The 56,436-nt window shown below is 73.2% G+C and carries 55 protein-coding genes (2 of these 55 running past the window's edge); 16 read left to right on the top strand and 39 right to left on the bottom strand.

From position 1 onward, the window contains the following. A protein-coding gene (locus IT780_RS01660) for a response regulator transcription factor (RefSeq protein ID WP_199510037.1) crosses the window boundary here: on the bottom strand, positions 1-556 show its 5' portion. It extends 137 nt beyond the left edge of the window; only the first 556 of its 693 coding nucleotides appear in the window; the start codon lies at positions 554-556; the stop codon falls past the left edge of the window. Between the two features lie 163 nt (positions 557-719). Between IT780_RS01660 and asnB the strand changes: the two genes are divergently transcribed. Further along, on the top strand, positions 720-2,648 hold the full coding sequence (gene asnB / locus IT780_RS01665) for an asparagine synthase (glutamine-hydrolyzing) (protein WP_199509546.1): 1,929 nt from the start codon (positions 720-722) through the stop codon (positions 2,646-2,648). A 46-nt stretch (positions 2,649-2,694) separates the two neighbouring features. Continuing rightward, entirely contained in the window at positions 2,695-3,432 is a 738-nt protein-coding gene (locus IT780_RS01670) for a DUF3152 domain-containing protein (RefSeq protein WP_233412160.1), read from the top strand. Positions 3,433-3,992: 560 nt separating this feature from the next. On the opposite strand, the gene IT780_RS01675 is transcribed toward IT780_RS01670, so the two are convergent. Both IT780_RS01675 and IT780_RS01680 read right to left on the bottom strand, forming a co-directional pair. Beyond that, positions 3,993-4,988 (bottom strand): S-adenosylmethionine:tRNA ribosyltransferase-isomerase, encoded by a 996-nt coding sequence (locus tag IT780_RS01675; RefSeq protein ID WP_199509548.1) that lies wholly within the window; start codon positions 4,986-4,988, stop codon positions 3,993-3,995. Next, positions 4,985-5,680: an SDR family NAD(P)-dependent oxidoreductase gene (locus IT780_RS01680; RefSeq protein ID WP_199509549.1), complete on the bottom strand. Its 696-nt coding sequence runs from the start codon at positions 5,678-5,680 to the stop codon at positions 4,985-4,987. Before IT780_RS01680 ends, IT780_RS01675 begins: the two co-directional genes overlap by 4 nt. A 140-nt stretch (positions 5,681-5,820) precedes the next feature. On the opposite strand from IT780_RS01680, the gene IT780_RS01685 reads away from it, so the two are divergent. Both IT780_RS01685 and IT780_RS01690 read left to right on the top strand, forming a co-directional pair. Beyond that, positions 5,821-6,945, top strand: coding sequence for a GAF domain-containing sensor histidine kinase (locus IT780_RS01685; protein WP_199509550.1), 1,125 nt, complete (start codon positions 5,821-5,823; stop codon positions 6,943-6,945). Continuing rightward, entirely contained in the window at positions 6,938-7,570 is a 633-nt protein-coding gene (locus IT780_RS01690) for a response regulator (RefSeq protein WP_199509551.1), read from the top strand. Before IT780_RS01685 ends, IT780_RS01690 begins: the two co-directional genes overlap by 8 nt. Before the next feature lie 4 nt (positions 7,571-7,574). Here the strand turns inward: IT780_RS01690 and IT780_RS01695 are convergent, their stop codons facing one another. From IT780_RS01695 to clsA, 13 genes are all read right to left on the bottom strand, one after another. After that, positions 7,575-8,315, bottom strand: a complete 741-nt coding sequence (locus tag IT780_RS01695; protein ID WP_307830994.1) for a DUF3152 domain-containing protein — start codon at positions 8,313-8,315, stop codon at positions 7,575-7,577. A 104-nt stretch (positions 8,316-8,419) separates the two neighbouring features. Next, positions 8,420-9,268, bottom strand: a complete 849-nt coding sequence (locus IT780_RS01700) for an EamA family transporter (RefSeq protein WP_307830995.1) — start codon at positions 9,266-9,268, stop codon at positions 8,420-8,422. Positions 9,269-9,308: 40 nt separating this feature from the next. Next, positions 9,309-9,488, bottom strand: coding sequence for a hypothetical protein (locus IT780_RS01705; protein ID WP_199509552.1), 180 nt, complete (start codon positions 9,486-9,488; stop codon positions 9,309-9,311). A gap of 9 nt (positions 9,489-9,497) precedes the next feature. Next, entirely contained in the window at positions 9,498-10,085 is a 588-nt protein-coding gene (locus tag IT780_RS01710) for an SAM-dependent methyltransferase (protein ID WP_199509553.1), read from the bottom strand. Positions 10,086-10,150: 65 nt separating this feature from the next. Next, positions 10,151-10,702: a MerR family transcriptional regulator gene (locus IT780_RS01715; RefSeq protein ID WP_199509554.1), complete on the bottom strand. Its 552-nt coding sequence runs from the start codon at positions 10,700-10,702 to the stop codon at positions 10,151-10,153. A gap of 200 nt (positions 10,703-10,902) precedes the next feature. Further along, the gene (locus tag IT780_RS01720; RefSeq protein WP_125804926.1) at positions 10,903-11,367 is read right to left on the bottom strand and encodes a bifunctional nuclease family protein; all 465 of its coding nucleotides are present in this window, start codon (positions 11,365-11,367) and stop codon (positions 10,903-10,905) included. Positions 11,368-11,620: 253 nt separating this feature from the next. Continuing rightward, entirely contained in the window at positions 11,621-12,301 is a 681-nt protein-coding gene (ftsR, locus tag IT780_RS01725) for a transcriptional regulator FtsR (RefSeq protein WP_199509555.1), read from the bottom strand. Positions 12,302-12,360: 59 nt separating this feature from the next. After that, positions 12,361-12,813 carry an oxoglutarate dehydrogenase inhibitor Odhl gene (gene odhI / locus IT780_RS01730; RefSeq protein WP_067499957.1) on the bottom strand — a complete coding sequence of 151 codons (453 nt, stop codon included), beginning with the start codon at positions 12,811-12,813 and terminating at the stop codon, positions 12,361-12,363. 210 nt (positions 12,814-13,023) lie between these two features. Further along, entirely contained in the window at positions 13,024-13,404 is a 381-nt protein-coding gene (gene gcvH / locus IT780_RS01735) for a glycine cleavage system protein GcvH (RefSeq protein WP_199509556.1), read from the bottom strand. Positions 13,405-13,432: 28 nt separating this feature from the next. Further along, entirely contained in the window at positions 13,433-14,350 is a 918-nt protein-coding gene (locus IT780_RS41485; protein WP_443678581.1) for a DUF881 domain-containing protein, read from the bottom strand. 150 nt (positions 14,351-14,500) lie between these two features. Beyond that, a complete protein-coding gene (locus IT780_RS01745) occupies positions 14,501-14,833 on the bottom strand; it encodes a small basic family protein (RefSeq protein ID WP_071803906.1) in 333 nt (110 codons plus the stop codon). Next, positions 14,830-15,717: a DUF881 domain-containing protein gene (locus tag IT780_RS01750; protein ID WP_199509557.1), complete on the bottom strand. Its 888-nt coding sequence runs from the start codon at positions 15,715-15,717 to the stop codon at positions 14,830-14,832. The genes IT780_RS01745 and IT780_RS01750 overlap by 4 nt, the downstream gene beginning before the upstream one ends. After that, positions 15,714-16,331: a cardiolipin synthase ClsA gene (gene clsA / locus IT780_RS01755; protein WP_199509558.1), complete on the bottom strand. Its 618-nt coding sequence runs from the start codon at positions 16,329-16,331 to the stop codon at positions 15,714-15,716. Before clsA ends, IT780_RS01750 begins: the two co-directional genes overlap by 4 nt. Before the next feature lie 268 nt (positions 16,332-16,599). Here clsA and IT780_RS01760 point away from each other — a divergent pair, with 268 nt between their 5' ends. Beyond that, a complete protein-coding gene (locus IT780_RS01760) occupies positions 16,600-17,403 on the top strand; it encodes an inositol monophosphatase family protein (RefSeq protein WP_199509559.1) in 804 nt (267 codons plus the stop codon). Between the two features lie 32 nt (positions 17,404-17,435). Here IT780_RS01760 and IT780_RS01765 read toward each other — a convergent pair whose 3' ends face one another. Both IT780_RS01765 and IT780_RS01770 read right to left on the bottom strand, forming a co-directional pair. Next, positions 17,436-19,397 (bottom strand): vWA domain-containing protein, encoded by a 1,962-nt coding sequence (locus tag IT780_RS01765; RefSeq protein ID WP_199509560.1) that lies wholly within the window; start codon positions 19,395-19,397, stop codon positions 17,436-17,438. A gap of 3 nt (positions 19,398-19,400) precedes the next feature. After that, positions 19,401-20,825, bottom strand: coding sequence for a sigma 54-interacting transcriptional regulator (locus IT780_RS01770; RefSeq protein WP_199509561.1), 1,425 nt, complete (start codon positions 20,823-20,825; stop codon positions 19,401-19,403). A 97-nt stretch (positions 20,826-20,922) separates the two neighbouring features. On the opposite strand from IT780_RS01770, the gene IT780_RS01775 reads away from it, so the two are divergent. Beyond that, positions 20,923-21,762: a PhzF family phenazine biosynthesis protein gene (locus IT780_RS01775; RefSeq protein ID WP_199509562.1), complete on the top strand. Its 840-nt coding sequence runs from the start codon at positions 20,923-20,925 to the stop codon at positions 21,760-21,762. A 24-nt stretch (positions 21,763-21,786) separates the two neighbouring features. Next, on the top strand, positions 21,787-23,421 hold the full coding sequence (locus IT780_RS01780) for an ABC-F family ATP-binding cassette domain-containing protein (RefSeq protein WP_199509563.1): 1,635 nt from the start codon (positions 21,787-21,789) through the stop codon (positions 23,419-23,421). Here the strand turns inward: IT780_RS01780 and IT780_RS01785 are convergent. Further along, on the bottom strand, positions 23,411-25,033 hold the full coding sequence (locus tag IT780_RS01785; RefSeq protein WP_199509564.1) for a glycoside hydrolase family 10-like protein: 1,623 nt from the start codon (positions 25,031-25,033) through the stop codon (positions 23,411-23,413). The genes IT780_RS01780 and IT780_RS01785 overlap by 11 nt on opposite strands. Before the next feature lie 31 nt (positions 25,034-25,064). On the opposite strand from IT780_RS01785, the gene IT780_RS01790 reads away from it, so the two are divergent. Next, positions 25,065-25,964 (top strand): NAD(P)/FAD-dependent oxidoreductase, encoded by a 900-nt coding sequence (locus IT780_RS01790; protein ID WP_199509565.1) that lies wholly within the window; start codon positions 25,065-25,067, stop codon positions 25,962-25,964. Here IT780_RS01790 and glgA read toward each other — a convergent pair. Continuing rightward, entirely contained in the window at positions 25,946-27,169 is a 1,224-nt protein-coding gene (glgA, locus tag IT780_RS01795) for a glycogen synthase (protein WP_199509566.1), read from the bottom strand. The two genes, IT780_RS01790 and glgA, sit on opposite strands and share 19 nt — an antisense overlap. 60 nt (positions 27,170-27,229) lie before the next feature. Here glgA and glgC point away from each other — a divergent pair, with 60 nt between their 5' ends. Further along, positions 27,230-28,462, top strand: a complete 1,233-nt coding sequence (gene glgC / locus IT780_RS01800; protein WP_199509567.1) for a glucose-1-phosphate adenylyltransferase — start codon at positions 27,230-27,232, stop codon at positions 28,460-28,462. 22 nt (positions 28,463-28,484) lie between these two features. Here the strand turns inward: glgC and IT780_RS01805 are convergent, their stop codons facing one another. The 4 genes from IT780_RS01805 to IT780_RS01820 are packed head-to-tail and all read right to left on the bottom strand — an operon-like array spanning position 28,485 to position 31,587. Beyond that, positions 28,485-29,507: an AraC family transcriptional regulator gene (locus tag IT780_RS01805; protein ID WP_199509568.1), complete on the bottom strand. Its 1,023-nt coding sequence runs from the start codon at positions 29,505-29,507 to the stop codon at positions 28,485-28,487. Positions 29,508-29,543: 36 nt separating this feature from the next. After that, positions 29,544-29,885, bottom strand: a complete 342-nt coding sequence (locus IT780_RS01810; protein WP_199509569.1) for a phospholipase — start codon at positions 29,883-29,885, stop codon at positions 29,544-29,546. A 4-nt stretch (positions 29,886-29,889) separates the two neighbouring features. Next, entirely contained in the window at positions 29,890-31,293 is a 1,404-nt protein-coding gene (locus tag IT780_RS01815) for a DUF4331 domain-containing protein (RefSeq protein ID WP_199509570.1), read from the bottom strand. Positions 31,294-31,308: 15 nt separating this feature from the next. Further along, positions 31,309-31,587, bottom strand: coding sequence for a hypothetical protein (locus IT780_RS01820; protein ID WP_199509571.1), 279 nt, complete (start codon positions 31,585-31,587; stop codon positions 31,309-31,311). 173 nt (positions 31,588-31,760) lie between these two features. Here IT780_RS01820 and IT780_RS01825 point away from each other — a divergent pair, with 173 nt between their 5' ends. Further along, on the top strand, positions 31,761-32,216 hold the full coding sequence (locus IT780_RS01825; RefSeq protein WP_199509572.1) for an SRPBCC family protein: 456 nt from the start codon (positions 31,761-31,763) through the stop codon (positions 32,214-32,216). Here the strand turns inward: IT780_RS01825 and IT780_RS01830 are convergent. Then, the gene (locus IT780_RS01830; RefSeq protein ID WP_199509573.1) at positions 32,176-32,823 is read right to left on the bottom strand and encodes an MFS transporter; all 648 of its coding nucleotides are present in this window, start codon (positions 32,821-32,823) and stop codon (positions 32,176-32,178) included. The two genes, IT780_RS01825 and IT780_RS01830, sit on opposite strands and share 41 nt — an antisense overlap. Positions 32,824-32,861: 38 nt before the next feature. On the opposite strand from IT780_RS01830, the gene IT780_RS01835 reads away from it, so the two are divergent. After that, the gene (locus IT780_RS01835; RefSeq protein WP_199509574.1) at positions 32,862-33,506 is read left to right on the top strand and encodes a cysteine hydrolase family protein; all 645 of its coding nucleotides are present in this window, start codon (positions 32,862-32,864) and stop codon (positions 33,504-33,506) included. On the opposite strand, the gene IT780_RS01840 is transcribed toward IT780_RS01835, so the two are convergent. Continuing rightward, positions 33,478-34,560, bottom strand: a complete 1,083-nt coding sequence (locus IT780_RS01840) for a M20 family metallopeptidase (protein WP_199509575.1) — start codon at positions 34,558-34,560, stop codon at positions 33,478-33,480. The two genes, IT780_RS01835 and IT780_RS01840, sit on opposite strands and share 29 nt — an antisense overlap. A gap of 137 nt (positions 34,561-34,697) precedes the next feature. Here IT780_RS01840 and IT780_RS01845 point away from each other — a divergent pair, with 137 nt between their 5' ends. Next, positions 34,698-35,621 (top strand): GNAT family N-acetyltransferase, encoded by a 924-nt coding sequence (locus tag IT780_RS01845; RefSeq protein ID WP_199509576.1) that lies wholly within the window; start codon positions 34,698-34,700, stop codon positions 35,619-35,621. On the opposite strand, the gene IT780_RS01850 is transcribed toward IT780_RS01845, so the two are convergent. Then, positions 35,614-36,783: an LLM class flavin-dependent oxidoreductase gene (locus IT780_RS01850; RefSeq protein WP_199509577.1), complete on the bottom strand. Its 1,170-nt coding sequence runs from the start codon at positions 36,781-36,783 to the stop codon at positions 35,614-35,616. The two genes, IT780_RS01845 and IT780_RS01850, sit on opposite strands and share 8 nt — an antisense overlap. 46 nt (positions 36,784-36,829) lie before the next feature. Here IT780_RS01850 and IT780_RS01855 point away from each other — a divergent pair, with 46 nt between their 5' ends. Further along, positions 36,830-37,783: an aliphatic sulfonate ABC transporter substrate-binding protein gene (locus IT780_RS01855; RefSeq protein WP_199509578.1), complete on the top strand. Its 954-nt coding sequence runs from the start codon at positions 36,830-36,832 to the stop codon at positions 37,781-37,783. Beyond that, positions 37,780-38,604 (top strand): ABC transporter permease, encoded by an 825-nt coding sequence (locus IT780_RS01860; protein ID WP_199509579.1) that lies wholly within the window; start codon positions 37,780-37,782, stop codon positions 38,602-38,604. Before IT780_RS01855 ends, IT780_RS01860 begins: the two co-directional genes overlap by 4 nt. 6 nt (positions 38,605-38,610) lie before the next feature. On the opposite strand, the gene IT780_RS01865 is transcribed toward IT780_RS01860, so the two are convergent. After that, positions 38,611-39,066 carry an SMI1/KNR4 family protein gene (locus IT780_RS01865; protein ID WP_199509580.1) on the bottom strand — a complete coding sequence of 152 codons (456 nt, stop codon included), beginning with the start codon at positions 39,064-39,066 and terminating at the stop codon, positions 38,611-38,613. A gap of 75 nt (positions 39,067-39,141) precedes the next feature. Between IT780_RS01865 and IT780_RS01870 the strand changes: the two genes are divergently transcribed. After that, positions 39,142-40,986, top strand: a complete 1,845-nt coding sequence (locus tag IT780_RS01870) for a sensor histidine kinase (protein ID WP_199509581.1) — start codon at positions 39,142-39,144, stop codon at positions 40,984-40,986. 54 nt (positions 40,987-41,040) lie between these two features. Continuing rightward, positions 41,041-42,189 carry an N-methyl-L-tryptophan oxidase gene (solA, locus tag IT780_RS01875; protein ID WP_199509582.1) on the top strand — a complete coding sequence of 383 codons (1,149 nt, stop codon included), beginning with the start codon at positions 41,041-41,043 and terminating at the stop codon, positions 42,187-42,189. A gap of 347 nt (positions 42,190-42,536) precedes the next feature. Here the strand turns inward: solA and IT780_RS01880 are convergent, their stop codons facing one another. From IT780_RS01880 to IT780_RS01930, 11 genes are all read right to left on the bottom strand, one after another. Further along, positions 42,537-43,844 carry a GDSL-type esterase/lipase family protein gene (locus IT780_RS01880; RefSeq protein WP_199509583.1) on the bottom strand — a complete coding sequence of 436 codons (1,308 nt, stop codon included), beginning with the start codon at positions 43,842-43,844 and terminating at the stop codon, positions 42,537-42,539. Between the two features lie 140 nt (positions 43,845-43,984). Beyond that, a complete protein-coding gene (locus tag IT780_RS01885) occupies positions 43,985-44,371 on the bottom strand; it encodes a hypothetical protein (RefSeq protein WP_199509584.1) in 387 nt (128 codons plus the stop codon). Positions 44,372-44,387: 16 nt separating this feature from the next. Then, positions 44,388-45,161 carry a S1 family peptidase gene (locus IT780_RS01890; protein WP_307830996.1) on the bottom strand — a complete coding sequence of 258 codons (774 nt, stop codon included), beginning with the start codon at positions 45,159-45,161 and terminating at the stop codon, positions 44,388-44,390. Between the two features lie 62 nt (positions 45,162-45,223). Further along, on the bottom strand, positions 45,224-45,988 hold the full coding sequence (locus tag IT780_RS01895; RefSeq protein WP_199509585.1) for a dihydrodipicolinate synthase family protein: 765 nt from the start codon (positions 45,986-45,988) through the stop codon (positions 45,224-45,226). After that, entirely contained in the window at positions 45,985-48,231 is a 2,247-nt protein-coding gene (gene yicI / locus IT780_RS01900; protein WP_199509586.1) for an alpha-xylosidase, read from the bottom strand. The genes IT780_RS01895 and yicI overlap by 4 nt, the downstream gene beginning before the upstream one ends. A 9-nt stretch (positions 48,232-48,240) precedes the next feature. After that, a complete protein-coding gene (locus IT780_RS01905) occupies positions 48,241-49,131 on the bottom strand; it encodes a carbohydrate ABC transporter permease (RefSeq protein ID WP_199509587.1) in 891 nt (296 codons plus the stop codon). Then, positions 49,128-50,036, bottom strand: a complete 909-nt coding sequence (locus IT780_RS01910; RefSeq protein ID WP_199509588.1) for a carbohydrate ABC transporter permease — start codon at positions 50,034-50,036, stop codon at positions 49,128-49,130. Before IT780_RS01910 ends, IT780_RS01905 begins: the two co-directional genes overlap by 4 nt. Further along, a complete protein-coding gene (locus IT780_RS01915; RefSeq protein ID WP_199509589.1) occupies positions 50,033-51,340 on the bottom strand; it encodes an extracellular solute-binding protein in 1,308 nt (435 codons plus the stop codon). The genes IT780_RS01910 and IT780_RS01915 overlap by 4 nt, the downstream gene beginning before the upstream one ends. A 210-nt stretch (positions 51,341-51,550) precedes the next feature. Further along, positions 51,551-52,558 (bottom strand): LacI family DNA-binding transcriptional regulator, encoded by a 1,008-nt coding sequence (locus IT780_RS01920; RefSeq protein ID WP_199509590.1) that lies wholly within the window; start codon positions 52,556-52,558, stop codon positions 51,551-51,553. A gap of 31 nt (positions 52,559-52,589) precedes the next feature. Next, positions 52,590-55,448, bottom strand: coding sequence for a beta-galactosidase (locus IT780_RS01925; protein WP_199509591.1), 2,859 nt, complete (start codon positions 55,446-55,448; stop codon positions 52,590-52,592). Between the two features lies 1 nt (position 55,449). After that, positions 55,450-56,436 carry the 3' portion of a glycoside hydrolase family 3 protein gene (locus tag IT780_RS01930; protein WP_199509592.1) on the bottom strand. 1,950 nt of this gene lie beyond the right edge of the window, so the window shows 987 of its 2,937 coding nt (coding positions 1,951-2,937); its start codon lies off the right edge, out of view; its stop codon occupies positions 55,450-55,452.

Consider the following 56,436-nt stretch of genomic DNA (forward strand, 5'->3'; position numbering starts at 1 on the left):
CGAACGTCTTGTCGATGATCTGCCCGCGGGTGAAGACCCGGCCCGGCTCGCGGGCGAGCAGCTCGACGATGCCGAACTCCTTGGCGGTCAGGTTCACCGGCGCGCCGGCGACGCGCACCTCGAAGCGGCCGGGGTCGACCTCCAGGTCGCCGACGCGCAGGATCGACGCCGGGCCGTCGGAGGCGCCCGTACGCCGCAGCAGCGCACGCACCCGGGCGGTCAGCTCCCGCGGGCTCACCGGCTTGGCGAGGTAGTCGTCCGCGCCGATGTCCAGCCCCAGCAGCATGTCGTTCTCCGAGGACCGCGCGGTGACCAGCAGGATCGCGATGTTCGACTCGGCGCGCAGGATCCGGCACACGTCCAGCCCGTCGACCAGCGGCATCATCACGTCCAGCACGACCAGGTCGGGCCGGCGGGACCGGGCCATCTCCAGCGCCGCCCGGCCGTCACCCACGGTCAGCACCTGGTGGCCCTCGCGCTCGAGGTACAGGCGGATGAGCTGGGCGTGCTTCGGGTCGTCGTCGGCCACCAGGATCCGTGCTGTCACTCGTCGGATTCTGGCCCAGCAGGGCAAACGCGGCCAAGGAATGTGCGGTTCCTGTGAAGATCCAGGCCGGTTCCGGCGGCCGTACGGATCCGCGAAGGTTCCTCACAAGTTCTGCACAGGAGCGCTCCTACGGTTCGGCACGCGAACCGCCGTCAACGACAGGAGCGCCCCGATGTGTGGTCTCAGCGTCTTCGTGAGCAGCCGCCCGAACGCCGGCGTGCCCGACCCCGAGTCGGCCGCCGCGTTCGCCGACGCGCTGGAGACGATGCATCACCGCGGCCCGGACGACACCCGCGTCGAGTTCGGCGACGGGCTGGCGTTCGGCTTCAAACGCCTGGCGATCATCGACCGGGCGGAGAGCGCCCAGCCCGCGCACTACCCCGTCGACGGGCCGCAGGCCGGGCGCTGGACCGTGGTCTTCAACGGTGAGATCTACAACTACCGTGAGCTGCGCGCCGACCTCGTCCGCGAGCACGGGGCCACGTTCGCCACCCACGGCGACACCGAGGTGCTGGCCGCCGCGTTCCACTACTGGGGCGCCGCCGCCCTGCCCCGGCTGCGCGGAATGTTCGCGTTCGCGGCGTACGACCACTGGACCGGCACGCTGCACGCCGCCCGCGACCCGTTCGGCGTCAAACCCCTGTACCTGCTGGAGACCGCCGACGGGGTGTTCCTGGCGAGCGAGCGCAAGGCGCTGCTGCCGTTCAGCGGCGACTCGGGGGCGGCGCTGGACACCGACGCCCTCGCGCACTACATGACCCTGCAGTACGTGCCCGACCCGCTCACCCTGCACCGGCACGTCCGGCGGCTGCCGCCCGGGCACCGGCTGACCTGGACGCCCGGCGGCGGGCTGCGCCAGGAGCGCTACTTCCGGCCGTCGCTGCGGCCGCTGCACGTCCAGCCGGAGGCGGCGTACCACGCGATCCGCGACGCGCTGCGCGACAGCGTCCGCCGGCACCTGCACGCCGAGGTCCCGGTCGGCGCGTTCCTGTCCAGCGGCGTCGACTCGTCGGCGATCGTGGCGCTGGCCCGCGAGGAACGGCCGGACCTGCACGCGTTCACCGCCGGCTTCGCGCACGAGGGCTACTCCGAGATCGAGGTCGCCCAGGACACGGCGGCGCAGCTCGGCGTCCGGCTCACCCCGACCGTGGTCACCGAGGACGACGTGATCCGGGAGCTGCCGCGCATCGTCCAGCTGCTCGACGACCCGGTCGCCGACCCGTCGCTGATCCCGCTGTACTTCCTGGCGCAGACCGCCTCGCGGTACGTGACCGTGGTGCTGTCCGGCGAGGGCTCCGACGAGCTGTTCGGCGGCTACACGATCTACCGGGAGCCGTCGTCGCTGGCCGGCATCGGGCGGCTGCCCGCCGGGATGAGGCGCGGCCTGCGCGGGCTGTCGCACGTCATCCCCGAGGGCGTGCGCGGGCGCAGCTTCCTCGAGCGCGGCACCACGCCGATCGAGGAGCGCTACTACGGCAACGCGCGGATCTTCTCCCCCGCCGAGAAGGCCGAGCTGCTGCGGTTCACGGCCGAACCCCACACGGCGGTCACCTCCCACCTGTACGCGGAGACCGCCGACGTCGACGACGTGGCCTCCATGCAGTACGTCGACCTGCACACGTGGCTGCCCGGCGACATCCTCACCAAGGCGGACCGGATGTCGATGGCGCACTCGCTGGAGCTGCGCGTGCCCTTCCTCGACCAGGCGGTGTACGCGGCCGCCGCCGGCCTGCCGACCGAGCTGAAGCTGCCGCACGGCTCGCGCACCACCAAGCACGCCCTGCGCGAGGCCATGCGCGGCATCGTCCCCGAGTCGGTCCGCGAACGCCGCAAGCTGGGCTTCCCCACCCCCACCCGGCTGTGGCTCAAGGGCGAGATCGGCGACTGGGTCTCCGCGATCCTCGCCGCCTCGCAGGCCGGGCACCTGGTGGACCTCGGGTACGCCCAACGCCTGCTCGCCGAGCACCGCGCGGGCGTGGCCGACCATTCCCGCAAGGTCTGGACGGTGGCGATGTTCTGCCTGTGGCACGCGATCACCGTGGAGAAGGCGATCGACCCGGCGCCCGCGCGGGTGGCGTACCCGGTGGTCAGCGCCGGATGACCGCGCTCAGCGGCCGCACCGCCCGGCCGAAGGGTCAGGGGTGAGGCTGATCCGGATCGCCGTGGCCGTGCTGACGCTGGCCGGCGTCGCCGCGTGCGGCGATCCGCCCCGGGCGGCCGAGAGCCCGGCCGAGCGGCGCCCGGTGGCCGCTCCGGTCCGCGCGAAGCCGGCACCGGTGATCGCCTACCCGGCACGCGGGCACGGGCGCTGGCGCACCGCCCCGGCCGCGGCGCGCACGGCGGGCCGCGGGGGGTCGCTGCTGCGCTACCGGGTGCTCGTCGAACGCGACATCACGGGCCTCTCCCCCGCCTCGTTCGCCGGGGCGGTGGCCGCCACGCTGGCCGATCCGCGCGGGTGGACCGCCGGGGGCACGCTGCGGCTGCGACGGGTGGGACCCGGGCAGGCGTACGACTTCACGGTGTACCTGGCGACGCCACGGACCCGCGACCGGCTGTGCCGCAGCGCGGTGGACGCGTACACGTCGTGCCGCAACGGCGACAAGGTGGTGCTGAACGTCGCCCGGTGGGTCAAGGGCGTGCCCGGGTACGGCGCCCCGCTGTCGGTGTACCGGCAGTACATGGTCAACCACGAGGTGGGGCACCGGCTCGGCAACGGCCACGAGCGCTGCCCCGGCCGCGGGGAGCCGGCCCCGGTGATGCAGCAGCAGACGCTGGGCCTGCACGGCTGCACGCCGAACCCGTGGCCGTACGTCGACGGCGGGCGCTACCAGGGCCGGGCGGGTGCCTACGCCGACCCGATGCCCGCCCCGGACCGCGGCCGCTGAACCAGGTAGCGCACGCAGAAACCGTCCGCCATCATGACCGCCATGATCACTGAGATGCGAAAGGGCGTGCGCGTCCCCGGTCGATGACCGCCCCGGCGCGGCCGCTCGTCGCCCTCCTGGATCACTGGCACCGGGCCGACAGGGTCCGCCGCGAATGGCTCGCCACGGGGCTGTCCACCGCCCCCGCCGACCGAGACGCCGCCGAACACCTCCTGACCCGCCTCTACCGCCGGCACGGCCGCGGCAGGCCGCACTTCGCCTGGGTCGACTCCCCCACGCCGGCCTGGCCCTCGCCGGGGGCGTCCCGAGCCACGAGGAGCTGCAGCACCTGCTGCGGCATCCCGCCGGGCGGCCGCCGCCGGCGATGGACCTCGCCGCCGGATGGTCCCGGCTCATGGCCCGGCTCGACGAGGCCCGGTCGAGCTGCCGGCTGCGGGTGTGGCAGAGGTCGTGTACCCCGACGGGTGGAGCGGACCTCAGTCGCGCTGATCTCCGGCGGCAGGTGCGACAGCTGCGCACCATGGTCGCGCGATACGAGGCCGTCCGGGACGCACGCCCGGTCAGGGCAGCAGGAGGTTGAGGTCCCCGAACTCGTGCCACCGGTAGCCGCCCTCCAGTGCCGCGTCGTAACACCGCTGCAGCAGCGGCGTCCCGGCGATCGCGGCGAGCATGTCGAGGTGTGACGCGCGCGGCTCGTGGAAGCCCGTGAGCAGCCCGTCCACGGCCCGGACGCCGCGCTCCGGCGTGATGACCAGGTCGGTCCAGCCGCTGTGCGGGCCGTTCCAGGCCGTCTCCAGGGCGCGGACCGCGGTGGTGCCGACGGCGATCACGCGGCCGCCGTCGGCCCGGGCCCGGGCGATCGTGCGCAGGGTGGTCGCCGGGACCGCGAACTTCTCCGGGTACGGGCGTTCGTGCGCCTCCGGCGAGGCCACCCCGGTGTGCAGGAGCACGGGTACGAGCAGCACACCCGCGGTCACCAGCCGGGTCACGAGCTCGTGCGTGAACGGCCGCCCGGCGCTGGGCATCTCGGCGCTGCCCGGGTGCACCCCGAACACCGTCTGGTACGCGCTCAGCGGCCACGGCCGGGTCACGTACGAGTAGCGGATCGGGCTGCCGTGGGCGTACAGCAGATCGGTGACCGTGGCGGCCGTACCGGTATCGATGTCGGCGACCCACAGCCGGCCCCTCGAGTAGGCCTCCCGCAGCGTGACCGTCCCGCCGCCGGCAAGCGCGTACGTGTCGCCGGAGGCGCCTGCGGCGTACGGGCCGTCCGCTTCGCGCAGCTCGACCAGCCACGAGCCGTCCGCGGTGGCCGTGGAGAAATGCACGGTCAGCGGGCTCCCGGCGACCGGCACGGCGGCCGGCAGCGTCCCGGAGGTGTTCACCACCAGGACGTCGCCGGAGCGCAGCAGCGCGGGCAGGTCGGTGAACCGGTGGTGGCTCACCTCGCCGGTGCCGCGCCGCCCGGTCAGCAGGCGGACGCCGTCGCGGGGCTCGGGTGGCCGGTGCGCCTCCAGGCGGGCGGGCAGCTGGAAGGCCGGCAGAGTGGCGGTCATCGGGCGGCGGCCAGGTCGGTCAGCCGGATGCGGCCCGAGGGCGGGGCGTCGGCGAGCAGCCGCAGGAAGGCCGGCACCACCGACTCCGGCGGCGGCCGGTCGCCGATGTCCTCGCCCGGGAACGCCTCCTGGTGCATCCGGGTCCGCAGGTCGCCCGGGTCCACCGCCCACACCCGGACGTCCGGCTCCTCCGCGGCCAGCACGCGGCTCGCCTGCTCGGCGGCGGCCTTCGCGGAGCCGTACCCGCCCCAGCCCGGGTACGGCTCCACGGCCGCGTCGGAGGTGACCGTGACGATCGCCCCGCGGCGCTCACGCAGGGCCGGCAACGCCAGCTGGATCAACGCGAGCGGGGCGACGGTGTTCACCTCGTACACCTCGCGCAGCACGTCCAGCGGGTAGGCGGCGAGCGCCGGCTGCGGGCTGGGCCCGAGGATGCCCGCGTTGTTGACCAGCAGGTCCGGCCCGCCGAGCCGCCCAGCCGCCGCGACCAGCTCACGGCGGTGGACGGGGTCGGTGACGTCCCCCGGCACGGCGACCACCCGCGCGCCGCCGGATCTCAGCCGCTGCGTGGCGGCGTCGAGCTCGGCGGCGGTGCGGGCGTCGGTGACCAGGTCCCAGCCCGCACCGGCGAGGCCGGCGGACAACGCGTACCCGAGTCCCCGGGACGCGCCGGTGATGATGGCGACGACCATCGTGGATCTCCCTTCGACGCCACCGACGCTAGGGCGGCCCGGGCGGCCCGCCATCGGGCCGCGGCCGCAGCCGGCACCGGACCTTGGACCTACGCCTCGGGCCCGATCCGCCGGCCGCCGCCCGCCGGTACGGTGCAGGGGTGTCCGGCTGCGACCGCGAGGAACTGCGTCAGGTCAGCCAGGCGGTGCTCGCCGTCACCGCCCGGCTGTCGGTGCGCGACGTGCTGCAGACGATCGTCGCGGCGGCGCGCCGGCTGCTCGACGCCCGGTACGCCGCGCTGGGTGTGCCCGGCCCCGGCGACACGTTCGCGGAGTTCCTCACCGACGGCATCAGCGACGAGCAGTGGAAGGCGATCGGTCCGATGCCGCACCGGCACGGCCTGCTCGGCGCGATGCTTCTCGACCCGGCACCGGTCCGCCTCGCCGACGTCCGGTCGCACCCGGAGTTCGGCTGGTGGCCCGCGGCGCACCCCGAGCTCGCCGACTTCCTGGGCATGCCGATCGTGCACGACGGCGAGATCCTCGGCACCCTGTTCCTGGCCAACAAGGAGGTACCGGGCGGGTTCACCGCCGCCGACGAGGAGCTCCTGCGGCTGCTGGCCGGGCACGCCGCGATCGCCCTGACCAACGCCCGGTTGTACGAGCGCAACCGCGAGCTGTCGGTGGTGGCCGAACGCCACCGGATCGCCCGGGAGCTGCACGACGCGGTGGCGCAGAAGCTGTTCAGCCTGCGGCTGACCGCCGACGCCGCCGCGGCGCTGGTCGGCCGGGACGCCGGGCGGGCGCGGGCGGAGCTGGACACCGTACGCCGGCTCGCCGCCGAGGCCGCCGAGGAGCTGCGCGCCATCGTGGAGGGACTGCGCCCGGCCGACCTCGCCGGCGACGGGGTGGGCGCGGCGCTGCGCAAACACGTGGAGGTGCTGGACCGGGCGCACCGGGAGGCGGTGCGGTTCGCCGGGGAGCCGGTGCCGCGGCTGACGCCCGAGCGGGAGGAAGCGGTCTACCGCATCGGCCAGGAGGCGCTGCACAACGCGCTGCGCCACGCCGAGGCGAGCACCGTGACGGTCGCCGTACGCCCCGGCGGGACGTCGGTGGTCCTCGAGGTGACCGACGACGGGCGCGGGTTCGACCCGGGCACCCCGTCGCGCCAGTACGGCCTCGCGTCCATGCGCGAACGGGCCCGGGCGGCGGGCGGCCGGCTGCGGGTACGGTCCGCGCCCGGCGCCGGCACCACCGTACGGCTGGAGGTGCCCGCCGATGCCTGAGCCGATCCGCGTGCTGGTGGTGGACGACCATCCGGTCGTGCGGCAGGGGTTGCGCACGTTCCTGGACCTGCAGGACGACCTGACCGTGGTCGGCGAGGCCGCCGACGGCGCCGAGGCGGTGACCGCGGCCGGCGAGCTGCGCCCCGACGTGGTGCTGCTGGACCTGCGGATGCCCGGCGCCGACGGCATCGCCGCGCTGCGCGGCCTGCGCGAGGCGGGCAACGCCGCGCGGGTCCTGGTGGTCACGAGCTTCACCGAGCCGGCCGCGGTCCTGCCGGCCGTGCACGCCGGCGCCGCCGGGTACGTCTACAAGGACATCGACCCGCCGGCGCTGGCTTCGGCGATCCGCTCGGTGCACGCCGGTCACGTGCTGCTGCACCCGGACGTGGCACGGCTGCTCACCGAGGGCCGCGCCGGAGCGGGCGACCCGCAGCTGACGCCCCGCGAGCGGGAAGTCCTCGCGGCGATCGCGCGGGGCCGCGCCAACCGGGAGATCGCACGGCAGCTGGGCCTGGCGGAGAAGACCGTCAAGACCCACGTCAGCGCGATCCTCACCAAGCTCGGCCTGCAGGACCGCACGCAGGCCGCCCTCTACGCGGTCCGCGCGGGGCTCGCCGACGGCTGACCGGTCAGCGCCGCTTCCCGCGGTCGCGCGGCGGCATCGGATCGTCGTAGACGCCCGGGACCCCCGCGTACCGCTCGCCGTCGCGGTACGGCCACGGGTTCGGCGTACAGCCGTGCAGGCCCAGCGTCTGCTGCTGCATCACCGGCGCCGGCTCCCCCTCGCCCGGGCAACGCTCGTGGCCGTTGCCGAGCCGGTGCCCCACCTCGTGGTTGACCATGTACTGCCGGTACACCGACAGCGGGGCGCCGTACCCGGGCACGCCCTTGACCCACCGGGCCACGTTCAGCACCACCTTGTCGCCGTTGCGGCACGACGTGTACCCGTCCGGGACGTCCTGGCACAGCTCGTCGCGGGTGCCCGGGGTGACCAGGTAGATCGTGAAGTCGCGCGGCTCGCGGGCGCCCACCCGGCGGAACGAGCGCTCCCCGCCCGCCGACCACCCCCGCGGGTCACCCAGCGTGGCCCGTACGGTCCGGGCGAAACCGCTCGCGCTGATCCCGGCGATGTCCCGCTCCACCAGCACGCGGTACCGCAGCACACGTCCCCGCGAGCGGAATCCGGACTCGGCCGGCGCCGCGGTGAAGGAGCCGCTGCCCGCCCCGGGATACGTGATCGGCATGGACGACACCTTCGCGCTCGGGACCGGTGACGATTCTGCCGGTACGAACGCCGGTGCGTGCGGAGCAGGCGCGCAACCGGCGAGCAGGGCCATGACCGTCAGGGACGCGAGGCGGCGGACACGCACGGGCTTCTCCTTCGCCGATCAAGATCAGTGCGAAGGAGGAGACCCGTGAGCGCCCCGGAAAGTTGACGCCGCCGGCCGTCAACCTTTCCCGGGGTACGCCCGTCCTAGGCGGTGAGCTGGTGGCGCGCCCCGGTGCGCTCGGCGCCGATCCCGGCCGCCACCACGAAGCCGATGCCCGCCACCGGCACCCAGCCCGGCCGCTGCCCCAGCACCAGGAACCCGATGATCAGGGCGAACGCCGGCTCCAGGCTCATCAGCGTGCCGAAGGCGGCGGTGGTGAGCCGGCGCAGCGCGAGGAACTCCAGCGCGAACGGCACCACCGGGAGCAGCACCGCCAGCCCGAGCCCGGCCAGCAGCAGCTCCCACGTCAGCCGTGGGAACACCGACGGCCCGGCGACCAGCGTCGCGGTCAGCGCGGCGACCGGCATGGACACCCCGAGACCGCGCAGCCCGGTGACCTCGTCGCCCACCCGCTGCGTGAGCAGGATGTACGCCGCCCAGCACAGCGCCGCCGCCAGCGCGAACAGCACGCCCACCGGGTCCGCGCCGCCGTGCCAGGGCTGGGTCAGCAGCAGCACCCCCACCGCGGCCAGCGCCGGCCACAGCGTGGTGCCACGCCGGCCCCGGACCACCGCCACGCCCAGCGGGCCGAGGAACTCCAGGGCGCTGGCCGTACCCAGCGGCAGCCTGGCGATCGCCGCCATGAACAGCAGCGTGACACCGCCGGTGGCGACGCCGAGCGCGACGCAGGCCAGCAGCGCGCGCCGGTCGAAGCGCCACACCCGGGGCCGGACCAGCACGGCCAGGATCAGCCCGGCCCAGGCCAGCCGCAGCCACGCGGTGCCCTCCGCGCCGAGCCGGTCGATGAAGCCCACGGAGACGGCCAGGCCCAGCTGCACGAGCAGCATCGAGGCCACGGCCATCGCCGCGCCGGTACGGGCCCCGCCGCCCACGGCCGGGGTCCTCACCGCTGCGGGCGCGCGTGCAGCACGGTCAGCACCACGTCGTCCTCCGTCGCGCCGGGCGGTCCTGCTGCTGCCGGACGGCACGGTGCGCCTGCTCGACACCCGCAGCGAGGCGCTGCTGGGCACCCGGTCCCAGCGGCGTCGTGGCCCGGTCGACGCGCTCGTGCGCCTCCTGCAGCGTCCCGGCGGCGGCGAAGAGATCGGTCACCTGCCGAATCTAGCGGGCCACCCGCCGCAGCTTCACGGTGCTGTCCGTACGGTCCTCACCCGCCCTCGGGTGTTCGGCGCACCGCAGCACCTCCCACTCCCCCGGCGCCGGCTCCAGCGCGGCCAGCAGCTCCGCCGGCGACGGGAAGTGGATCGGTGGGTGCTCCTCGCCCGGCCCGTGGCCCTGGTGGCTCTCGATGAGCAGGATCCCGCCCGGGGCGACCGCCTCCGCGGCCCGCCGCAGGATCCGCTCCCGCGGGAAGTCGCCGTACGAGTACAGGAACTGCGAGGACACCAGGTCGAAAGTGCCCTCGGGGAAGGTGCGCTGGAGGTCGTGCTGCTGCACCTCGACGGTCACCCCGGCCTCGGCTGCGGACGCCGCTACCCGGCGCAACGCCACCTCGGAGACGTCCACGGCGGTGACGGTCCAGCCCTGCCGCGCCAGCCAGACGGCGTCGCCGCCCTCGCCGCACCCCAGGTCCAGGGCGGTGCCGGGGGTCAGGCCGGCCACCTCGTGCACCAGGGCGGCATTGGGGTTGCCGCTGAAGATCCGGTCGGCGGCCGCGTACCGCTCGTCCCACGTCGTCGCATCGCTCATGACCCGAGCCTGGACCGCGACGGTTGCAGCGGCAAATGCCGTTGCCGGACCGGCAAAGAGGAGGGTCAGCCCGCGCGGCGCCGGGCGCGGCGCGCCGCCAGCTCGTCGCCCGCGGCCGGCTCGGCCGGCACACCCACCGGCTGCGCCTGGGTGGCCGGTTCGGCGGGCAGGTGCGACAGCGAGCCCTGGATCTCCTTGAACGCCCCGCCGATCGCGATGCCGAAGACGCCCTGGCCGCCCTGCAGCAGATCGACGACCTCCTCCGGCGAGCGGCACTCGTACACGGTGGTGCCGTCGGAGATCAGCGTGATGCCGGCGAGGTCCTCGACCCCGCGCGAGCGCAGCGTCTCGATCGCCTTGCGGATGTTCTGCAGCGAGACCCCGGCGTCGAGCAACCGCTTGACGACCTTGAGCACGACCAGGTCCCGGAACGAGTACAGCCGCTGCGTGCCGGAGCCCGACGCGTCGCGGATGCTCGGCACGACCAGCGTGGTACGGGCCCAGTAGTCGAGCTGGCGGTAGCTGATGCCGACCGCCTGGCACGCGGTCACCCCGCGATACCCGACTTCGCCGTCCGCGCCGACGAGTGGGCCCTCCTGAGGATCTGAGCCGTGCACGCGACTACCTCCCCGCTGCGCGGTGCCGCTTCACCTGGACTTCACGAGCCTATAACTCAGCGTGCCCGGAAACAGGGAGGTAATGCCGCGACACGCCGCGTACGGAGGAGCCGGACATATGGTCACCATCGATGCGGCGGGACGCAGAAACGGCTCCCACCAGCGGCGGGAGCCGTTCGCGTCGTCCGGGACCGGCTTCGTCAGCCGGCGAAGTCCTCCGGGCGGACCTGGTCGAGGAACTCGCGGAACTTCTCGACCTCGTCCTCCTGCTCGTCCGGGATGACGATGCCGGCCTCGGTGAGGACCTGGTCGGCGCACCGGATCGGCGCGCCCACCCGCAGCGCCAGCGCGATCGAGTCGCTCGGCCGGGCCGAGACCCGCAGGTCGTCGCCGATCAGCAGGTCGGCGTAGAAGACGTTCTCCTTGAGCTCCGTGATCTCGACCGCCTTCAGCGGCGCCTCGAGCGCCGCGAGGATGTCCCGGAGCAGGTCATGGGTCAGGGGCCGGGCCGGCTTCACGCCCTGCTGCTCGTACGCGATGGCGGTCGCCTCCACCGCGCCGATCCAGATCGGCAGGTACCGATCGCCGTCGACCTCCCTGAGCAGGACGATCGGCTGGTTGCTGGGCAGCTCCACCCGAACTCCGACCACGCTCAGCTCGCGCACCGCCCGCCTCCGTGTCGCACGTCGTCGCCGCCCCGTCGATCACCGTGAAAACGGCGACCTCAGGCTTCTTCCCGCCCTATCCTGCACCGTACACGGACGCCCTGGGACCAGCGCCACACGAGGTCCGTGTCCGATCCCACTCGCATACCCGCCGCTACGCGTGGCGAACCTCGCCGGGCCGCTGGTCACCGAAGGGGTGTCCACGGCAGCGCGTGTCGCGGCGCCGTGACGATGTTCAGCGCTGGGCGTAACCTCAGCGCCCGAGGGTGTCGCGCAGGCCGGCCCGGACCAGCGCCGCGTGCAGCCGCTGCGACAGCGCCTGCAGCTCCCGCGCCGTCTCGGCCGCCCGGGCCCGCGCCGCCGGGTCCTGCTGGCGCACCAGCGGCGCCAGCAGCTGCGTGAACAGCCCCACCTCGCGGTCGGCGCCGGCGCGGAACGCCCGCAGGTGCCGCGCCTCGAGGCCGTGGCGGGTCAGCCCGACCACCGCCTCGACGATCACCACCGCGTCGCCGTCGTACCAGCCCGGGGGGCGCGAGACGACCAGGCCGATCCGCTCCAGCTCGGTGAGCAGCTGCTCGCCGATGCCGGTGCGCTCGACCAGGTCCGCCCGCGACACCCGGGTGTCCGCCGCCTCGGCCGCGGCCTCCGCCTCGGAGCCGACGGCCACCAGGGTGGGCCGCTGCCGGCTCAGCGGGTCGTCCCCGCGCTCCAGCGCCTCCAGCTGTTCCCGGATCACCCGGAGCGGAAGGTACTGGTCGCGCTGCGCGGTCAGCACGAAGCGCAGCCGCGCCACGTCGTTCCACGAGTACTTGCGGTAGCCGGAGGCGGTGCGCTGGGGGTCGACCAGCCCTTCCGCCTCCAGGAACCGGAGCTTCGAGATCGTCGTATCGGGGAACTCCGTCCGCAGCTGGGCCAGCACCTCCCCGATGCTCATCAGCGCAGCGTCACGACCCGGGCGTGCGCCCGGGTCGTGCGCGGCCGCCCCCGACGGGTTCACGCCCCGCCGCCCTCGCCCTCCGGCCGCGGACCGGCGATGAAGACCAGCCGGAACTTGCCGATCTGGACCTCGTCACCGTTGCTCAGCGTCGCGGACTCCACGCGCTCCCGGTTCACGTACGTGCCGTTGAGCGAGCCGACGTCGCGGACCGTGAAGGTGCCCCCGTCGCGGTGGAACTCGGCGTGCCGGCGCGAGACCGTCACGTCGTCCAGGAAGATGTCGCTGTCGGGGTGCCGGCCGCTGGTCGTCACGTCGTGGTCCAGCAGGAACCGCGCACCCGCGTTCGGGCCGCGGCGCACCACGAGCAGCGCCATCCCGGGTGGCAGCGAACCGGACATCCGGCTCGGCACCACGTCGGTCTCAGGCCCCTCGAGCACCTCGTCGAGCGCACCGAGGTTCAGCGTGGACGTGACGTCGAGTGGGGGGAACTCGTCGTCTGGGCGCGTCATGGACCACCTCACGGATCTGTTTCGGTCGCCGCCCGACGACCAAGGGTGAGCAGGCCGGACGTGGGGTCCGGAGCGCAGCGCCCCCCGCCGCCGCTGCCCGGAGGCCCGGACGCACGACTATCGGTTTCGAAGTAATAACGGTTCTACAGGTGCTCCGCGAGCCTAGTCAGCGTGGATATACCGGGCAACCAGACGCGCGGACGTTCACGATCAGCTGTCGGTCAGCGCCCGGTACGCCTCGGCGTCCAGCAGGCCGCCGAGCGCGGCCGGGTCGTCCGGCGCGATCTCGACCAGCCAGCCGGCCGCGTACGGCTCGGCGTTGATCAGTTCGGGCTCGTCGGCCAGCGTGGCGTTGCGGGCGACCACCGTGCCCGCCACCGGCGCGTACAGCTCGGAGACGCTCTTGGTCGACTCGATCTCGCCCAGCTGGTCGCCCGCCTGCACCACCGTGCCCTCGTCGGGCAGCTGGACATAGACGATGTCGCCGAGCGCGTCCTGCGCGAAGTGGGTGATGCCCACGCGCACGGGACCGGTGCCGTCGCCGGACACCCACTCGTGCTCGGCCGTGTACCGCAGATCCTCGGGAATCACACATTCCTCCGTTGAGAAGCGCACCCGCTCAGGACACCGGGCGCGCGTACTGCAGGCTGGCTGGCTGTCGCACCGCGGTCACGTCGACCGCGGCGCGTTGCTCCATGGTCACGTTACCGCCGCCCTGGTGCACCGATTCGACCACCCCACCGGGGATCTGCAGCGCCGTCTGCATGGTCGACGGCACGCCGATCACCCAGAGCGTGTACGGACCGCTGAGCTGCTTGCCGTCGACGATGATCTCCCCGCCGGCCGCGTCGACGAAATACGACGACGCCACGATCCGTACGGTGACGCCGTTGCCGCCGACCAGCTCCATCACCTCGCCCTGGGCGCCGCGCAGCTCCTGCACGGCGTTCAGGATCGCGGACGCCTTGATCGGCTGGCCCTTCGGATCGATGACGATCTTCAGACCCGGGCCGCGGGCCGGCAGCGTGCCGGACAACAGGCCGAGCTCGCCGGCCCGCTTCTCCGCCTCGGCCAGCGCCGCCTGCCGCCCGGCCACGCCGGACGTGAGCTGCCGCTGGCTCTCCTCCAGGCCGCTGATCTCCTGCTGCAGCCGCTGGTCGCGCGCCTCCAGGTCGGACAGGATCCGGACCAGGTCCTCCTGACGCGCCGACGCGAGCCCGGAATCGGCGTCGTTGCTGCGCAGCTGCACGACCAGGGTGAAACCGAACAGCGCCAGCAGCACCCAGATCAGCGCACCGGCCGACGACAACCGCCGCCACGGCGCGACCGCCGGCGCCTCGCCCACCGATTCCGATGACGCCGCCGGCACCGTCGGCAAGGCCGGCCCGTCGGGGTCCGGCACGTGCGGACCGGACGCTTCTTCCGGTACGGCCACAGCAGGCGCGGAGGTCGACGGCTCCAGGACCGGCTCGGCCGCGGCGGGTGACGGTGGGGGTGGTGGGGCAGTCAGGCGCACCGTCGGCCCGTCCGCGGCAATCGGCACGTCGTGCTCCTCGTGCGCGACCTCAGGCGGCTCGGCGGCGACCGGCGCAGCGGGCACGTCATGAGCGGTGTCACCGGGCTGCGCCGAGGGCTCGCCGGGCGGCTGGATGGAGGCGGTCTTGTCGTCGTCCGTCATCGCGCCGCCCTACGCCCGGAACAGGTGCCGGCGGATCGCCGCCACGTTGCCGAAGATACGCACCCCCAGCACCACCACGACACCCGTGGACAGCTGCCCGCCCACGCCGAGCTGGTCACCCAGGTACACGATCAGCGCCGCGACCACGACGTTCGCGATGAACGACACCACGAACTGCTTGTCGTCGAAGATGCCGTCCAGCTTCGCCCGGACGCCGCCGAACACCGCGTCGAGCGCGGCCACCACCGCGATCGGCAGGTACGGCTGCAACGCCGGCGGCACGGTGGGATGGAACACGATGCCGAGCACGACACCGGCGATCAGGGCGAGTACGGCGATCATCGGCCGCCTTTCGACGGGGAGCCGGCCGCGGAGGGCGCGGACGCGGACGGGGTGGCCTGGCGCAGATTCGGCTGGGTCGCCGCGTCGAGCGTGACGCCGTGCACGTCAGTGACGTCGTACGACATGCCGTACTTGCTGTTGAGGGCGCGGAAGAACTTGCCCGCCGCGCCGTCGCGGAAGTCGTCGGCGAGCGAGCCCGGCCCGACCGCGACCACCTGGTACGGGGTGGTGACCGGCCGCAGGTCGACGAGGATCGCCTCGCCGGCCTGCCGGATCGCCGACGTCGCGGTGAGCCGCTGCCCGTTGATCGCGACGGCCTCCGCGCCGGCCGCCCACAACGCGTTCACGGCCAGCTGCAGGTCGGTGTCGCGGACCCGGGCCTCGTTCTTGCGCTCGCCGGTCACCGGGTCGATCGGGGTGGGGCCGTCGCCGACGGTGATCCGCGCGCCGGAGCCTTTGACCGGCGCGAACCCGGTCTGCGCCTCGAGCCCGCGCAACTTCGCCACGGCCGCGCCGCCGAGCTGCTGCTCGCGCAGGCCGGCGACCTCGGCACGCAGCCGTTCGGCCCGCGCCTGCAGCTGCGCGGTCTCCTCGCGGCGGCTCTGCACCTGGTCGACGAGCGTGTCCCGGGCCTGGGTGCGGGCCGGTTCGTCGGCCATCGTCTGCTGGTACGCCACCACGAGCAGGAACCCGAGCGCGACGAGCGTGAGACTGCTCACGCCCTTGGTCACCTGGCGGCGTACGCCGGTCGGTCCTTCCCCGCGCTGCCGCCGGGCGGCCGCGTCGGCGTACCCGGGGTCCAGGGGGTTGCGGAACAACTCGGTCAGGAAGTCAGGGGTGAACCGCGGCTGCCGGGCGTCGGCGCCGCCGTCGGGCGTGGTCATCCGGCGACAGCTTCGCGTGCGGACGCGGCACGGTCGGCGCGCAGCAGCGCCCGGGTCTGCGCCAGGTACAGCACCGCGGCGGCCCAGTACAGGCCGAGCGCCCACCAGGCCAGGCCCCAGCCGATCGGACCGGCGACGCTCTCCGCGGCGGGCACCGCCTCGGCCAGCAGCAGCACCGGGAACGCCCCGAGCAGCACGAACGTGCCGGTCTTGCCGACGTAGTGCACGGGCGGCGGGCCGTACCCGTGCCGGCGCAGCACCATCAGCGCCACCCCGAGCACGGCCTCCCGCAGCAGCAGCGCCGCGGTCAGCCACCAGGGGATCACCTCGCGAACGGTGAAGCCGACGAGCGTGGCCAGGATGTACAGCCGGTCGGCGAACGGGTCGAGCAGCTCCCCCAGCCGGCTCACCGAGTTCATCCGGCGGGCGACGTACCCGTCGACCCAGTCGGTGGTGCCGCCGAGCGCGAGCACCACGACGGCAGCGACATCGTGGTGCGGCCCGAGCAGCAGATAGAGGAACAGCGGCACGCCGAGGAGCCGTACGAAGCTGATCACGTTGGGGAGCGTCCAGATGCGGTTGGAGGCCGTCACGGGCGCAGCCTGCTGCGACATCGCGCCCCCTCTCCCCTGCGAATCCGGCCCCGGGCCCCCACCCGCGGACGTCACCAGCGGCGGAACAGGCCTCGCGGCCGTCCCCCCGGAAGGCCGCTGGGCACGCCGGTCCGCGCGCTCGCCGAGCCACTATAACCAGCCCCGCCCGAGCGCCCGATCACCCGTGCCGCACGGTTCGGCACCCGTCACCCCCGGCACAGCCTGCCGCGCGTCCTAGGAAGATAGGCTGAAGCTGATACGACGGGCGCCGACTGTCTAGGGTCGCGGCATGTCGATCTCCGACCGGGACCTGGCCATCGAAGCGGCGCGAGCCGGAGCCGCCGTCGTCCGCGCCCATTTCGGTTCGTCCCTGACCCGCTTCGAGAAGTCCGGGGGCGACTTCGCCACGACCGCCGACCTCGACGCCGAGCGGGCCGTCATCACCGCCCTGCGGACGGCGCGGCCGGACGATCCCGTGCTGGGCGAGGAGAGCGGGCGTACGGGCACCGGCCCGGGCGACCGGCTGTGGCTGGTCGACCCGCTGTGCGGCACCCTCAACTTCGCCGTACGGACCACGCTCGCCTCGGTGAACGTGGCGCTGCGGGCCGCCGGCCACGTCACGGTGGCCGCCTGCGCGGACCCGTTCACGGACGAGGTGTTCTGGACCGGCGGTGCCGCCGCCCACGTCCGCCGCGGCGGCGAGGATCAACGGCTCGTGCCCTCGGCCGGGTCGGGGCTGGTCGACGTCAATCTCGACCCGCCGTTCCCGAACAGCGACGTCTTCTCGGCCGCCCGGATGCTCGCCGACGAGGACTTCATCGCGCGGTTCCGCCCCCGCGTCGTCTCCACCACCCTCGCCGTGGCCTGGGTCGCCGCCGGCCGCCGCGCCGCCTACGTCACCGACGGCGACCTGCGCGACAGCGTGCACTTCGCGGCCGGGATCGCCCTGTGCCGGGCGGCCGGGTGTGTCGTGACCGGGATCGACGGAGGGCCGATCCACACGGGGGCCGGCGGCCTCGTGGTGGCCGCCGACGAGCCGACGCACGCCGCCCTGCTGGCGATCGTCGGGAACCAGCGCCCGGCGAAGGGCTGACGCTTCCCCGGCCGGGGAAGCGTCAGCCCCGTTCAGCGTTTGCCGCGCCGGCTGCGCACGTAGTCGTCCACCACGTACCGCCCCAGCTCCGCCACGTCCGGGCTGAACACCCGGCCCCCGCTGCGCTGCGCCACGGCGTCGACGAAGCGGCGCAGGCCCGGGTCCTCGCCGAGCATGAAGAGGTTCAGCGTGGCGCCGTACCGGGTGAGCTGGTCGACCTCCTGGACCGTCAGCCGGACCGTCTCCGGGGTCGTCGGCCAGGTGAAGAACGCCTCGCCGTCGTCCTCCAGGTGGGCGGTCGGCTCGCCGTCGGTGACGACGAGCACCACCGGCTCGGAACCGGGGTGGCGGCGCAGGTGGCGGCCCGCCAGCTTCAGCGCGTGCTGCAGGTTGGTGCCCTGGACCATGTCGGGTTCGATGGCCGCGAGCTCGCCCTGCGACAGCGACATCGCGTACCGGCCGAAGCCGACGATCTGCAGCGAGTCCTGCGGGAACTGGGTCGCGACGAGGTGGGACAGCGCGAGCGCGGTCTGCTTCATCGGGCCCCAGCGGCCGTCGGCGAACATCGAGTACGACAGGTCGACGCAGAGCGCCACCACGGCCGAGGCCCGGCGTTCGGTTTCGGCGACCTCGAAGTCCTCCGGCTCGAGGCGTACGGGGACAGTTCCCACTCCCCCGCCGGCGCGGCGGCGGACCGCGTTGCCGATCGTGCGCACCACGTCGAGCGGCTGCTCGTCGCCGAACTGCCAGCGCCGGGACGAGCCGATGAGGTCGCCGGCCGCGCCCGCGTCGCGCAGGTCGTGCTCGCCGCGCTTCTTGCCGGACAGGTCTTTGAAGACCTGGGCCAGGGCCGTACGCCCGAGCCGCCGCAGCGCCTTGGGTGACAGCGTGAGCCCGTCGTCGTCGCGGGTGACCCAGCCCTGCCGGCGCAGTTCGCGTTCCAGCTCGCGCAGGCGCCGGACGTCGTCGGCGGCGCCCCGGCCGAGCTGGCGTTCCACCGCCTCCACGTCGATGTCGTCGAGGGTGGCGCCGGGGTGTTCCTGGCCGAGCTGGTCGAGCAGGTCGTCGAGGTCGCCGATCTCGCCCAGGGCCGCGGCCGCGTCGCCGTAGCCCAGGTCCTGCTCGCCCCGCATCCGCTCGCCGCGTCCCCAGTTGAGGTTGGGCCGCAGCGCCTGGAGATTATCGGTGAGCTCGGCGAGCTGGTCGCGCAGCGGCCCGTCGCCGAGCGCCTGGTCCATCAGCCGTTGCAGCTCCTCGCGCTGCTGCGGGCTGAGCGAGCGCATCAGCCGCTCGGCCGCCGCCGCGCGCCGGGCCAGCGAGTCGATGAGCTCCTCGACGTTCTCCGGCTTCTCCGGGAAGAAGTCGCCGTGCTTGGCCATGAACTGCTGGAACGCGTCGTCGGTGTCCTCGCCACGGGCGTGCCTGCCGAGCAGGTCGTTGAGGTCGGACACCATCTCGGCGACCCGGGCGTCGGTGGCCGGGTCGCGGCCCTGCAGCGCGTCGCGCATGCCGGCGAAGCGCTGCTCGACGACCTCACGCCGCAGCCCGTCGAGGATCTGCTGGTACAGGTCGCGGGCCTCGGCGCTGGCCCACTGGTATTCGGACAGCTCCTCGACCGCGCGCGACGTCGAGCGCGGCAGGTTGTCCAGGACGGCCTCGTTGAAGCGGGAGTCCAGGTCGTCGCGGCCGCGCAGCTCGTCGCGTTCGGCGGCGACGGCCTGGTCGAGCAGCTGCTGCGCCCGGGTGACCGCGCCGTCGAGGTTGCCGCGGCGCAGCGCCTCGCGCCGCAGCCGCCGGGCCCGGGCCTGCAGGTCGTCCAGGCCCCGCCCGTCACGAGGACCGCGGCGCAGCAGGTCGCGCAGCGCGTCGCGGAGGCTGTCGCCGCCGAGGACGCGCTCGCCGACCTCGTCCACCGCGGCCCGGACGTCGTACGGCGGCGCGAGCGGGTCCGGCCCGTCGCGCCACGCCCCGTACCGGAAGCGGTTGCCGCTCATCGGTCAGCTCCCGTACAGGGTGCGGCCGTCGTCGGTCAGCTCCTTGGCCAGCCGGCGGGTGAGGTGCAGCCCCTCCAGGACGAACTCGACGCCCGCGGCGGCCTGCCCGGGGCTGGGCGCGTCGCCGAGGCCGAGCCGGTCGAGGACCTTGGCCAGGCCCGGGACCGTGCCGATCTGCGCGAGCAGCTCCTCGGCCGGCACCAGGTCACCGGTCTCGATGATCGAGCCCTCGGCGACCAGGTCGGTGAAGCCCGACAGGTCAAGCCCGGCCAGCCGCGCCCGGAACGTCTCGGCGGTGGCGACCCGCAGCAGGTGGGCGAGGATCTCCGTCTCGCGCCCCTCCTCGCCGCTGTCGAACTCGACCTTGCCGCGCAGCGTGCTGGTCACCGACGCGGCGTCGCAGATGCGGGCCACGGCTTCGCGCTCGTTGCGCAGCCCGGCGCGGCGCAGCGCGGACGCGGCGACGGTCTCGGCGGCGGCGATGGCGAAGCGGGCGGACACGCCGGAGCGGGCGTCGACCGCCGGGGACTCGCGGACCGCGCGGGTGTAGCGGGCCAGCACCTCGATCAGGTGGTCGGGCACCGCCGCGGCCAGCGCCGCCTCCTGGCGGATGAGGTCCGTCTCCAGCTCCACCTCGAGCGGGTAGTGCGTGCGGATCTCCGCGCCGAAGCGGTCCTTGAGCGGGGTGATGATGCGGCCGCGGTTGGTGTAGTCCTCGGGGTTCGCCGAGGCCACCAGCAGCAGGTCGAGCGGGAGCCGCAGCTGGTAGCCGCGGACCTGGATGTCGCGCTCCTCGAGGACGTTGAGCAGCGACACCTGGATGCGCTCGGCCAGGTCGGGCAGCTCGTTCACGGCGAAGATGCCCCGGTTGGTCCGCGGCACGAGCCCGAAGTGGATCGTGTCGGGGTCGCCGAGCGCGCGCCCCTCGGCCACCTTGATCGGGTCGACGTCCCCGATGAGGTCGCCCACGCTGGTGTCCGGGGTGGCGAGCTTCTCGCCGTACCGCTCGGAGCGGTGCAGCCAGGAGATCGGCAGCAGGTCCCCGGCCTCGGCGGCGAGCCGGCGGGTGGCCGGGGTGAGCGGCTGGTACGGGTGCTCCCGCAGCTCCGAGCCGGCGATGTACGGCGTCCACTCGTCGAGCAGGTCGACCAGGCCCCGGATGAGCCGGGTCTTGCCCTGGCCGCGCTCGCCCAGCAGCACCATGTCGTGGCCGGCGAGCAGGGCCCGCTCGACCTCGGGCAGCACGGTGTCGTCGTAGCCGACGATGCCGGGGAAGCGCGGCGCGCCGCGGCGCAGCCGGTCGAGCAGGTTGTCGCGCAGCTCCTCCTTGACGGTGCGGAACTCGTGCCCGGCGGCGCGCAGCTCGCCGAGGGTGCGCGGAAGATCGGTAGGTGGGGTGGGGACAAGCGGTGTGGAAGCCTCTGTCACTTCGAGAACGCTACCCCCGCCGCCCGGTTGTCGACCAAGACCAGACCCCGGCGATTGGCCCTGGTCCTTCCCGCGCGCCGGCGGCACGCTCGGGGGCATGACAGACGTCGAGATCCTGCGGTACGCGGCCTTCAGCGAGCACGAGTCGGGTGGCAACCCGGCCGGGGTGGTCCTGGCGGCGGCCGGGTTGTCCGACGACGAGATGCTCGGCATCGCCGCGGACGTCGGCTACTCGGAGACGGCGTTCCGCACCGAGGACCGGGGCGACGGCGTGCACCGGGTGCGCTACTTCAGTCCCCTGGCCGAGGTGCCGTTCTGCGGGCACGCCACCATCGGCGCCGCCGTCGCGCTGGCCGACCGGCACGGGCCGGGCACGTACGTCTTCGTCACGAACGCCGGCGAGGTACCCGTGGGCGTGGACGAGCACCGCCGCGCCACCCTGACCAGCGTCGGCGCCCGCGTGGCGGACCTGCCCGGCGACGACCTGGCGGCGTTGCTGGGCGCGCTGCGCTGGGCGCCGGAGGACCTGGACGCCGCGCTGCCGCCGCGGGTCGCGTACGCGGGGGCGTACCACCCGATCGTGGCCGCGGCGACGCGTGAGCGGCTCGCGGCGCTGGACTACGACGTGCCCGCCCTGAAGGCCCTGATGACCGACCGGGGCTGGACCACCGTGCAGCTGGTGTGGCGCGAGTCCGAGACGCGCTTCGACGTGCGCAACCCGTTCCCGGTCGGCGGCGTGTACGAGGACCCGGCCACCGGTGCGGCGGCCGCCGCCCTGGGTGGTTACCTGCGCGATCTGTGGCTCGTGCCCGGCGACGCGGTGGTGGAGGTGTCGCAGGGCGCCGACATGGGCCGCCCGGGGCATCTGACGGTCGCGCTGACGCCCGGTGAGGCCGGCGTCCGCGTCTCCGGCACGGCGGTGCCGATAACCGGTTGAGCACGCCGATAGAGTCAGGCCCCGATGAGCGCCACGATGATCGCCCGGGACCTCGCCGCGGGGCACGGCGACCGCACCCTGTTCAGCGGACTCGACCTGGTGGTCGCGCCGGGAGACGTGATCGGCCTGGTCGGCGTCAACGGGGCGGGCAAGACGACGCTGCTGCGCACCCTCGCCGGGCTGCTCCCGGTCGAGGCCGGCAGCGTCACCGTCAGCCCGCCCACCGCGACCGTCGGCTACCTGCCGCAGGAGCGGGAGCGCCGCGCCGACGAGACCGTCCGTGACTTCCTGGCCCGGCGCACAGGCGTAGGGCCGGCGCAGGCCGCGATGGACGCGGCCGCGGAGTCGCTCGCCGCGGGGACGGCCGGCGCCGACGACACGTACGCGGCCGCGCTGGAGCGCTGGCTGGACCTGGGCGGGGCCGACCTGGACGAGCGGGCCGCCCAGGTCACCGCCGACCTGGGCCTGGGCGTGGCCCTGGACCGGCCGATGACCGCACTCTCCGGCGGGCAGGCCGCCCGCGCGCAGATGGCGTCGCTGCTGCTCAGCCGCTACGACGTGTTCCTGCTCGACGAGCCGACCAACGACCTGGACCTGGACGGGCTGGCCCGGCTGGAGGAGTTCGTCACCGGGCTGCGCGCCGGGACGGTCGTGGTCAGCCACGACCGGGAGTTCCTGACCCGTACGGTCACCGCGGTGCTGGAGCTCGACCTCGCCCAGCAGCAGGTGAACCTCTACGGCGGCGGCTACGGCGCTTATCTCGAGGAGCGCGACCGGGCCCGGCGGCACGCGCGCGAGGACTTCGAGGAGTACGCCGACAAGAAGGCGGGCCTCGAGGAGCGCGCGCGGACCCAGCGCGGCTGGATGGAGCACGGCGTGCGCAACGCGCGCCGCAAGTCCAAGGACAACGACAAGATCGGCCGGAACGTGCGCGCCGAGTCGACCGAGAAGCAGGCCGCCAAGGCCCGCCAGACGCAGCGGCTGATCGAGCGGCTGGAGGTCGTCGAGGAGCCCCGCAAAGAGTGGGAGCTGCGGATGGAGATCGCCGCCGCGCCCCGGGCGGGTGCGGTGGTGGCCACGCTGCGCGACGCGGTGGTGCGCCGCGGCGCGTTCACGCTGGGCCCGGTGACCCTGCAGATCGACTGGGCGGACCGGGTCGCGATCACCGGCGCGAACGGCGCCGGCAAGTCGACCCTGCTCGCGGCCCTGCTCGGGCGGCTGCCGCTGGACGAGGGGCACGCCCACCTGGGCCCGGGCGTGGTCGTGGGCGAGGTGGACCAGGCCCGGGGGCTGTTCCTCGGCGGCGAGCCGCTGCTGCGGGCGTTCGGCACGGCGGTGCCCGAGTTCGCCGAGGCCGACGTGCGCACGCTGCTGGCGAAGTTCGGGCTCAAGGCCCAGCACGTGCTGCGGCCCGCGGCGACGCTGTCCCCTGGCGAGCGCACCCGGGCGGCGCTGGCTCTGCTGCAGGCGCGCGGGGTGAACCTGCTGGTCCTCGACGAGCCGACGAACCACCTCGACCTGGCCGCCATCGAGCAGCTGGAGGCGGCGCTGTCGACGTACCCGGGCACGCTGCTGCTGGTCACCCACGACCGGCGGATGCTCGACGCCGTGCACACCGGCCGCCACCTCGAGGTGGTCGACGGCACGGTCAGGGGCTGACCGACACCGGGTCGCTGATCGCGCTCTCGTTGCCGGAGCGGTCCAGGCCGCTGAGGCAGTAGGTGGCGGCGCCCGCCGGGGGCGCCGGGTCGACCGCGTCCTGCTTGCCGGCCCGGCCCGTGGCCACCAGGTTCGCCGCCGCGCCGTCGACCCGGTAGAGCGCCCACGACACCGGCTCGGTGCCGCCGCGGGCCTGCCATTCCACGGCGACCTTCCCATCGGTACGGCGGGCAGCGGTCGCCCGGGGCGCCTCGGGCGGTCGCAGCGGCAGCCGGCGCATCGTGGGCACCAGCGCAGGCGTCGCGTAGTGCTTCGTCCGGTACCGGGTCACCGCGCCCAGGCGGTCCTCACGGATCTGCTTGGCGCTGAAGTGCACGCTGCCCTGCACGCCGTACCGGTCGTTGAGGGCGAGCTGGCGCTCGATCTGGTCGGGCTGCTTCCACGGGCCCTTCTCGCCGACGCGGTAGTCGCCCTGGCCGATGTAGAGCTGCACGCCGGTGCCCTTGACCAGCGCCGACCACCACGGCAGGACCTTGGCGTAGTCGGCCTTGTCGAAGCCGATCGCCCAGTACAGCTGCGGGACGATGTAGTCCAGCCAGCGTTCGCGTACCCATCTGCGGGTGTCGGCGTAGATCGCGTCGTAGCTCTCCAGGCCGTTGGAGTCCGAGCCGGCCGGATCGGTCGCCTTGTTGCGCCAGATGCCGAACGGGCTGATGCCGAACTTCACCCACGGCTTGAGCTCGCGGATCCGCTCGCTCATCTCCCGCACCAGCGTGTCGACGTTCTGCCGCCGCCAGTCCGCCCGGCTCAGCGACTTGTCGGCCCGCTTCGCGAAGCTGGCGCCGTCACGGAACTCGTTCCCGCCGCCCTCCGGGTACGGGTAGAAGAAGTCGTCGAAGTGCACGCCGTCCACGTCGTACTTCCCGACCGCCTCGAGCATGGCGTCCTCGACGAACCGGCGCGCGGCCGGGTTGCCCGGGTCGAAGTACAGCCGGGCGGTCTTGCCGTCCGGGTAGGAGATGGCCCAGTCCCGGTGCTTGAGCAGCGGATGGTTGGGCGCGAGCTTGGCGAAGTCGGCGCCGGGCCCGGCCGGGGCGGGCTGGCTCCCCCGGTACGGGTTGAACCAGGCGTGGAACTCCAGGTTGCGCGCGTGCGCCTCGGCGACCATGAACTCCATCGGGTCCCAGCCCGGCGAGCGGCCGTCGCGTTTCCCGGTGAGCCACTCCGACCAGGGCGCGTACGCCGAGGGCCAGAACGCGTCCCCGGACGGCCGCACATGCACGAAGATCGCGTTGTGGTGCTGGGCGACCGCCAGGTCGAGCCAGCGCAGGTACTCGGCCTGCACCTGCTCCTTCGGCAGCCCCGGCCGGCTCGGCCAGTCGATGTTCATGACCGTGGTCAGCCACATCCCCCGCAGCTCGCGGGTCGCCCGCACCGGCACGGTCCCGCAGCGGCCCGGCGCGCCCGCGGCGGGCACGGCCTCCTGACCGGCGATCGGCGCGGGATCGGGCTCCTCGTAGGTGGCGGCGCGCAGCAGCCCGAGGCCGAGCACGGCGACGCCGAGCAGGACGGCGGCGAGGATCAGGATGAGCCGGGCGGGGGGACGGGGCACCCACCCAGTGTGCCCGCTCTAGGGTCGGGTCATGAATGTGGTCGTTGTCGGGGCGGGGATCGCCGGGCTGTCGTGCGCCCGTGAGCTGGCACAACACGGCGTGCAAGCACGGGTTCTGGAACGCGGCCGGGTGGTCGGGGGGCGGCTGGCCAGCAAGCGCTACGGCGACCGGTACGCCGACATCGGCGCCGCGTACCTTGTCGCGGACGACCCGGACTTCGCCGCGCTCGCCGAGGCGTGGCGGGCCCGCGGGCTGGCGCGGCCGTGGACCGACACCCTCGCCGTCTTCCCCGGCGACCCGTCGACCGGGCCGATGCGGTGGGCCGCGCCCGGCGGTCTGCGCTCACTCGCCGCCGACCTGGCCGAGGGCCTGGACGTACGCCTGGACAGCGAGGTGACCGCGGTCCCGGACGACGCCGACGCGGTGGTCCTGGCGATGCCGGGGCCGCAGGCGTTGCGCCTGGACCCGCCCGCCGCGGTCGCCGACGCCGCCCGGCGGCAGGTGTGGCAGCCCGTGATCACGGCGGTGCTGGCGTACCCGGAGCGGTCCTGGGCCGATTTCCACGGCGCGTTCGTCAACGACCACCCGGTGCTGGCCACGGTCTGCGACGACGGCGACCGGCGCGGCGACCGTGCCCCCGTCCTGGTCGCCCACTCGACGTCCGCCGTGGCCCGCGAGCACCTGAGCGACCCCACGGCCGCCGGCCCCCTGCTGGCGGCGGCCACCGGGGAGCTGCTCGGCATCCCCGCGCAACCCGAGGTGCACGTCCACCGCTGGACCTACGCCCAGCCGGCCCCGGGCGGCGGCCCGTACGCGACCGACGGCCGGGTGTGGCTCGCGGGTGACGCGTTCGGCAAACCGCGCGTCCAGACGGCGTGGCTGTCCGGACGCGCGGTGGCGCGGGCGCTGCTTCAGAGCAGCGAGCGGTAGACCTCGAGGGTGTCCTGCGCGATCGTCGACCAGGAGAACTTCTCCACCGCACGGCGGCGCCCGGCCAGGCCCATCTGCTCGGCGCGCGCCGGGTCCTCGATGAGCTTGCGCATCGCCGCGGTCAGGTCCGCGACGAACCGCTCCGGGTCGACCGGGGTGCCGGTGCCGTCGGACAGCTGCTCGATCGGCACGAGCAGGCCCGTCTCACCGTCGGCGACCACCTCGGGGATGCCGCCGGTGGCCGTGGCCACGACGGCGGTCTCGCAGGCCATGGCCTCCAGGTTGACGATGCCCATGGGCTCGTAGATCGACGGGCAGACGAACACCGTCGCGTGGGTGAGGACCTGCACGACCTCCTGCTTGGGCAGCATCTCCTGCACCCAGATCACGCCGTGCTCGTCGCGGGCGGCGCGCAGCTCCCGGGCCAGGCCCTCCACCTCGGCGGCGATCTCCGGGGTGTCCGGCGCGCCGGCCAGCAGCACGATCTGCGTCTCGGCCGGCAGGTCCCGGCACGCCCGCATCAGGTACGGCAGGCCCTTCTGCCGGGTGATGCGCCCGACGAAGACGACGCTCGGGCGGTTCAGGTCGATGCCGAGGCGCTCGACGACGTCGGTGCCGCGGTCCGGCGCGTACTGCTCGGTGTCGATGCCGTTGTAGACCACGCGGATGCGGTCCGGGTCGACACCCGGGTACGCCGTCAGCACGTCCCGCTTCATCCCGCCGGAGACCGCGATGACGGCGTCCGCGGCCTCGATGGCGGTGCGCTCGCAGAACGAGGAGAGCGCGTACCCGCCGCCGAGCTGCTCGGCCTTCCACGGGCGCAGCGGCTCCAGGCTGTGCGTGGTGACCACGTGCGGGACGCCGTACAGCAGCTTGGCGGTGTGGCCGGCGAAGTTCGCGTACCAGGTGTGGCTGTGCACTATGTGCGTACCGTCGGCGCCCGCGGCCATCTCCAGGTCGACGCCCATCGTGCGCAGCGCCGCGTTGGCTCCGGCGAGCCCGGCGGGGTCCGGGTACGCGGTGACGCCCGGCTCGTCGCGCTTGCCGCCGAAGCAGTGCACCCGCACGTCGGCGAGGTCGCGCAGGTCCCGGGCGAGGTACTCGACGTGCACGCCGGCGCCGCCGTACACCTCCGGCGGGTACTCCCGGGTGAACAGGTCGACGCGGAGGCTGTCGCTGGCGGGTTTCGTACGCGAGTCGGTCACGTGACGCAGAATAAGCCTTTCGACTGGCGTGAGCGCGGCAGGAAAGTTAGCGTCTCGGTCATGGCTGTCAAGGTGCTCGCGATCGTTCTGGCAGGTGGCGAAGGCAAGCGCCTGATGCCCCTCACCGCGGACCGGGCCAAGCCCGGCGTCCCGTTCGGCGGCGTCTATCGCATGATCGACTTCGTGCTGTCGAATCTCGCCAACGGCGGCTTCCTGAAGATCGTCGTGCTGACCCAGTACAAGTCGCACTCGCTCGACCGGCACATCACCAAGACGTGGCGGATGTCGACGCTGCTGGGCAACTACGTGACCCCGGTGCCGGCGCAGCAGCGGCTCGGCCCGCGCTGGTTCGCCGGCTCGGCGGACGCGATCTACCAGAGCCTCAACCTCATCAACGACGAGAACCCCGACTACGTCATCGTCTTCGGCGCGGACCACATCTACCGCATGGACCCGAAGCAGATGGTCAACGACCACATCGCCTCGGGCGCGGCCGTGACCGTCGCCGGCATCCGCCAGCCCAAGTCGATGTCCGACCAGTTCGGCGTCATCGACGTGGCCGAGGACGGCAAGCGCATCCGGGCGTTCCGGGAGAAGCCCACGGACGTCGACGGGCTGCCCGACTCCCCCGACGAGATCTACGCGTCGATGGGCAACTACGTGTTCACCACCCGCGCGCTGTGCGAGGCGGTGTCGGCGGACGCGCAGAACCCCGACAGCAAGCACGACATGGGCGGCAACATCATCCCGATGCTGGTCGAGCGGGGCGAGGCGAACGTCTACGACTTCCGCGACAACGAGGTGCCGGGCAGCACCGACCGCGACCGCGGCTACTGGCGCGACGTGGGAACCCTGGACTCGTTCTACGAGGCCCACATGGACCTCATCGCCACGCTGCCGGTGTTCAACCTCTACAACATGGACTGGCCGATCTTCACCAACCACGGCTCGTGGCCGCCGGCGAAGTTCGTGCACGACTACGACGACCGGCAGGGCCGCGCCGTCGAGTCGATGATCTCCCCCGGCGTGGTGGTGTCCGGCTCGCTCGTCGAGAACTCGGTGATCTCCCCCAACGTGCGGGTGAACTCCTGGGCGCACGTGGAGAACTCGGTGCTCATGGAGGGCGTGCAGGTGGGCCGGCGGTCGATCATCCGCAACGCCATCATCGACAAGAACGTGGTGGTGCCGGAGGGCGCGCAGATCGGCGTCGACCTGGAACGCGACCGCAAGCTGTACACGGTCAGCGACGGCGGCATCGTGGTGATCGGCAAGGGCCAGAAGGTGGAGCTGTAGGACGGCCTCGGCGCGGCCGGGCTCACCCCCGGTCGCGCAGCGTCTCCGAGGGGCTGATGCCGTACCGGGCCCGGTAGGCGCCCGCGAAACGTCCCAGGTGGGTGAAGCCCCACCGGTGCGCCACCTCGCTGACGCTGACCTTGCCCTTGTCGGCCCGGGTCAGCTCGGCGTGCACCCCTTCCAGGCGCAGCCGGCGCAGGTACGTCAGCGGCGGCACCCCCACGTGCTGGCGGAACGACTCCTGCAGCACGCGGATGCCGACCCCGGCGATGCCGGCCAGGTCGGCGGCGGTGAACTGGCGGCCCGGCTCGGCGTGCATCGCGTCCAGGGTGCGTTTGACCGTACGGGGCCGGCGGGCGGTCGGCTGCCCGGGCACCCCGGTGCCGTCCGGCTGCTCCACGGCGCACGCCAGCCCGCTGATGGCCAGGTCACGCCACTTGTGGACGAGCCACGGCACGGTGGACAGGCCGTCGGGCTCGCGCAGCTCCGCGTGCAGCAGCCGGATCAGCGCCATCCAGCTGCGTCCGGGGCCCGCGGCCAGCCCGAACGTCGCGAGCAGCGGCTGCGGCGGCCCGTCCCGCAGCTCCAGCACGGCCTCCAGCTCGCGCTCGAACGCCAGCCGCTCCACCTTGACGCTGAACAGCCGGCAGTCCGGCGACCAGCGCAGGTCGATGGCGCCGGTGGGCTGGAACACCGCGGCCCGGCCCGGGTCCGCCGTGGTGGCGGCCCCGCGATGCATCACCTGCACCGTGCCGGTCAGCGGCGCCAGCACGTGGTACGCGGTCCGCAGGTCACCGATCCCGACGCACAGCTCGACGCCGTAGCTGATGTCGCCGATCGTCAGCGGTCCGGTGTGCACCACCTCGCCGGCGAACGCGAAGCCGTCGATGCCGCCCGCGGGTTTCACCTCGAGCGGGCCGTAGAACACCCGGCGGCAGAACGCGCCGGCCTCCTCGACGTCGGTCGTGCGCAACGCGTACCGGGCCGGCACATCAGCGTCCGGCGCCGCGCCGGGGTCCGCCCCGGCCGCCCCTGCCGTGTCCATCCGCTCACCCTAGACCGACAGGGGCGTCACCGCCTGTTACAGATTGACGTCCGGCGGCCAGGTGTACTCCGTGACGGCGCCGCCGGAGACGTCCACCTCGGCGAGCGGGGTGACCGGGTCGCGCCAGACGACGTACCGGCCGCCGGGCAGGCCGTCGATGACGACGCTGAACAGCACGCCGTCGCGGACGTAGCGGGCCCGGACCGCGGCGTGGGTCCGGTGCGACGGGTCGTCGACCGGGCTCACCTCGATCTCGTGCCCGTGCAGGCTGCCCGGGGTGTGGATGACGAGGGCGCCGATCCCGGCCCCGATGTTGAGCACCACGGTGCCCTGCCCGGACGGGGCGAGGGTGTGGTGGTGATGCACGCCGACACTCACGAGATCAGTCCTTGCCCGAGGGGGTGTTGAAGCCGTCGAACGGCACGCCGAGGTACGGGAACTTCTTGAGCAGCTTCGAGCTGACGTCCTTGGCGCTCAGGCCCTGCTCGACCTGCGCCGCGGCGGCGTCGGGCTTGAACTTCTCGTCGACCAGCGGCACCGTGACGCCGGCGATGGCCCGCAGCGAGATGGACACGACGTCGTCGGCGGGACGCCGCCCGTTCGGGAAGCCGGCCAGGTCGCCGCCGAGGAGCCCGAACGCGTTCTCGTCCTTGGCCGGCGGCACCGCGGTGTTCAGCCGCAGCATGTCGGCCTGGGTGTCGCCGGTGTTGTTCTGGAACTCGTCGATGAGCCCGTCGGGGATGCCGGTGAGCAGGATCGCCACCAGGTCCGCGCGCGCGGTGCCCGCCTTGTTGAGCTCCGCCAGGTTGTCGAACACCCCCGGGTAGAGCACCGGGAGCAGCTGGCCCAGCTCGGGCTTCTCGACGAACTCGGCGAACCGCTTGTCCTCGCTGGGCGGCAGGCTGTTCCACAGGTCCTTCTGCGCCATCGGCACGATGACCTCGTTGAACAGCGGGTTACCGAGCCGCGAGACCTGAACCTGCGGGCCGACGTACACGTCGTCGTTGTTCTTGGCGCCGTGCCGGACCTGCACCTGGCGGCGGCTCGCCGACGTCCACACGCCGACGACGGCGCCCGGGTCGCGGCCGCGTACCTTCTTCTTGCCGTCCTTGCGCACCATGTGCAGCGGCAGCTGGACGGCGATGGAGTGCACGTTCGTCTTGTCGGTGGCGTTGACCGCCTTGCCGGCGTAGTTGAACAGCTTCTGCCCGACGAGGTGCTTGTCCTGGAACGGGCGCAGCGTGCCTAGGTCGAAGATCGCGCCGAGGTCGACGAAGAACGGGTCGGCCCGCTGCCCGGCGAAGACCTTCTCGCCGGTCTTGAGCTTGTGCACCGCGTCCTCGGCGAGCTTGTCGTAGTCGGGGATCGACAGCGGCCCGACGTTGCACGGCGGGCAGGGCAGCTTCTCGGCGAGCACGGTGTGCTTGCCGCTGGCGTCCACCCGGGTCACCGAATAGAACTGCCGCCGGTTCCAGTTCTCGCTGTCCAGCGATTCGATGGGACCGGTGTTGTACAGGAACGTCTTGTCGTTGCGCAGTTCGGTACGGAAACGGAACTGGTACGTCAGATCCGGCCGGCCGTCACCGTTCTTGTCGACGTGGATCTCGTACAGCACGTCGTCGCCGAACTCGAAGAAGTTGGGGCCGCTCGCCGGCAGCTGCAGCGGCACGTAGTTCGCGATCAGCGTGACCGTGTCCGGGTGGTCCGGGCTGACGAAGGCGTACAGGTCGGAACTGTCTGCCACCGGGTCCTTGCTGATCTCCGGGGCTTCGCGGTGCGAGGACATGGTTTGCCTTTCCGGTCAGCGCTTGACGGCTTTGAGCAGCTTCTTCGCCAGGTCGGCGTCGGTGATCGTGACCTTCCTGCCACCGGTGAAGAGGTCGAAGGTGCCCTTCTTCGCGTCGCGCAGCGACAGCACCAGCGGCTCCGAGTCGCCGGCTCCGGAGCCCTTCTCACCGGCGAGGCTCAGCCCCGCCACGCCGGCCACGGAGGCGCCGACGCCCGCGGTGGCGGCGATCGCGAGAACCCGGCGGCGCGACAGGCGGGAAACCGCCCGCGTGCCGTAGTGGACACGACTCATGCTCGGCCTTTCGTCATGCGCCCGGAGGCGCGCGAATCGTTCTCGGTTCCCGGACAGCCATCAGTACGAAGCGATCTCCGTGGCGGTTCAAAGCTTTTTTCCAGGAAAGGTTCCGCACAGGTTCGGTTCGTCCCGTCGCGGGCCCTTCGCCGCGCGCGTGCGACGATGCATCGGTGCCGACCGACCAGTTCAGCCACGCGTTCACCGTGGCCGCCCCCGCCGACAGGATCTACGCGCACCTGAGCGCCCCGGAGAGCTACGTGGGGCTGTCCCCGCTGGTGGTGGCCGTCCGCGACGTCCGGCGCGAGGGCGACGCGGTGTCGTACGTGGCGGTGGAGCGGTTCAAGCTCGGCCCGCTGCACTGGGACAACCCGATCCGGGTGCGGATGACCTTCCCGGAGCCGGGGCGCCGGCTGGTCAGCGACGTCCGCAGCCCGGGCTGGGTCCGGCTGATCGCCACTGTGGACCTCACCGCCGAGGGCGACGGTACGCGGGTGACCGAGTCGGTCTCCGTCACGTACCCGTGGATCCTGCGGTCCTTCGTGGTCGGTCAGGCACGGTCCGTGCAGCGGGCGCGCGCCGCCGAGCTCACCCGCCGGATGGAGGCCGCACCGAGCCCGGCCGGCTGAACCGGTCGGCACCCCGGCCGCGGCGGCGGATCGTGGAGGCGGCCGCCGCGAAGGTCTCCCCGGCGAGCGCGAGGGCGACGACCGCCAGCCCGAGCGCCATCGCCGCGGACGGGCCGGCCCGGCGCAGCACGGCGGGCGCCACCGTGGACACCGCGGCGACCGCGATGCTGAAGACCAGGAAGACGGCGCCGCTGCCGCCCGCGGTGACGCCGAGGGCCTCCTGGAGGAACAGGGTGCCCACCACGGCGGCCCCGCCCGTGGTGGCGGTCAGCACGGACGCGACCGCCACCCCCGCCCCCGCGAGGGTCCACCAGCCGAGCGCCCGGCCGCGGCCCGGGCCGTCGGGCACGGCGATGACCCGCCGCCCGGCGAGGTCCGCGGCGCGCCCGCCGAGCACGAGCAGCGAGCCGAAGACCAGCGCGTAGACCGCGGCGGCCCAGGACAGCGCCGGCGCACCGAGGCCCAGATCGCGCTGGATGGCGGCCAGGGCCACGATCAGCAGCGTGACGCCCACGACGTCCACGAACTGGACGAAGCAGGCGACGGCGACGACGGCACGGGCGCGGGCGGCCATGCGGGTGCCGTACCCGATCGGCGAGCCGCTCATGCTGGCCCGGCGGCCCGTGGATGGCGCAGGATCGGGTCATGTCCGTCGATCCGCACCTCGCGCCGCACTGGGCCGGCAGCGCCCTCGTGACCATCGACATGCAGCGGGACTTCCTGTCCGAGAGCCCGTACGGCCTCGCCGGCACCACCGAGATCGTCCCGGCCCTGCGCGAGCTCGTCGACGCGTTCCGGGCCGCCCGCCGCCCGGTGGTGCACATCGTGCGGCTCTACGCCGGCGAGGACGTGGACCTGGTCCGGCGCTCGCTGATCGGCGGCGGCGCGGACATGGTCCGTCCCGGCAGCAAGGGGCGGCTGCTCGCGCCGGGCCTGCTGATCGGCGACGGCCCCGGCCTCGACGACGACCTGCTCCTCGGCGGGGCGCCGCAACCGCTCGGCCCGCACGAGTACGCACTCTTCAAGCCGCGCTGGGGCGCCTTCTACCGGACCCCGCTGGACGATCTGCTGCGCGGGTGGGGCGTCGACACCGTCGTGTTCGCCGGCTGCAACCTGCCCAACTGCCCGCGGGCGAGCATCGTCCAGGCCAGCGAGCGCGACTACCGGGTGGTGCTGGCCACCGACGCCATCTCGCAGGCCTCGGAGCAGGGCTTCCGCGAGGTGGCCGGGCTGGGCGTCGTGCTGCTGGACGTCGCGACGATCACCGCACGGCTCGAAGGAACGCGTTGAGCGCCGCCCGGTACGGCTCCACCGTGGCCAGGTCGGCGTACTCGTCGGGGCCGTGCTGGCCGTCGCCACCCGGTCCGAAGATGACGGCGTCGATGCCGCGCGCGGAGTAGAAGCGCCCGTCCGCGGCACCGTGCTTGCGCAGCAGGTCGCCCGGATAGCCCGCGTCGCGCGCCGCGGCCTGCAGCGCCAGCACCTCGGAGCTGCCGGGTTCCGCGTGGTGCGGGGCGCCCAGGCTGTCGACGCTCACCTCGACGCCGGCGAGCTCGCGCAAGTGGGCCGCGATGTCCGCGACGTCCCGGCCGGCGAGGCTCGCGTCGCCCGGCGGGAAGCGGATGTCCAGCCAGGCCGTGGCGTCGGCCGGGACCTGGTTGACGGCCCGGTTGCCGGTCTCGACCCGGGCCACGGTGACCGTGGTCGCCCACGCCTCGGCGGCGGGCACGGGATAGCGGTCCAGCACGCGGCCGAGGGCGGCGGTCAGGCGCAGCACGGCGTTGTCGCCGAGCCACGGGTACGCGGCGTGCGCGGCCGTCCCGGTGGCGTGCAGGCGTACCTGGAGGATGCCCTTGGACTCGGTGACGACGCGCAGCCGGCTCTGCTCGCCGATCACCACGAAACCGGCCGTGACGCCCTGGTCGAGCTGGTGGCCGGTGCCGTCGTACCCGCCGACCTCCTCGTCGGTCACCAACTGCAGGCCCAGGGGGTACGGCACCTCGCGCGCGAGCGTGCGGAACACGTCGGCCATCACGAGCGCCGCGACCTTCATGTCCTGGGCGCCGCGGCCGTACAGCCGCCCGTCGCGTACCACCGGCCGGAACTGCTCCTCGGGCGCGGGGACGACGTCGAGGTGCGCGTTGAGCATCACCCGGAACGCGGGGCGGGTGCCCGCGGCGTACAGCAGCGCGCTCGGTTTGCCCCCGGAGCTGAACCGCTCGACCGTGAAGCCGGGACCGACGCGATCGACGACGAGGTCGAGGGCTTCGCGGAGGCGCTCGGGACGGTCGGCGGTGGACGGGATCGCGACGAGGCGTACGGCGGCGTCCAGCAGGTCCTCCATGCGGTCCGACGCTACCGGCAGCGGTAATCCGGTTGCCCGGCGCACGGCCTGCGGATAGACATGCGGGCGACTCGACACGGAAAGGAGGGCTGAGCCATGTCCCGCATGTTCAACGCCTTTTCGGAAGAGAGAACACCGTGCCGCTTCACCTGCGCCCGCTGACCGGGCGCGCCGAGATCGATCTGTTCAACCGGCTGCCGTACGTGCTCAACCGCGAGATCGCCAAGGATCTCGATGACGGCCTCCGCCACCTGCCGTGGCTCTGGATCGCTCTGGACTCGGGGCGGCTCGTGGCCCGCGCCGGGTTCTGGGCACCGCCGGGCCAGGCCGTACCCATGTTCCTGGACGTCTTCGACGTGGCACCCGGCCACCTCGACGACGGCGTCCGCCTGCTCACCGAGGCCCTCGCCCACGTGCCGCGCCCGGAGGAGTACACCCGGTTCGTGCCGCCCGGGTGGCGCGACGACCCGGACACGCGGCGCGAGGTCGAGGACCGGATCGCCGCGCTGGAACGCACCGGCGCGAAGCTGTTCGTCGAGCGTCTGCGCCTGCAGTGGCAGCCCGGGACGCCGGTTCCGGCGCCGTCCGGGCGGCTGGCCTTCCGCCCGGTCACCGGCCCGGACGAGCTGATCGCGCTGATGACCGAGGTCCTGGACGGCACCCTCGACGCCCACAGCCGGGCCGACCTGACCCGGATGACCGCCGCCGAGGCCGCACGCAAGCAGTACGACGAGGAGCTGTCCCGCTACTCCACTCCGCGGGAGTGGTGGCGGATCGGCTGCCTGCCGGACGGGCGGCCCGCCGGGTTCGTCATCCCCGCGCACAACGGGTACAACCCGATCATCGCGTACATCGGGGTGGTGCCGGGGCAGCGCGGGAACGGGTACATCGACGAGATCCTCGCGGAGGGCACCCGGGTGCTGGCCGCCGAGGGCGTACCCCGGATCCGGGCCGCCACCGACCTCGGCAACGTCCCGATGGCCCGGGCGTTCGCCCGGGCCGGGTACGAGGTGATCGAGCGCCAGCTCGACATGGTCTGGCCCGGCACACGCCTCAGCTAGGCGCGGCCGCGGGTGCCGGTCGCTCGATCGGCACCCCGGCGAACGGGATGCTCGCCTGCTGGGCGCTGCCGCCGGCCGGGTGCCGCCAGAGCCCCCGCCGGGCGAGCTCGGGCAGCACCCCCTCGCCGAACCAGTACGCCTCCTCCAGGTGCGGGTAGCCGGAGAGGATGAACTCGGTGATGCCGAGGGCGGCGTACTCCTCGATGCGGTCGGCGATCTCGGTGTGGCTGCCGACCAGGGCGGTGCCCGCGCCGCCGCGGACGAGGCCGATGCCGGCCCACAGGTTCGGCGCCACGACGAGCCCGTCGCGGGAGCCACCGTGCAGGTCGAGCATGCGGCGCTGCCCCTCGGACTCGCTGCGGCGCAGCCCGGCCTGCACGGCCTCGATGTCGGCGGGTGACACGTGGCGCAGCAGCCGTTCCGCCTCGGCCCAGGCCGCCTCGGCGGTGTCCCGGGCGATGACGTGCAGCCGGATGCCGAAGCGCAGCCCGGGGTTGAGCCCCCGGATCCAGTCGAGCTTCCGCGCGACCTGCGCCGGGGGTTCGCCCCAGGTCAGGTAGACGTCGCTGTGCGCGGCGGCGACCGGGCCGGCGGCCGCCGAGGAGCCGCCGAAGTAGATCTCCGGCGCCGGGTCCGGTACGCGACTGAGCCGGGCGCCCTCCACGCGCAGGTGCTCGCCGTGGTGGTCGACGGTCTCCCCGCGCCACAGGGCCCGCACGATGCTCAGGAACTCGTCCGTCCGCGCGTACCGGGCGTCCTTGCCGAGGAAGTCGCCGTACGCCCGCTGCTCGCCCGACTCCCCGCCGGTGACCACGTTGAGCAGCAGCCGGTTGCCGGAGAGCCGCTGGAAGGTCGACGCCATCTGCGCGGCGAGCGTGGGCGACACCAGCCCGGGCCGGAACGCGACGAGGAACTTGAGCCGCTCGGTGACCTCGGTGAGCATCGCCGTGCTGAGCCAGGCGTCCTCGCACCACGCGCCGGTGGGGGTGAGCGCGCCGGCGAAGCCGAGCTGCTCGGCGCTGCGGGCGATCTGCCCGAGGTAGGCGATGGTCAGCGGGCGCACGCCGCCGGCGGCGCCGACGGGCACGCCGTGACCGCCACCGACGATGTCGCGGCTGTCGCCGTTGGTCGGCAGGAACCAGTGGAAGTCCAGGGAAGCCATGACCGCACCCTACCCATATATCCTATCGGTTAGATAGAGTGCGGCCATGCATCGACGTGACGTGATCTTCGGCGGGCTCGCGGTGGCCGCGTCCGCGGTCCTGGCCGGCTGCGGCGACGACTCGGCCGCCGGCTCCGGCGGTTCCGGCGACTCCGGGTTGCGCATCGGCTACCAGCGCTTCGGCGGGCTCAGCCTGGTCAAGGCCCGCTCCGCGTACGCCGGCGCGACCTGGTCGCTGTTCGAGAGCGGGCCGGCCCTCACCGAGGCGCTCAAGGCCGGCGCCATCGACCTCGGCCAGACCGGCGAGGCGCCACCCATCTTCGCCGCGGCCGCGAAGATCCCCTTCGTCATCGCGGGCACCAGCGCGCCCGTGCCCAGGGGCGAGGCCGTGCTCGTGAAGAAGGCCCGCGGCTTCAAGACCTTCGCCGACCTGCGCGGGCGCACGGTCGCGCTCAACAAGGGCTCCAACGTGCACTGGCTGCTGGTCCGGCTGCTCGAGGCCAACGGGATGACGCTGTCGGACCTCACCGTGAAGTACCTGAAGCCCGCCGAGGGGCGGCCCGCGTTCGACAACGACCAGGTCGACGCGTGGATCATTTGGGACCCGTACTTCGCTCTCGCCGAGCAGCCCGGCGTCCAGGTGCTCGCCGACGCGACCGGGCTCGCCAACAACCGCGAGTACATCCTCGTCTCCCCCGACGCCGCCGGGAAGAAGACTGAGCAGGTGAAGGCGTTCCTGCAGGCGTACCGCACCACCACGGACTGGGGCATCGCCAACGCGGCCGAACGGGCCCGCATCCTGGCGCCCGAGCTGAAGATCGACGAGCCGGTGACGGCCCGGGCCCTCGCCCGCAGCGCGCAGCCGCTCGCGGCCCTCACCCCGGCTGTCGGCGACGAGCTGCAGGCGATCGCCGACGGCTTCACCAAGCTCGGGCTCATCCCCGGCAGCGTCGACATGAAGGCCCGCATCGACAGCCGCTTCTCTGCGGACCTGCAGTGACCGCGCTCGCCACGCCGCCGGCGGTCACCGCCGCTCCCGCGCCCGCCACCACCCGCCGCCGGCCGCGGCTGCGCTGGCAACGGGCCGTCAGCCCGGTCGTCATCCTGCTCGCCTGGGAGGCGCTGTCGCGCGGCGGCGTCCTCTCGCCGGACAAGCTGCCGGCGCCGAGCACCGTGTTGCGCACCGGCTGGCGGCTCACCGCCGACGGCACGCTCGGGGCCCACCTCGCGGACTCGCTCACCCGGGCCGCGGCCGGGCTGCTCATCGGCGGCGTGCTCGCGCTCGCGCTCGGCACGGCCGCCGGGCTGCTGCGCCTCGGCGACGACGTCATCGACCCGCCGGTGCAGATGGCCCGCATGCTGCCGCACCTGGCACTGGTGCCGCTGCTGATCATCTGGGTCGGCATCGGCGAGTCCATGAAGATCAGCCTGGTCGCGCTGGGCGTGTTCTTCCCGCTCTACTTCAACGTGTACGCCGGCATCCGCGACATCGACGAGCGGCTGGTGGAGGCGGCCCGCACCTACGGGCTGGGCCCCTGGGCCCGGCTGCGGCACGTGGTTCTGCCCGGCGCCCTGCCCTCGCTCTTCCTGGGCCTGCGGCTGGCGATCGGCGCGGCCTGGCTGAGCCTCGTGGTCGGCGAGCAGACCAACACCCAGAACGGCATCGGCTTCCTCATGATGGAGGCCCGCGAGTTCAGCCAGACCGACGTCGTGGTGCTGGGCCTGTTCGTGTACGCGGCCCTGGGACTGCTGTCCGACCTGCTCCTGCGCGCGCTGGAGAGCAGGGCCCTGCAATGGCGGCGCGGCCTGCGAGCGCGGTGACGCCGCTCAGCGGGAGCCGTCGTACCAGGTGTCGCCCTCGGCGATCAGGATGCGGGTGAGGTAGTCGGCGAGGTTCGTGGCCACCGGGCGGCGCTCGTCGGTCTCGTGCTCCCAGACCAGCACCGCGCCCGCGGGATCCCCGGCCCGGTACGCGAACTGGTCGCCGCCGCCGTTGTCACCGAAGAACAGGAGGTCGTCGAAGGGCGCGTACAGGTCCTTGAAGTCCGGGAACGTGCGGAACTCGAGGTTGTCCCGGACGATGCGCTCGACCGGCCACACGACGTCGAGACCGCTCTCGCCGCGTACCCCGTCCGTCTCGCGCAGCAGCCCGGCGAGGTCCTCGGGAAAGGTCTGGCCGAGCCGCTCCTGCGCGGCCGCGATCGCCCACTCCCCCGCGCCCTCGGCGACCTCCGCCGTGGGCAGCACCGCCAGGACGATGTCGCGCCAGAACACAGCCAGCATGCGAGCATCCTACGAGAGCCGGGAACACCTGGATTCGTCCGCAAGATGCCGGTTGGTACCGGTAGGGTCGTGGCGATGAACCGGCGGTCGTGGATGAGGCGTCCCGGCCGGTGGTCCGGACGGATCCTGGCCCTGGTCGTCGTGCTGGGCGTGGCCGGTACGGCCATGGCCGCCGTCGCGCTGCGCCGCGCCGACGACGACCGGCGCGAGCGGGCGCTGAGCCAGCAGACCTTCATCGTCACGCAGGCCGTGCAGGCCGAGATGCGCCGCTACAGCACCTCGCTCACCGACCTCTCGGCCGCCATCGGCGCCCAGTCCCAGCTCGAGGCGGCCGAGTTCACCGCGATCACCGCCCCGGTCGACCGGCAGCGGCTGCCCGGCGTCACCGGCGTCGTGTACGTCGTCCCCGCCACGACCGCGCAGATCCCGCAGGTGCAGCGGTACTGGCGCGACCGCGGCACGACGGACCTGGTGCTGCAGCCCACCGACCCGGACGCGGCCGAACACTTCTTCGTCGTCCTCGACCGCGCCACCGAGCCGACGACCGGCCCCGCGATCGGCCGCGACGCCGCCGGCTCCCCCGAGGCGCTCGAGGTGCTCCGCCGCTCGCGGGACAGCCACCGCATCGCGACCAGCCGCACGTACCGGCTGCTGCGCGACGAGGATGTGCCCGCCAACCTGCAGCAGCTGTCCTTCACGCTGGCCGCGCCGGTGTACTCGACCTCACCGGCGGCCCGCGACCTCGGCCGCTTCCGCGGCTGGCTGCTCATGGCGCTGCGCGCCAAGGACTTCCTCCATCAGGCGATCAGCGGCACCGTCCGCGACACGGTCGCCGTCACGCTCTCCGACGCCGGCGACGGGGTGCTGAAACCGGTAGCGAGCTGGACACCCGCCGCGGCCGTCGACCGAGACCTGCCGCCCCGCGCCGTCACGGTCGCGGTGCCGCAACGTACCTGGGCACTGACGGTCACCCCGACCCGCCGGCTGCTGCCGGACACCGACCTGCACCGCGACCTGATCGCGTGGATCGTCGGCCTGGTCATCACCGGGCTGCTCGCCGCGCTGACCGGCACGGTGATCACCGCCCGCAACCGGGCGCTGCGCCGCGTCGACGAGGCCACCGCCGCGCTGCGCGACGACATCGCCCGGCGGGAGGCCGTCGAGCAGCAGCTGCGCCGCCGGGAGAGCGAGCTGGTCGGCTTCGCCGGGGTGGTCGCGCACGACCTGCGCAGCCCGCTGTCGCGCATCACCGGGTACGCGGACTTCCTGCGCGAGGAGGCCGCCGGGCGCCTGGACCCGGTGCACCGCGACTTCCTCGAGCGCCTGTACGCCGGCGCCCAGCGCATGCAGTCGCTCATCGACGACCTGCTCGACTACGCGATGGCCGACAACCGGCTCCTCACCAGCGCGCAGGTGGACCTCGGCCGCCTGGTCGACGACATCGTGCGGGAACGCGTCACCGGGCTCGGTGACCGGCCCGCCGCGGTCACGGTGGAGCCGCTGCCGACCGTCGCCGGCGACCCGGTCCTGCTGCGCCAGGTGCTGGACAACCTCATCGGCAACGCGCTCAAGTACACCCCGTACGGTCACGACCCGTCGGTGGAGGTCACCTGCCGGCCGGACGGCACCGGCTGGCGCATCGAGGTCGCCGACCACGGCATCGGGATCCCGCCGGAGCAGCGCGAGACCGTCTTCACCGCATTCACCCGCGCCGGCGGCAGCGAGGGCTACCCGGGCACGGGCCTGGGCCTGGCCATCGTGCACCGCATCGTCGAGCGCCACGGCGGCCGGGTCGGCGTCGACGGCAACGACGGCGGTGGCAGCCGGTTCTGGTTCACGCTGCCCGGGGAGCCGGCGCCGGCCGAGCCGTCCGGCGCCGGGCTGACCGCGCAACCGGAGAAATCCGCGCCAACGCATTGACCGACTCCGATGGAGCCGGAATGCTGGTCATCTCCGGCAGCAGGGAGGACCCTCGTGGCGGGCTACGACGTGATCGTCGCGGGGCTCGGCGGGATGGGCAGCGCGGCGGCGTACCACCTGGCCGCCCGGGGGCAGCGGGTGCTGGGCCTGGAACGCTTCGGCGTCGCCCACGACCGGGGCGCCAGCCACGGCGGCTCCCGCCTGACCCGGCAGTCGTACTTCGAGAGCCCCGAGTACGTGCCGCTGCTGCTGCGGGCGTACGAGCTGTGGGAGGCCCTGGCCCGCGACTCCGGCCGCGACGTGATCCGGCTGACCGGCGGCGTCATGGTGGGCCGCCCGGACAGCCGTACGGTGGCCGGCAGCCGCCGCAGCGCCGAGCAGTGGGGCCTCGAGCACGAGATGCTCGACGCGGCCGAGCTGCGCCGGCGGTTCCCGGCGATGAACCCCCGCGACGACGAGGTGGCGCTGTACGAGTCCCGCGCCGGCTTCGTCCGCCCCGAGCTGACCGTCGCCGCGCACCTCGACCTGGCCGCCCGGCACGGCGCCGAGCTGCACTTCCATGAGCCCGTGACCCGCTGGGAACCGACCGCGGACGGCGGCGTGCGGGTCGACACCGAGGCGGGCACGTACACCGCGGGCCGGCTCGTCGTGACCCCCGGCCCGTGGGCGCCGCAGCTGCTCGCCGGCCTCGGGCTGCCCATCGTCATCGAACGTCAGGTCCTCTACTGGTTCCAGCCCGCGGGCGGCGTGGAACCGTTCCTGCCGGACCGCTTCGGCGTCTACATCTGGGAGGACCGGCACGGCAGCCAGGTGTACGGCTTCCCCGCCATCGACGGCCCGGCCGGCGGCGCGAAGATCGCCTTCTTCCGGCGTGGCGTCCCCACCACCCCGGAGACGGTCGACCGCGACGTCCACCCCGACGAGATCGCCACGATGGCCGCCCGGGCCCGCCTCCACCTGCCGGACCTGCCGGGCTCGCTGGTGAGCGCCACAACGTGCCTCTACAGCACCACCCCGGACGAGCACTTCGTCATCGCCGCGCACCCGGGCTGCGCGGCGGTGACGGTGGCGTGCGGCTTCTCGGGGCACGGCTTCAAGTTCGTCCCCGTCGTGGGTGAGATCCTCGCGGACCTCGCCATGGACGGCACGACGCGGCACCCGATCGGCCTCTTCGACCCCGCCCGGTTCGCGGGAGCCGCCTGACCGGGGTCGCGCTCACCGCCCCGGCCGCCGAGGGAACGGCTCGTCCGGAGCCGTCGGTGGCACGAGCCAGGCGTCGTCCGCCGATGCCCCTTTGTCGCGGAGCCAGGCGAACGTCTCCTCACTGAGACGCCGGGCGACGTCGCCCTGATCGGCGCGAGGTCGTCGGCCGCCTCCAGGTAGGTCCTTTCCCGGGTGGCCCGGGCCGACTGGCTCTCCTGCCGGCGCACCTGCCAGAACACGCCACCGATCGCGACGCCGGCGCCGAGGAAGGCCGCGACCGCGGACCCGATGAACTCGATCCAGCTGTAGTCGTCCCCCCCCAGAACGGCATGGTCACCCCACCCGGGTCACCGGCCCGCCGGCACGCCCAGCGCCGCCAGGGGGATAGACGCGCCGAGCAGGGCGTCGCCGGCCGCGTTCGGGTGGTAGCAGTCGGCGCGCAGGTCGGGGATCATCTGCGTCGGGTTCGCCGGGTCGCGCAGCACCGCGTCGAAGTCGACCACCGCGTCGAAGGCCGCGCCCGAACGGATCCAGGCGTTGACCGTGAGCCGGTTCTGCTCGCCGGCGCTCCCGGCGGCCAGGCACATGGGCAGGACCGTCGCCCCGACGAGGCGCAGACCGCGGGCGTGCACCCGGTCCGCGATGCCGCGCATGGCGTCGATGACCTGCTGGGCCGGGGCGGGCGGGGCGTTCTGGCCGCCGCCGAGGTCGTTGGTGCCCTCGAGCAGGAAGACCGTGCGGACCCCGGGTACGGACAGCACGTCGCGCTCGAGCCGTTGCGGGGCCGGCGGGCCGCAGCACTGGCCGGTGGGGTCGTACGGGTTGGGCTGCACGCTCACCGTGTTGCCGGAGATCCCGGCGTTGGCGACGGCGAGGCGCTGCGCGGGCGGTACGGCCAGCATCCGGTCGGCGAGCACATCGGTCCAGCGCTGCCCGGGCGGACCGACCGCCTGGTAGCCGTCCGTGATGGAGTCGCCGAGCGCCACCACCGAGCCGCGCGCCGCCGGCCGGTCGCCGGTGACCAGGTCCAGCCACCAGATCTGGCCCGGGTGGTATCCGGTGGCGCTGCTCGCGGTGCTGCCCGGGATGACCGGCGCGGACGGGAACGAGGCGTTCGACTCGTCGGCGGCCGTGTCCCCGCCGGTGCCGATGTACGAGGCCGGCGGGTCGTACGCGAACGGCGGGAACGTGTGGTCGTCGATCGGGCTGCCGGGGGCGTACAGGCTGACGGCGACGTCCTGACCGGCCTCCACGCCGATCGGCACGGCGTCGCTGACCACCTCGCCGCCGGGCGGGATGGAGACGGTCACCGCGCCGTGGAAGCGGAGCCGGTGGTTGGAGCCGGGCACCAGCGTCGCCACGCCGGGCGCGACCGTACGCCCCAGCCAGGCGTTGCGGACCACGACCGGCGCCGCGCCGAACGGGTTGCCGAGGCGTACCCGGATCCCCCAGCCGCCGGTGGAGACGCGGGCGATCTGCCGCACGGTGGCGTCGGGGGCGACGCCGTGCACCCCTTGCAGCGAGGACTCCCAGAGCGCCACGGCTCCCGCGGCCGCCGGGCGTCCGGAGGCGGCGGCGGACTGCGGCACTGCCGGGGCGAGGGCGGCGAGCACCGCGACGGCCGCGCCGGCGACGAACGATCGGATCCGGGACACGGCGACCACCTCGGCTCGGGTGCGACAGCGGACGGCACCGAGCCTATGCCACCACGGCAGTGACAACGATCGATGTCGACGGTCGCTTCCGGCGGATCATGCGGGACGCGGCGAATCGGAACGCGGGCCCCGGGCCGGCTTCAGGAAGCGGGCCGCCGGGACGCGAACCGGGCGGCGCGGACGCGCGACCCCATCTCGCGCAGCAGCCGGCTGTCGGCCTCCGACTCCTCGAGGGCCCGCCGCGCGACCTCGGACGCCTTCCGGTTGATCTCCTCTGCGGCGTCCCGGGCGGTCTGCCACGCGGCCTCCGCCTGGTCGGCCGCGGCCACGAGGCTCAGGTCCCCGGGTGCCGCGCGGCGCGCCTCGCGCAGCTCCGACAGGTGCAGCCAGGCTTGTGTCTCCGCCCGGTGCGCGGCGCGCTGGTCGGCCAGGGCCTCCGAGGTGGCGCAGTCGCGGGCGACGGCCCGCAGCGCGATCTCGGCTCGCATCCTCTCGTACCGGGCCAGGAGCCGGTCGTCGTCGGACATCCCAGCAAGCTAGCAGTCAGCCGCGGTTCTCGAGGACCGTGCGGTAGACCCAGTCGGCGATGTTGTCGACGCGCGCGCTGCTCTCCACCTGCGTGTGGGGGCAACTGGGCCCGTTGCTGACCACCGACACCAGCGCCGGACCGCCGCGGCGGTCCTCCAGGAAGAACGGGCCGCCCGAGTCGTACGGGCACGGCGTCGTCGACGCCTCGGGCGCGTATCCGGTGAGGCCCGTGACCGATCCGGTGAGCGAGACGACCGTCATCTGCCCGGTGCGCAGGTGCGTCACCGGGGCCGGATTCGTGCTGGTGGTGGAGCCGTAGCCGGTGACCCGGACGATGTCGCCGATCTCGGGGGCGCGGGTGGCCACCCGCAGCGGGCGGACGTCGTACACCGCGGCTTCGAGCTCCGCGAGGGACACGTCGGCCGTGGGCGACTGGCGGACCGCGACGACCGTCAGCTCGTGGCCGCCCGGACCGGTCAGGTCGGTGCGCCCGACGGTGGCCGTGGTGAGGTCGGCGACCGGGTATTCGACGCGGACGTTGTTCGCGTCGCGGAAGCAGTGCCCGGCGGTGATCACCCAGCGGGGCGCGATGAGCGCGCCGGAGCAGGCGCTGTTGCGTTTGCCGCCGCTCGCCGTCGGGATGCCGGTCATCGTCAGCTTGACGGAGAACCTGTACGTGCCGTCGGGGACCTCCTCGCCGTTGGCGATGGCGTGCGCCGGGCCGGCCGCGGTCAGCGAGACGACGGCGGCGGCCACCGGGACGAGCAGGAGGGCGAGGAAGCGTCGCACGGCCGGACCTCCGGATCGGGTTGCGGGCACCACCGCCGACCATAGGGGACGGTGGCGCCGCCTCAGCCGATCCGTCGGATGGGCGACGTACCGAAGCGGGCCGCCACGGCCGCTTTGAGGCCACCAGGGCCGGCCTTCGCCTCCCGCTCGGCGCGCATCACCCGGTGCTGCGCGGCGGCGTCGCGGTCCCAGGCCGCCAGGCAGTCCTCGGGCACGAGATTGGCCGCCGCGACGATGGCCCCGGAGGCCCCGAGCCAGCTCGCGTACCCGAGCAGCGCGGACGCTCCGACGTGGACCGAGCCGTCCCAGCCCAGCGCGAGCTGGTGACCGAGCCGGGCGGGGTCGCCGCTGGAGTCCTTGATCCCGGCGACCGGCAGGCCGGGGAGCGCGTCGACCGGCACCGCCCCGCCCGCCTTGCCCGGGTAGTGGTACGCCAGCACCGGCACGTCCCCGGCGGCCTCGGCGACCCGCGCGTAGTACCCGGCGAGGTCGCCGCCGAGCCGTGGCGGCGCGACGAGCAGCGCATCCGCGCCCGCCTTCACGGCCGCCCTGGTGCGCGCCGCCGCCTGTCCGTGCCACTCCCCCGACGCGCCCGCGATCAGCGGCACGCCCGGGCAGGCGTCACGGACCGCGGCGACCAGCTCCACGCGTTCGTCGTCGGTGAGCGCGGCGGCCTCGGCGGTGCTGCCGTTGACCAGCACGCCGCGGATCCCGGCCGCGACGAGCCGTGCGGCGTGCGCGGCGGTCGCGGCGGGGTCGATGCTCCCGTCGGCGTGGAACAGGGTGATCAGCGCGACCGCGGGCCCGCGCCAGAGCGGCTCCGTCATGCCTCCCACACTAGGCCGGTGTCGCCGGCGGCCGCCTCGATCGCGGGTGCCGTGCCGACCTGCAGCCGCCAGGGCAGCGCGTCGCCGTCCCGCTCGGCGCGGACCGTCCCGCCGGAGACGGTGACGGTGAAGGTGGTCGGCGCCGGGCCGGGCACGGTGACCATACGGACGCCGTCGCGCGGCTCGAACACCCGCAGCGTCACGCCGTCGCGGAAGTCGTAGTCGGGCCGGTCCTCGCGGGCGCCCACGGCGATGACCGCACCGGGGCGCACCAGCAGCGGCACGCTCGCGAAGCCGTGGGTCTCGCGGACCCAGCCGGGGCCCTCGACGGTCTCGCCGGTCAGGTAGTTCGTCCAGCGCCCGGCGGGCACGTAGTAGGTGGTGTCGCCCTCGGCGCTGAACACCGGGGCGACGAGCAGGTCGTCGCCGAGCAGGTACTGCCGGTCGAGGTGGGTCGCCGCCGGGTCGTCCGGGAAACCGAGCACCATCGGCCGCATCACCGGCAGGCCCTCCTCGTGCGCCCGGACGGCCGCGCCGAACAGGTACGGCATCAGCCGGTGCTTGAGCCGCGTGAAGTCCCGCAGCACGTCGACGGCCTCGTCGTCGAAGAGCCACGGCACCCGGTACGTCTGGTTGCCGTGCAGCCGGCTGTGCGAGGAGAGCAGCCCGAACGGGATCCAGCGCTTGAACACGGCCGGGTCGGGCAGCCCCTCGAACCCGCCGATGTCGTGGCTCCAGAAGCCGAACCCGGACGCCGACAGCGACAGCCCGCCGCGCAGGCTCTCCGCCATCGACTCGAACGTGGACGAGTTGTCGCCGCCCCAGTGCACCGGGAACTGCTGGCCGCCGACCGTGGCGGAGCGGGCGTACACGACGGCCTCGCCCTCGCCGCGGTGCTCGCGCAGCACGTCGAAGACGGTCTTGTTGTAGAGCTGCGTGTAGTAGTTGTGCATGCGTTCGGGGTCGGAGCCGTCGTGCCAGACGACGTCGGTGGGGATGCGCTCGCCGAAGTCCGACTTGAACGCGTCGACGCCCATCTCGAGCAGCGCCTTGAGCTTGGCGGCGTACCAGGCGGCGGCCTCGGGGTTGGTGAAGTCGACCAGGGCCATGCCGGCCTGCCAGCGGTCCCACTGCCACACGTCGCCGTCCGGCTTGCGGACGAGGTAGCCCTTGGCCATGCCCTCGGCGAACAGCGACGAGCGCTGCGCGATGTACGGGTTGATCCACACGCAGGTCCGCAGCCCGCGGTCGGAGAGGCGCTTGAGCATGCCCGGCGGGTCGGGGAAGATCCGCGCGTCCCACTCGAAGTCGCACCAGCTGAACTCGCGCATCCAGAACGTGTCGAAGTGGAACACGCTCAGCGGCAGGTCCCGTTCTGCCATCCCGTCGACGAAGCTCGTCACCGTCTCCTCGTCGTAGCTGGTGGTGAACGAGGTGGTCAGCCACAGCCCGAAGGACCACGCCGGCGGCAGCGCGGGCCGCCCGGTGAGCGCGGTGTACTTGCGCAGCACGTCGGCCGGGGTGGGCCCGTAGATGACCAGGTACGACAGCGACTGGCCGGCGACGCTGAACTGGCTGCGCGACACCACCTCCGAGCCGACCTCGAAGGAGACCCGGCCGGGGTGGTCGACGAGCACGCCGTACCCGCGGTTCGTGAGGTAGAACGGGACGTTCTTGTACGCCTGCTCGCTGCTGGTGCCGCCGTCCTCGTTCCAGATGTCGACGACCTGGCCGTTCTTGACCAGCGGGCCGAAGCGTTCGCCGAGCCCGTACACGGCCTCGCCGACGCCGAGGTCGAGCTGTTCGTGCACGTAGTGCCCGCCGTCGGCGGTGTCGACGACGCCCATGCCCTTCCAGCCGGAGCCGGTGAGCCGCCGCCCCTCGGCGAGGAAGTCGAGTCCCCAGGAGTCCCCGTCACGGAAGCGGGCGGTCAGCGCGCCGGCCGTGATCGAGGTGTCGGCGACCACCGGCACGTACGAGGGGTCCGCGGCGATCTCGAACCGCGGCAGGCGCGGGCGCTCGCCGAGGAAGTGGCTCAGCGTCACGCGGATGACATCGGGTGCCGGGGCGGTGCAGGTGACGGTGATGATGGGCGCGTCGAGGGTGTCGCCGCGGCCCTGGACCCGCTTCGCGGTGGCGTACGCGGTCAGCGACGTCGCGGCGGGCGCGGTGTCCTGCAGCTGGACGGGGTGCAGGACGGTGAGGCCGTCGCGCTTGCGCCAGTAGCCGTCGGTGAACTTCATGGGCGTCCTTTACTTGATGGCGCCGGCGGTGATGCCGCGGGTCAGGGTGCGCTGGAAGATCAGGAAGAAGAGCATCGCGGGCAGGATGCCGACCAGGGCCGAGGCGCTGGTGGTGGTGGCGTCCATCAGCCGGTCGCCCTGCAGCACGCCCAGGGCCACCGGGACGGTCTGGTTCTCGTTGGAGACCAGGAAGATCAGCGGCAGGAAGAACTCGTTCCACGTCCAGATGAAGAAGAACGTGAACAGCACGGCGAGGGTGGGGCGGCTGACCGGGACGACGACGCGCCACAGGGTGCGCCACTTGCCCGCACCGTCGACCGCGGCGGCGTCGAGCAGCTCGGTGGGAAATTCCGCGTACACCGAGGACAGCAGGTAGGTGCCGAACGCGCTCTGGATGACCGTGAAGATGATGACGATCGAGGTCAGGCTGTCGTAGAGGTGCAGGTCCTTGGACAGGTAGTACAGCGGGTACGCCAGCACCTCCTGCGGCAGCACGTTCGCGACGAGGAAGAAGACCAGGAACCAGATCCGGCCCTTCACCCGGCCGATGCCCAATGCGTACGCGTTGAGCACCGACAGCAGCACCGCGAGCACGGCGACGGCGAGGCTGGTCACGAAGCTGTTGAGCAGCTTGCGGGTGAAGTCGACGCGCTCCCAGAAGTCGGCGATGCCCTGGAACGACAGGCGTTCGGGGATCGACAGCGGGCCGTTGCTCGCGTAGTCCGCCGGGGTCTTCACCGCGTTGATCGCGACGACCAGCATGGGTGCGACCACGAGCAGGACCAGCACCAGCAGGACGGCCAGCACGACCCAGCGCGCCGGGCGCCGCCGTTTCACCGGGCGCAGCGGCTCGGCCCCTTCGGTACGGTCCTGCCGGGCGGGTGCGCTGAGGACGGTCATCGGGTGCCTCCCCGCTCGGCGCGGTTCTGCAGGCGCAGGAAGACGAACGCGAGCACGATGATGATCACGGTGAGCACGGTCGAGATGGCCGAGCCGTACCCGACCTGGGCGGTCTGGAAGAAGCTCTTGTACGCGAAGTACGACGGCACCAGCGTGGCGTTGCTGGGCCCGCCCCGGGTCAGCACGAAGATCTGCCCGAAGATCTTGAGCGCGGCGATCGTGGTGGTGACCAGCACGACGTAGAACTCCGGCCGGATCAGGTAAACGGTGATCCGGCGGAAGCGCTGCCACCACGTGGCGCCGTCGAGGTCGGCGGCCTCGTACAGCTCGGGGTCGATGCGCTGCAGGCCGGACATGAACATCACGACCGGGTAGCCCAGCTGGAACCAGACCATCACCGCCATGACGCTGAGCAGCGCGTACTTCGGGTCGCCCAGCCAGTTGCGGGCCAGCGACCCGAGCCCGGCCGAGTCGAGGATGCGGTTGAGCGCGCCGTAGCTGGGGTGCAGGATCCAGCCCCAGACGATGCCCGTCACCGCGACCGGCAGCACCTGCGGCAGGTAGAAGCCGGAGCGGAACACGCTCGCCCAGCGGTTGCCGAAGACCTTGGCGACGTAGTCGAACAGCACCGCCGCCAGCAGCAGCCCGACCAGCGTCGGGATCACCGCCATCGCCACGATCAGCAGCAGGATGTGGCCGAACGACGCCCAGAAGTTCGCGTCGTGGAGCAGCCTCGTGTAGTTGTCCAGTCCGGTCCACTGCGGCGTGCCGATGCCGGTCCACCGGGTGAAGCTGATGCCGACGGTCATGACCAGCGGCACGACGATGACCGCGAGGGAGGCGAGCACCCCCGGGATCAGGAACAGCCCGTAGCCGGATCCCCGGCCTCCCCCGCGCCCGCTCATTTGCCCAGATCGGCGAGGTTGTCGTTGTACGGCTTCGCGATCTCGTCGAGCATCTGCTGCGGTGTCTTCGAGCCGTTGATCAGGCCCTGGACCCCGCCGACGAGCACGTCGTAGTACCCGGGTGCCGGCCAGTCGGGGTAGAACGCCAGCCCGTCGGCCTTCGACACGGCGTCGAACCCGGCGATCAGCTCCTTGTTCTTGGCGTCGGTGATCTGCGCGGGGTCCGCCGCGACCGGGACGCCGCCGTTGTTGCCGAGCAGGTTCTGCACCTCGGGCTTCATGGTGATGTCGATGAAGTCGTACGCGAGGGACTTGGCCTTGCTCTTGGCCGGCACGACCCAGAGGTTGCCGCTGGAGCCGGGGTGCAGGTTGTTGCCGGGGAACAGGAACGTGCCCCACTGGTAGTTCTTGATCTCCTCGGCGAAGCGGCCGTACCACCAGCTGCCGGAGATCAGCATCGGGAACTTGCCCTGCTCGAACGCGACGCCCATGTCCTCGGCCTTGATGCCGGCGGAGTTCTTGGCGATGTAGCCCTTGGACACCCAGTCGGCGAAGGTCTGCGCGCCGTACGTCAGCTCGGGCCCGTGGAAGTCGACCTTGCTCTTGTAGAGCTGGTAGTTGTCCACGAAGCCGCGGTTCGCCTTGGAGAGCGCGAGCTCGTAGAAGATCTGCTGCGCGGGGTACTCGGCGCCGCCGACGGACAGCGGGGTGACGCCGGCCTTGACGAACGTGTCCATCGCCGCGGTGAACTGGTCGAGCGTGGTCGGTACGGCGAGGTTGTGCTTCTTGAACAGGTCCTTGTTGTAGTAGACCATCACGTACTCGCCGTAGTTCGGCACGCCGTACCAGTTGCCGCTGCCCATGATGCCCTGGGCGTCGTAGCGGGCGGTGGTCTGCAGGCTGGGGCTGAGCTGCTTGTCCCAGCCGTGCTTGGTGACCTGCTCGGTGAGGTCGGTGAGCAGGCCCTGCTTGGACAGCAGGCCGGCGGTGGCGTTGCCCTTGTTGTACTCGAGGATGTCGGGGGCGCTGTCGGAGTTGAGGATCATCCCGGCGTTCTGCTGGATCTGTTCGAAGCCCTTCTGCTCGAACTTCACCTCCACGCCGGGGTGGGCGGCCTTGAACAGCTCGATGGCCTTGGTCCAGGCCACGCCCATCGCGCTGGTCGGGCCCTCGTAGTGCCAGAGGGTCAGGGTCTTGGCGTCGGCGCCCTCGTCGCCGGAGCCGGAGTCGCTGCAGGCGGTGAGGCCGAGCGATGCGAGCAGCAGCAGTGCACCGGCGGCGAGGCCGAGTCGTGGTCGTGTCATGTGCCGTTCCCTCCCAGGGGGTGGCGTCCGGAGGCTCCGTCGAAGCGCGTCGGCAAACCGGCCGGCGGAGCGCAGCGACCAAGGGGGGGGGGCGGGCGCCCCCTCCTCCCCCCTTCACCACGGGGCCCGTCGACGCGCTTCGACGAAGGGCTTGGGAGGGACGCTAGGTTTTCGCAACCCTGGATGTCAACGGTGTGACGAGAACATTTCTCAGCCCCGGGGCGCGGCGCAGCTGTCCCGTTCGACGATCGTCGGCGGCAGCAGCCGGACCCCCTCGGTACGGCGACCGTCGAGCAGGTCCATGGCGATCTCGACGGCCAGCGTGCCGACGTCGTGCGCCGGGATGTCCGCCGACGTCAGATGTACCGGCATCGATGTCGCGACGTCGCGCGGGCAGACCGCCACGATCGACAGGTCGTCAGGCACCCGCCGCCCACGGGACCGCAGCTCCTCGAAGAGCGGGACGAGCGCCTCCTCGTTGTGCACCACCAGCGCGGTGGCACCGGGCAGTTCGTCCTCGATCTCGGTCAGGGCCGCCCGGACTCCCGCCGCGCCCGGCTCGCAGGAGTGCGCGACCGTCTCCAGGCCTAGCTCGTCCGAGGCCGCGGTGAAGCCGTCCAGGAAGCGCCCGGCGTACGTGGTGCCGCGCTCGTACACCGCCGGGGAGGGGCCGACCAGCGCGATCCGGCGGTGCCCGTGCCCGGCGAGATGGGCCAGGCACTCGTGCGCGGTGGCGGCGAAGTCGAGGTCGACGCAGGCGATGCCGGCCGCGTCGTCGGGCAGGCCGATCAGCACCGAGGGTTGCTTGAGCCGGCCCAGCGCGGGGATCCGGACGTCGTCGCGCTCGACGTCCATGACGATCAGCGCGTCCACCATCGTCGCCCCGGCCACCCGCTCGAGCCCGGCTGTGCCCTCGTCCTTGGTCAGCAGCAGCACGTCGTGGTTGTACGTGCGCGCCGCCGTCACCACCGCGGTCACGAACTGCATGATGACCGGCACGTTGACGTCCACCCGCAGCGGCACGACCAGCGCGAGCACGTTGGTGCGGCTGCTGGCCAGGGCGCGCGCGCCGGCGTGCGGGTGGTAGCCCAGCTCGGCGATCGCCGCCTTGACCCGCGCGCTGGTCTCGGCCGAGATCGGGCGGCGGCCGCTGAGCACGTACGACACCGTGCTCATCGACACGCCGGCCGCGCGGGCGACATCGCTGATGGTCGGCATCGCCCCTCCCCCGCTGCTCGTCTGCCGCATCCTAACGACCCGGGACCGGCCGGACCTCCACTCCACCACGGTGAGTGCCCGTGATCACCAGCCGGGCGGGCACGACCGGTCCCGCGCGGTCGGCGATCACGCTCAGCGCCAGCGTGTTGCCGCCGTGCTCGCGCAGCAGCCCGGCGGGCAGCACGAACTCGGTCTGCAGGCCGATGGCGGCGCCGTACTGCCCCAGGTTCCAGCCGTTGAGGAACAGCGTGACCCGCTGCCCGGCCGGGGGCGGGGCGGCGAAGCGCAGGGCGATCGAGGTGTCCTGGGCCCGCGGCAGGTCCAGCCGGAACGACGTCCGCAGCCACGTCACGCCCACCGGCACCGGCGAGCCGGCCCGGGACCAGGACCGGTCCGGGTACGCGGGCAGCGTCCAGCCGTGGCGTTCGCCGTACAGTCCGCCGGTGTTGAGCGGGCCGCGTACCGGATCGGGCAGGTCCTCGCCGCCGAGCGCGCCCTGGATGCGCCAGGTGATCGGCGCGTCGCTGCCGCCCAGCGCGGCGCGGACCAGCCCCCGCGGCTGCCGGAAGCGGTTGTCGTCGGCGGTCCAGTCGTCGTTGTTGCCCATGTTCTGCACCACCACCGACACGACCGCCGGCTGCCCCGGTTTCAGCACGCCGGGCGGCACGGCGAAGTGGCCGGGACCGGGGTCGGGGTTCTGCGGCGCGTCGGAGTCCGCCTGGGTGCCGCCGGCCGCCGAGCCGAGATAGCGCCCGTTCAGCCAGACCAGGTAGTTCCCGCGCCGGCCGGTGATCGCGTTGAGGTCGATCGACGTCTCCGTGCCGGTCGCGGTGAACCGGCCGCGGTACCAGACGCTGCCGCTGTGGAAGCCGTAGTCGTCGGAGGCCAGTCCGGCGTCCGCCACCCGCCAGCCGGAGTCGTCGAAGCCCGGCCGGGTCTCGGGTGCCTCCGCGTGGCTGCGCCATCCGGTGAACGCGGGCAGCGTGACCTTCGCCGGGCCCGGCAGCGTGCCGCGCCACGACCCGCTCGCCGTGGCCCGCACCGCGACCGGCAGCCCGTTGACCGTGAGCGGCCGGGCGGGGCCGAACACCTCGATGTCGCCGCGCCGTGCGGTGTCGGCGCGCAGGTCGAGCGTGCCGCCCCGGACCTCGGCGGACCGGACCAGGCCGGTGCCGCGGACCAGCACCGGTCCGGCCGGGGTGTCCGCGCGCCAGAAGGTCGCCGCGGTGGCGTCCGTACCGAGCAGGAGCAGCAGCGGCCTTCGCCCGCCCCCGGTGACCAGCACCCGGGCGAGACCGTCGTGGGAGTAGTCGAGCCGCAGGTCGCCGCGGTCGTACGAGGCGGACACCCTTCCGTCCAGGACGGTGACCCGCGGGCGGGACGGGTAGCGCAGCACGGTCGCGCCGCGCGTGCCGGCGGTGCCGTAGAGGACCGCCACGTCCCGGCCGCCGATCGCCTCGTGCGTCAGGATCTCCGAGGTGGACCACGCCAGCCGCTGCCCGCCCAGGTCGTAGCCGGCGACCAGGAGCTTCGCGTCGCGGCCGATGAGGCGTACGGGCACCGCGTACCGGCCGTCCGGCGTGGACCAGTCCAGCGTGGCCGAGTCGTCCGTGGTGGCCGCGCGGCCGGTGTGGCGCAGCAGGACGATCTGCGTACCCGTATCGGGGTTGACCCGGGCCGCGGTCGTGAGCACCGGATTGCTCGGCGCCGGGCCGGGCGCCGCGTCCGTCCGGGTCAGCGGCTGCACAGCCCGGAGGAAGTAGTTCTGCCGCTTGAACTCGTCGTACTTGGCGGTCAGCTGCCGCGCCTCGGTGATCGCCGCGCCGTAGTCGTACGAGGTGTAGACGTCGTTGGGCTGACCGAGCCAGCCCCAGTTCGTGCCGCCGAAGCCCATGTAGTAGCTGAACGCCGTCGCCCCGCTCGCGATCAGGTTGTTCTTCTGGAAGAACTTCATGTACGCGGGCCCGGTCAGCTCACGGCACCTGTCGTAGCCGGCGTTGTTCACGTCGATCGCGCCGGCCTGGTACTCGGCGGCGAAGCCGGGCGCGTCGGCCCGGATCCGTTCGGTGACACCCTCGCCCCACGGCCCCCAGACCGAGTCCGCGTTCTGGCACTCGAACGACTGCGGGTAGTCGTCGACGCCCGGAATCTGCACCGCGCCGGGGCCGGAACCCCAGGTGGAGGCCCAGGAGGCCGCGTCGCAGCACACGTTCGTGGTGATCGGCACGGTGATGCCGTCGGCGCGGGCCCGGTCCTGCAGGTCCTGCATGTACTGCGCGTCGGTGTTCGCCTGGTACTCGTTCTCCACGTTGTAGAGCAGCACCCGCCCACCCCGGGTCACCTGGTGCCGCGCGATGATCGGGTTGATCCGGTCGAGCCACTCCCGGTACGCGTCGGTGTACCCGGCGTCGCTGCTGCGCGCCCGGCCCGGCACCCGCTTGAGCCAGGCCGGGAAGCCGCCGCCGGTGGTCTCCGCGTTGATGTACGGCCCCGGCCGGGCCACCACGTACAGGCCGAGCTCCTCGGTGAGGCGCAGGAGGCGGTCCACGTCGCGGACGCCGGTGAAGTCGTACACGCCTTGCTTCGGCGAGTGGTACGCCCAATTGAAGTAGAGCGAGACCGCGTTGAAGCCGGCCGCCTTGTACTTCTCCAGGACGTCCCGCCACAGGTCCGGGCTGGGCAGCCGGAAGTAGTGGAACTCCGCACCGCGCAGCAGCACCCGCTCCCCGTCGACCATGATCGAGTACTTGTCGTAGGTGACCCCCGGTCCAACCACCCCACCGCCACCCACGAACGGACTGAAGGCTCGGGGCTCAGCGGCCTGAGCGGGCACGCTGAGCCCGGTCACCGCGAGCGCCGCCAGCAGCAGCGCCGCGAGCAGTCGTCGCATGTCAGCGGATCCGGAACTCGGAGATCCGCACGCCCTCGCCGACGACGAGGTAGACGTCGGTCCTCCCGGCGATCCGTGGCAGCGCCGCCGTTGTGCTCGTGTAGCTGTAGCGGCTGCCGGTGCTCGGGACCTGCGCGGTGCCGAGCAGCCGCCCGGTGGGCGAGCCCTGCCGGACCTCGATCGTCGCGGCACCCGCGGACTCCTTGGCGACCCGCGCGGTGAAGGTGCGGCCGATGCGCGCGTCCTCGTAGGAGGTCCATTGGCCGGCCGCGGTCGCGCCGACCGCCGTGCCACGAGCCTTCGACTCGTCGACCAGGCGGACCCCGGCGTAGCCGTCGAACGCCTCCGCCCGGGTGGTGCGGGTCAGGTCCCGCGCGGGGATCGTCTCGCCGTGCACGCGCAGGGCGCCGCGCAGCCGGATGTCGGCCGAGGACGAGCCCACGAGCACATCGTGGATCGCGCTCTCCACGACCCACCGGCCCCGGGTCACGTCCCAGTGCGCCAGGTCGGACGTGGGGAAGGCAAGGGTCACCGTACGGGTCTGAGCCGGCGCGAGGCTGACCCGCTGGAACGCGCGCAGCTGCTTGACCGGCGTCTTGTCGCGCGAGGTGCGCTGATGGGTGTACAGCTGCACGACCTCGTCACCGGCGCGGCGGCCCGTGTTGGTGACGTCCACGGTGACCGTCGAGCCGTGCACGCGCAGGTTGGCGTACCGGAAAGACGTGTACGACAGGCCGTGTCCGAACGCGTACAGCGGCTTCTCCCGGGTGTACAGGTAGGTCTGGTCCGTCGAGATGATGTCGTACTGGTTGAGGTCCGCCGGCAGCTGGTCGTCGGAGCGGTACCAGGTCTGGGTCAGGCGCCCGGCGGGGTTCGCGGAGCCGAACAGCACGTCCGCGACCGCGTGACCGGTCTCGGCGCCGGCGTGGGTGGTCCAGACGATCGCCGGGACGTGCTCCTGCTCCCAGGTGATCGTGTCCGGGTAACT

This window comes from Nucisporomicrobium flavum (assembly GCF_016464385.1).
In the GTDB taxonomy this organism is placed as follows: Bacteria; Actinomycetota; Actinomycetes; order Mycobacteriales; family Micromonosporaceae; genus Actinoplanes; species Actinoplanes flavus_A.

Excerpts from the sequence above, each read along its gene's own strand:
- IT780_RS01745 (WP_071803906.1), bottom strand. The coding sequence starts at position 14,833 with ATGATCGCCGTACTCGCCCTGATCGCCGGTGTCGTGCTCGGCATCGTG.
- IT780_RS01680 (WP_199509549.1), bottom strand. The coding sequence starts at position 5,680 with ATGGTCGTCGCCATCATCACCGGCGCGTCCCGGGGACTCGGGTACGCG.
- IT780_RS01760 (WP_199509559.1), top strand. The coding sequence starts at position 16,600 with ATGTCGATCTCCGACCGGGACCTGGCCATCGAAGCGGCGCGAGCCGGA.
- IT780_RS01765 (WP_199509560.1), bottom strand. The coding sequence starts at position 19,397 with ATGAGCGGCAACCGCTTCCGGTACGGGGCGTGGCGCGACGGGCCGGAC.
- IT780_RS01910 (WP_199509588.1), bottom strand. The coding sequence starts at position 50,036 with ATGAGCGGGCGCGGGGGAGGCCGGGGATCCGGCTACGGGCTGTTCCTG.
- asnB (WP_199509546.1), top strand. The coding sequence starts at position 720 with ATGTGTGGTCTCAGCGTCTTCGTGAGCAGCCGCCCGAACGCCGGCGTG.
- IT780_RS01710 (WP_199509553.1), bottom strand. The coding sequence starts at position 10,085 with ATGAGCGATGCGACGACGTGGGACGAGCGGTACGCGGCCGCCGACCGG.
- glgC (WP_199509567.1), top strand. The coding sequence starts at position 27,230 with ATGGCTGTCAAGGTGCTCGCGATCGTTCTGGCAGGTGGCGAAGGCAAG.
- IT780_RS01865 (WP_199509580.1), bottom strand. The coding sequence starts at position 39,066 with ATGCTGGCTGTGTTCTGGCGCGACATCGTCCTGGCGGTGCTGCCCACG.
- IT780_RS01750 (WP_199509557.1), bottom strand. The coding sequence starts at position 15,717 with ATGACCACGCCCGACGGCGGCGCCGACGCCCGGCAGCCGCGGTTCACC.
- IT780_RS01925 (WP_199509591.1), bottom strand. The coding sequence starts at position 55,448 with ATGCGACGACTGCTCGCGGCGCTGCTGCTGGCGGCGCTCGCGGTGACC.
- IT780_RS01805 (WP_199509568.1), bottom strand. The coding sequence starts at position 29,507 with ATGGACACGGCAGGGGCGGCCGGGGCGGACCCCGGCGCGGCGCCGGAC.
- IT780_RS01920 (WP_199509590.1), bottom strand. The coding sequence starts at position 52,558 with ATGCCGACCATCAGCGATGTCGCCCGCGCGGCCGGCGTGTCGATGAGC.
- IT780_RS01820 (WP_199509571.1), bottom strand. The coding sequence starts at position 31,587 with ATGAGTCGTGTCCACTACGGCACGCGGGCGGTTTCCCGCCTGTCGCGC.
- IT780_RS01775 (WP_199509562.1), top strand. The coding sequence starts at position 20,923 with ATGACAGACGTCGAGATCCTGCGGTACGCGGCCTTCAGCGAGCACGAG.
- IT780_RS01780 (WP_199509563.1), top strand. The coding sequence starts at position 21,787 with ATGAGCGCCACGATGATCGCCCGGGACCTCGCCGCGGGGCACGGCGAC.
- IT780_RS01830 (WP_199509573.1), bottom strand. The coding sequence starts at position 32,823 with ATGAGCGGCTCGCCGATCGGGTACGGCACCCGCATGGCCGCCCGCGCC.
- IT780_RS01870 (WP_199509581.1), top strand. The coding sequence starts at position 39,142 with ATGAACCGGCGGTCGTGGATGAGGCGTCCCGGCCGGTGGTCCGGACGG.
- IT780_RS01675 (WP_199509548.1), bottom strand. The coding sequence starts at position 4,988 with ATGACCGCCACTCTGCCGGCCTTCCAGCTGCCCGCCCGCCTGGAGGCG.
- ftsR (WP_199509555.1), bottom strand. The coding sequence starts at position 12,301 with ATGAGCATCGGGGAGGTGCTGGCCCAGCTGCGGACGGAGTTCCCCGAT.
- IT780_RS01895 (WP_199509585.1), bottom strand. The coding sequence starts at position 45,988 with ATGACGGAGCCGCTCTGGCGCGGGCCCGCGGTCGCGCTGATCACCCTG.
- IT780_RS01690 (WP_199509551.1), top strand. The coding sequence starts at position 6,938 with ATGCCTGAGCCGATCCGCGTGCTGGTGGTGGACGACCATCCGGTCGTG.
- IT780_RS01840 (WP_199509575.1), bottom strand. The coding sequence starts at position 34,560 with ATGGAGGACCTGCTGGACGCCGCCGTACGCCTCGTCGCGATCCCGTCC.
- IT780_RS01915 (WP_199509589.1), bottom strand. The coding sequence starts at position 51,340 with ATGACACGACCACGACTCGGCCTCGCCGCCGGTGCACTGCTGCTGCTC.
- IT780_RS01815 (WP_199509570.1), bottom strand. The coding sequence starts at position 31,293 with ATGTCCTCGCACCGCGAAGCCCCGGAGATCAGCAAGGACCCGGTGGCA.
- clsA (WP_199509558.1), bottom strand. The coding sequence starts at position 16,331 with ATGTCGCAGCAGGCTGCGCCCGTGACGGCCTCCAACCGCATCTGGACG.
- IT780_RS01790 (WP_199509565.1), top strand. The coding sequence starts at position 25,065 with ATGAATGTGGTCGTTGTCGGGGCGGGGATCGCCGGGCTGTCGTGCGCC.
- IT780_RS01855 (WP_199509578.1), top strand. The coding sequence starts at position 36,830 with ATGCATCGACGTGACGTGATCTTCGGCGGGCTCGCGGTGGCCGCGTCC.
- IT780_RS01850 (WP_199509577.1), bottom strand. The coding sequence starts at position 36,783 with ATGGCTTCCCTGGACTTCCACTGGTTCCTGCCGACCAACGGCGACAGC.
- IT780_RS01835 (WP_199509574.1), top strand. The coding sequence starts at position 32,862 with ATGTCCGTCGATCCGCACCTCGCGCCGCACTGGGCCGGCAGCGCCCTC.
- yicI (WP_199509586.1), bottom strand. The coding sequence starts at position 48,231 with ATGAAGTTCACCGACGGCTACTGGCGCAAGCGCGACGGCCTCACCGTC.
- IT780_RS01885 (WP_199509584.1), bottom strand. The coding sequence starts at position 44,371 with ATGTCCGACGACGACCGGCTCCTGGCCCGGTACGAGAGGATGCGAGCC.
- odhI (WP_067499957.1), bottom strand. The coding sequence starts at position 12,813 with ATGACGCGCCCAGACGACGAGTTCCCCCCACTCGACGTCACGTCCACG.
- IT780_RS01905 (WP_199509587.1), bottom strand. The coding sequence starts at position 49,131 with ATGACCGTCCTCAGCGCACCCGCCCGGCAGGACCGTACCGAAGGGGCC.